The following is a 43265-nucleotide window of genomic DNA, read 5'->3' as shown; positions in this document are numbered from 1 at the left end:
AAAGTTTGATGCTCAATGAATTAAACTTCGTAATGAATTACGTGTTCACTCGTTGAGACTTGGTATTCATTTTTCGTCTTGCGACGTTAAGAATCCGTATCTTCGAGTGCCCACACAGATTGTCTGATAAATTGTTAAAGAGCAGTGCCGCTTCGCTTTTTCTCAGCGGCGCGGGGTGTGCATATTACGCCATCCCGCTACGAAGTCAAGCATTTAATTTCGCTTTCTTCGCCGGAGTTCTCAGTGGAACTCCGCTGACCCGGCGGCTTGTAATCCGTTGTTCCGTGTCAGTGGAGGCGCATTATAGGGAGTTATTTCAGGCTGACAAGGGGAAATTTAAAATAACTTTCCGAGTGCGTGTTTTTTCACCAAAACAACCATTAACATGCCATAAAATAAGCAAATTGCCGTTTTTGCAGCCGCAATCACACTTCCAGGTGGCATACTAATGAATAAGAAAAAGAGTAAGGAAGAACATTCATGCCGTTAAATGCCCAACAGCTAGCCGCACAGAAAAACTTGTCCTACGTTCTGGCCGAAAAGCTGGCTCAGCGAATATTAAAAGGTGAATACGCACCGGGTGCGATATTGCCTGGCGAAATAGAGCTAGGCGATCAGTTTGGCGTGAGTCGCACCGCGGTAAGAGAGGCAGTAAAAACATTAACGGCAAAAGGTATGGTATTACCGCGCCCACGTATTGGTACACGCGTCATGCCGCAAGCAAACTGGAACTTCCTTGACCAGGAGCTGCTCACCTGGTGGATGACAGAAGATAATTTCCCGCAGGTCATTAAACATTTTCTGGTGATGCGTATCAGCCTGGAGCCTCAGGCGTGCTTACTGGCAGCGACTATAGGTACGGCTGAACAGAAAGCGCACCTCAACACGCTGATGGAAGAGATGGTCGAGCTGAAAAGAAACTTCAGACGCGAACGCTGGATTGAGGTTGATATCGCCTGGCATGAGCACATCTATGAAATGAGTGCGAATCCGTTCCTTATTTCCTTTGCATCTCTGTTCCATTCGGTTTACCAGACCTACTTTACCTCTATTACCTATAACGATGTGGTGAAACTGGATTTGCACCAGGCCATTGTCGATGCAATAGATGATAACGATGGCGATCGCGCCTTTGCTGCCTGTCAGGCATTGCTGATAGCACCGAACGTGCTACCGGATAAATAATATGTCAGAAAAGAAATCACGCAGTATGGCCGGGCTACCGTGGATAGCAGCCATGGCCTTTTTTATGCAGGCACTAGACGCCACGATCCTCAATACCGCCCTACCCGCAATAGCACATAGTCTTAACCGCTCTCCACTCGCCATGCAGTCGGCCATTATCAGCTATACCCTGACTGTCGCGATGCTGATCCCGGTAAGTGGTTGGCTGGCAGACCGATTTGGTACCCGACGCGTCTTTATGATTGCCGTTAGCCTGTTTACGTTGGGATCGCTGGCCTGTGCGCTGTCCAGTTCCTTAAGCGAGCTGGTGATTTTCCGTGTCATTCAGGGGATCGGTGGCGCCATGATGATGCCCGTTGCCCGTCTGGCGTTATTGCGTGCTTACCCCCGCAGCGAACTGCTTCCCGTGCTTAACTTCGTCACCATGCCAGGACTTGTGGGGCCGATTTTAGGTCCGGTATTGGGCGGTGTACTGGTTACATGGGCCAGTTGGCACTGGATCTTCCTGATTAATATTCCAATTGGCATTGCCGGTATCTTCTATGCCCGCAAATATATGCCGAACTTCACCACGCCACGCCGCGGTTTTGATATGACCGGTTTCTTTCTGTTTGGTTTGAGCCTGGTGTTGTTTTCCAGCGGCGTTGAATTGTTCGGTGAGAAGCTTGTCGAGACCTGGGTCGCACTCGGTATTATTCTTGCCAGTGTGTTGTTACTACTCGCCTATATTCGCCATGCGCGTCGCCACCCAACGCCGCTGATATCGCTTCCGATATTTAAGACTCGGACCTTTTCTGTTGGGATCGCCGGAAACCTCGCCACTCGCCTGGGCACAGGCTGCGTGCCCTTCTTAATGCCGCTGATGTTGCAGGTAGGATTTGGATATCCGGCTCTGATAGCCGGCTGCATGATGGCGCCAACAGCGTTAGGTTCAATTCTGGCAAAATCCATGGTGACGCAGGTACTGCGCAAACTCGGCTACAGGACCACATTGGTGGGTGTTACGGTATTTATCGGCCTGATGATTGCGCAGTTCGCTTTGCAATCTCCTGCCATGCCGATCTGGATGCTAATCCTGCCGTTGTTCATTTTAGGTATGGCGATGTCCACACAGTTTACTTCAATGAATACCATCACTCTGGCGGATCTGACCGATGAAAACGCCAGCAGCGGCAACAGCGTATTGGCCGTTACTCAGCAGTTATCAATCAGTTTAGGGGTTGCCATCAGCGCCGCCGTTCTGCGTATCTATGAAGGTATGGAAGGAACCAATACGGTCGAGCAGTTCCACTACACCTTTATGACGATGGGCGCTATAACGGTAATATCCGCGCTGATGTTCATGCTGCTAAAAGCCAAAGATGGACGTAACCTGATCAAAGATCGGCACAAACCTAAACCGACCCCCGCTCCATCAGAACAGGAGTAAGCTGCAAACGCTGTTGCTGTAATGCGGGCTGCGCCATCCGGTGAATTAATACATCGATGGCCAGTTCGCCCAATTCATCTTTTGGTTGGTGGATGGTCGTCAGGGGCGGCGTCATATAGCGCGCCAGCTCGATATCATCGTAACCCACCACAGCCATATCCTGCGGAATGCGCAATCCTGACTGGTACAGAGCCTGATACGCGCCAACTGCCATTGCATCATTGCCGGTAAAAACGGCCTGCGGTCGCTGTTTATGCGACAGCAACGTTTGCATAGCTTCAAAGCCGCCGCCGAACTCAAAGTCACCGGTAATCTCGTAGCCTTCCGGGACAGGCAACCCTGCCCGCTTCATTGCTGCCCGATATCCTTCCAGACGCAAACGCGCCGGGGTTTTATCCAGCGGCCCGGTGATGCAGGCAATGCGCGTAAAACCTTTTTCGATAAGATGTTGTGTGGCTAAATCCCCGCCCAGCAAGGAGTTATCCTGAATCAGATCGCTTTCACCATCAAAAGGCGACCAGTCCATCATCACGGTCGGTATAGAAGGATAACGCTGCATTATCTCTCTGGAAGGCTGATGTGTTTCGGTGCAGAGCAGCAACAAGCCGTCCACACGTTTTTGCATCAGGGTTTCCAGGTTACGGTTCATGCGCTGTTCATCGCCTTCGGTATTGCACAGCACCAGGCTGTAGCCGCGCTCAAAACAGCTACGTTCAACGCCGCGCACTAGTTCAGAATAGAAGGGATTGGTACTGGCAGTGATTAACATGCCAATCGTGCGGGTCTGGTTTAGCTTGAGGCTACGCGCCAGCGCGGAGGGCGCGTAGTTAAGCGCTTTAATTGCAGCTTCTACTTTGTCAGTGACGGACTCACTGACAAAGCGATCTTTATTAATGACGTGAGAAACCGTCGACGTGGAAACACCCGCCAGGCGGGCGACGTCCTTCATTGTAGCCAAGCGTTACCTCTGTTGACTTAAAAACGCTTCTATTTCTTCGCGCCACGGAACGGAAGGCTGTGCGCCTTTACGGGTAACCGCAATCGCCGCAGCGGCATGCGCAAAGCGGATCGCTTCAGGCAGCGGAGTCTCTTCCAGCAACGCTGTAATTAACGCGCCATTAAAGGTGTCTCCAGCGGCAATAGTATCAACGGCTTCCACTTTAAAACCGGGCACACGCTGACCTTCACCATTAACGCTGGCCCACACACCGCGACTACCTAAAGTAATCAGTACAGTATGGATACCTTTAGCGTGCAATGCCTGCGCCGCTTTGGCCGCGTCTTCATCATTTTCGACCCGGATCCCCGTCAGCTTTTCAGCCTCGGTTTCATTCGGGGTAATAATATCCACCAGCGCCAGCAGTTCATCAGAAAGTTCACGAGCCGGTGCCGGGTTCAGGGCGACCATGGTCTTATTTTGATGTGCAATCTTTGCTGCAGTCAGTACGCTTTCGATCGGCGATTCTAACTGCATCAGTAAGGCGGAGGCCTGCGCAATGCGATCGCTCTGTGCTTCCACCAGCGCTGGCGAAAGAGCTGCGTTTGCACCGGCGTGAATGCCGATAACGTTCTCACCTTCACCATTCACAAAAATCAGTGCCACACCGGTCGATTCCCCCGAAATTACGCTAATCGGCGCAATATCGATGTTGTCTTTGGCTAACTGTTTACGCACACTTTCGCCAATATCATCATCGCCCGTACAGGCAATGAATGCGATATTCGCGCCACTACGACCCGCAGCAACAGCCTGATTTGCGCCTTTACCGCCAAATGCGACCTGATAATGGCTACCTGTTACGGTTTCACCAGGTGTCGGGAAAGAGTTAAGGTTAAGGATGTGATCGGCATTGATACTGCCAAGAACAACGAGGTTGCCTGCGGTTTTCATATTTGGTGTTCCAAGTCAAAGTGCGCCACCGGGTTAGGGTGGCGCGTGCCCTGCTTTTCTTTTTACGCTTTCATCCCCGAAACCAGATACGGGGATAGCGTATTTATGTCTCCATCAGGCCGCGAGCGACCTGAATCGGTATTACTGCTTGATGACCAGCTTCAGGTCAACCGGATATTTAGCCTGAACCTTCTCGCCTTTCAGAACTTTATCTGCAGTCTCAACGCCTTTCGCGCCGATCTGATCCGGCAACTGAGCAATGGTCGCAGCCAGTTTGCCATCATTTACTGCTTTTTCGCCATCTGGAGTGCCGTCAAATCCAACCACCATCACATCAGATTTACCCGCGGTTTGCAGTGCGCGCAGCGCACCCAGCGCCATTTCATCGTTCTGGGCAAATACGGCCTGCACATCAGGATGCGCGGTCAGCAGGTTCTGCATGACGTTCAGACCTTTGGTGCGGTCGAAGTCTGCCGGCTGGCTGGCCAGTACGTTAAATTTGTGTGCCGCAACGGCCTGCTGGAAACCTTCGCCACGCTCACGCGCCGCTGAAGTTCCGGCAATCCCTTGCAGTTCGATAACTTTCGCGCCTTCACCTGCTTTCTTCGCGATGTAATCACCCGCAATTTTGCCACCCAACACGTTATCAGACGCGATGTGGCTTACCACTTCGCCTTTGGAGGCAACACGGTCAAGGGTAATAACCGGAATTTTTGCCTGGTTAGCCATCTTCACAGCATTACCAACGGCATCAGAGTCAGTCGGGTTGATCAGCAGAATTTTAGTTCCACGAACCGTTAAGTCCTGAACGTTAGCCAGCTCTTTCGCCGGATTGTTCTGCGAGTCCAGAATCACCAGGTTGTAACCCAGCTTATCCGCCTCTTTTTGCGCCCCATCCTTCAGAGAAACAAAGAACGGGTTGTTGAGGGTGGAGACCACCAGCGCAATGGTATCTTTCGCCATCGCATTCGCGCTCACGGTGGCGCTCAGCGCAACAGCAGAAACCAGGGTAGCCAGTTTTTTCATGTTCATATTTAAGATGTCCTGTAATCGTTGTTACTGCTTTTTGTTGTCTACCAGTACCGCCAGCAAAATCACCACCGCTTTGACGATCATCTGGTAATAGGAGGATACACCTAACAAATTCAAACCATTATTGAGGAAACCAAGAATCAATGCGCCGATCAGCGTCCCAACAATACGTCCTTTACCACCCGCCAGGCTGGTACCGCCTAACACCACCGCTGCGATAGCATCCAGCTCATAGCCAGTACCTGCTGTTGGTTGCGCAGAGGAGAGGCGCGCGACTTCAATGATGCCCGCCAGCGATGCCAGCAGACCGCACAGTGAGTAAACGATAATTTTGATTTTACTGACGCTGATACCGGACAAACGCGTTGCCGCTTCGTTACCGCCCAGCGCGTAGATATAACGGCCCAGACGAGTGTGGTGCAGCATGTACCACGCCGCGAGGAAGACAATCCCCATGATCCACACTGGCGTAGGGATGCCTAACGGACGACCAATACCAAACCAGCCAAACAGATCGGCATTGTCAGTAAACCCGGTATTAACCGGACTGCCGTTGGTGTACACCATGGTCACGCCGCGCAGCAGCAGCATCATCACCAGCGTTGCAATAAACGCCTGCACCCGGCCTTTCGCAACAATCACCCCGGTGACTGCGCCAATGGCAGCGCCGAGCGCCAGGGCTGCAGCAACAGCCACCAGCGCATTGACCTCAATCCCTACAATTGAAGCCGCAACCGCGCCGGTAAGCGCCAGCAAGGAACCGACGGACAGATCGATACCCGACGTCAGGATGACCAGCGTCATGCCAACGGCCATGATGGCGTTCACCGACGTTTGCTGGAGAATGTTGAACAGGTTATTAACGGTAAAAAAGTTAGGGCTCATGGTGGAAACAATCGCGATCAGCACTAACAGAGCGATGAGCGACTTTTGCTCCAGAAGCCATGCTTTAGTGAAATAACGGCGACCAGAAACAGCCTGGGTAGTCATCTTTTTTACTCCTGATTCACGCGATTAAGCTTGCCCACAGCGGCAGCCATTAATACTTCCTGAGTGGCCTGCTCGCGAGTGAACTCACCGCCGAGATGCCCTTCATGCATAACGATAATTCGATCGCTCATGCCCAATACTTCTGGCATCTCAGAGGAGACCAGAATGATGCTCAGCCCGTCAGCCTTAAACTGGTTGATAAGCTGATAGATTTCTTTCTTGGCCCCAACGTCAACGCCGCGCGTTGGTTCATCAAGGATCAGCACTTTTGGCCGGGTCATCAGACCGCGCGCAATCGCCACTTTCTGCTGGTTACCACCGGAAAGCAGGCCGATAGCCTGTTCCATTGATGGTGTTTTAACATTGAACAGACGAATAAAATCACCCACCGCCTGCTGCTCATCTTTATGTTTCAGGCTTCCACCGGCGCGGCTGAAATAACGCAGCGCGGTCAGTGACATGTTCTCTTTCACCGACATGCCCAGCACTAAGCCATCGCGTTTACGGTCTTCAGAAATATAGACGATGCCGTTAGCCAACCCATCCTGCGGCGAACGGGTAACCACTTCATGGCCATCAAGCGTGACGTAACCGCTGGTGCGCGGCAATGCGCCGTACAATACTTTCATCAGTTCGGTACGTCCGGCCCCCATCAGCCCGGATACGCCAAGGATCTCGCCTTTACGCAGCGTGAACGAAACATCGTTTACGCCAGGACCGCACAGGTTATCGACCTTCAGGCGAATATCACCCGGCGCTTTTTCCAGGCGCGGGTACTGATCTTCCAGCTTACGTCCCACCATCATTTCAATCAGCGAGTCTTCTGTCAGCGAGGCAACTTCACGTTCGGCAATAAACTGCCCGTCGCGGAAGACGGTTACGTCATCGCAAATCTCGAAGATCTCTTTCATACGGTGAGAAATATAGACAATGCCGCGTCCCTGGGATTTCAGTTCGCCGATGACGCGGAACAGGGATTCGGTTTCGGTATCGGTGAGGGCATCCGTCGGTTCATCCATAATGATGACCTTCGATTCAAAGCTAAGCACTTTGGCAATTTCGACCATCTGCTGATCGCCAATCGACAGCTCACCAACCAGTCTGTCGCTTTTAAAGCGCAGATTCAGTTTGGCGAGCAGCAGATCGGCTTCGGCGTACATCTTCTTCCAGTCAATTTTGCCAAAGCGATTCACAAACTCGCGGCCAAGAAAAATGTTCTCGGCGATAGTGAGTTGCGGGATCAGGTTCAGCTCCTGGTGGATGATACCGATTCCGGCTTCCTGGGAGGATTTCGGGCCGTTAAAGGTGGTCTCTTTCCCCAGCCACAATAAAGAACCGGCATCACGGGTATAGATCCCGGTCAGCACTTTCATCATGGTGGATTTGCCCGCGCCGTTTTCGCCCACCAGCGCCATCACGCGGCCAGGGTAGACATTCAGCGCGGCGCCGGATAGCGCTTTTACGCCCGGGAACGCTTTATCGATCCCTTTGAGTTGCAGTAATGCGTTCATGATGGCCTCAGAACGTGACGCCAGCACAGAGAATGATATTCGCATACGGAGAACATTCTCCGCTGCGAATTACCGCCTGACTGTCTGCGGTTTGTTTTTTGAATTGTTCATGCGTGGTGTAACGAATTTCTATGGTGTTTCCCTGGTGTTGTTGCAGTTGCTCAATGTGGCTGAGCAACGTTTCGTGGAGTTGCGGATTATGTTGTTTAATTTCCGACGCGAGAATGGCCGCCTCGACCTGCATTTCACGTGTGACCACATCCAGTACCTGCATAAAAGAAGGTACGCCCTGGGTTAATGCCATATCAATACGCGTTGTGCTGTTCGGGATGGGTAAACCTGCATCACACACCACCAGCGTATCGGTATGCCCCAGACGGGAGATCACCGTTGAAATTTCAGAGTTGAGTACCGTGCCTTTCTTCATTTTCTTTCCCCACTAGCGAAACGTTTCGCTGGAGATAAGTGTAGTGCGAAGAGTGGACAGAAAACCACCGCGACGTTACGAAAATGTGATCGCCATCGAAACGTTTCGCAAGGATTATCATTTGATGAAATGAAAACTGAGAGGGGCAAAACAAAACGCCCCCTTTCGCGATGAAAGAGGGCGTCGATGAGATTAAATCTCTACCTGAGTACCAAGCTCAATAACCCGGTTCGGTGGGATTTCAAACTGGTCCGGCGCGCGCAGCGCGTTGCGCTGTAGCAGCAGATACAGCTTGCCGCGCAGACGCAGGTACCATGGCCGCTTGCCTACAATCAACGACTCATGCGACATGAAGAAGGACGTTTCCATCATCCGACAGCTTAAGCCTTCCAGGCCGCAGCGATGGAACACTTCCTCCACGTTCGGCGTTTCGCGCCAGCCGTAGCTGGCCACCACGCGCCAGAAGGTGGGCGATAACTGCTCAATCTGCACCCTACGCACGTTGTGCACGTATGGCGCATCTTCCGTACGCAACGTCAGCAGAATAACGCGCTCATGCAGCACCTTGTTATGCTTGAGGTTGTGCAGAAGTGCAAACGGGATGACGTTTAATGCGCGGGACATATACACCGCCGTTCCCGGCACGCGTACCGGTGGCGATTTCTCCAGAGAAGCAATCATCGCCTCCAGAGAGTTACCGTGTTCATGCATGCGACGCAGCAGACGGAAGCGTTCGCTTTTCCAGGTGGTCATGATGGTGAACATCACCAGACCCAGCGTCAGAGGCAGCCAACCACCGGAAATAAGCTTATCGAGGTTCGCGGAGAACAGCGGAACATCGACGCACAAGAACGCCACCAGGATCAGGAAGACGAAGTATTTATTCCAGTGCCAGTTTTTGCGCGCCACGGTGGTCGACAGAATTGAAGTCAGTACCATCGTCCCCGTTACCGCAATCCCATACGCCGCGGCAAGGTTACTGGAGTGTTCAAAGCTCACTATCACGATAACTACCGCAAAATAGAGCATCCAGTTAACGAAAGGAATGTAGATCTGGCCCGATTCCATTTCCGAGGTATGGATGATACGCATCGGCGATAAATACCCCAGACGTACGGCCTGACGCGTCAGCGAGAAGACGCCGGAGATAACCGCCTGAGAGGCGATGACCGTTGCCAGCGCGGCGAGGATCAACAATGGAATTAATGCCCAGTCCGGCGCCAGCAGGAAAAACGGGTTTTTGATCGCTTCAGGATGCTTTAACAGCAACGCGCCCTGCCCAAAATAGTTCAGCACCAGTGAAGGCAATACCACGGAGAACCATGCCAGACGAATCGGCAATTTACCGAAGTGGCCCATATCCGCATACAGCGCTTCAACACCGGTAATCGACAGCACCACCGCACCCAGCGCGATAAAGGACAGCGTTTTGAATTCGAGGAAGAAATGCACCGCCCAATACGGATTGAGCGCCTGCAGCACTTCCGGATTGCCAATAATACTGCGCACACCTAATACCGCGAGCGTCAGGAACCATAGCAGCATAATCGGCGCAAACAGCTTACCGACCATGCCGGTACCGTGTTTTTGAATCAAAAACAGTAGGGTTAGCACAATTATAGAGAGCGGAACAATCCAGGTATCCAGTTGCGGGGCAACTATCTCCAGACCTTCAATTGCAGACATCACCGAAATGGCTGGCGTAATCACCACTTCACCATAGAAGAAGCTGCCGCCTATCAATCCCATAATGACCAGCATGGAGGTTGTTCGCGCCGAGGTATTACGCCCGGCCAATGACATCAGCGTCAGGATCCCGCCTTCTCCGGCGTTATCTGCGCGCATGACAAACGTCAGGTATTTAATGGAGACAACAAAGATCAGCAGCCAGAAAATCAGCGAGAGAAAACCAAATACGGCATCACGTTCAACGCCAAAACCAAACTGGCCGGACAAACATTCACGAAGCGTATAAAGTGGGCTGGTACCAATATCACCGTAGACAACCCCAATGGCCGCAAGGGTAATCGCAGACAATGATTGTTTATTATCAGTGCTCATAGACTCGTCTTTCGTTTATACACATCATCTTTCAAGCCACTCCGTGTGGGCTGCATTCGTTATTCCCCCCATCCCAGAAGAAAACTCCATTGCCGCCTTGGTGCAGCTTGATTGATTTGGTGTATATATAAGAAATGTGTGCGTCGTCCCTTGGCCCACAAAAAGGCGCACAGTATGCACGATTAATCACAAAATCGTACCCCTAAATGAGACCAGATTAATCTGGCTCAAAGAAAAATAAGCGCACCTTCAGTCTATTACTGCAATGGTGTGAAGTATCTATACTCGCAGTTTATGCAGTACATTTGGCGAAAGGACGCCACTTCATTATGGCTCACCCACATTTATTAGCGGAAAGAATTTCCCGTCTGAGCAATGCGCTGGAAAAGGGACTTTATGAACGTAGCCACGCCATTCGTCTGTGTCTGCTGGCAGCACTCAGCGGCGAGAGCGTTTTCTTATTAGGCCCCCCGGGGATCGCAAAAAGCTTAATTGCCCGCCGACTGAAGTTTGCCTTCCAAAACGCACGCGCTTTTGAATACCTGATGACGCGCTTCTCTACGCCCGAAGAGGTGTTTGGTCCGCTGTCCATTCAAGCGTTAAAAGACGAAGGTCGCTATGAACGCTTAACGGCGGGCTATCTTCCTGAAGCTGAAATCGTTTTTCTCGATGAAATCTGGAAAGCAGGCCCGGCAATCCTTAACACCCTGTTGACCGCCATTAACGAACGTCACTTCCGTAACGGCGCGTATGAAGAAAAAATTCCGATGCGTCTGCTGGTGGCGGCTTCCAACGAACTGCCTGAAACAGACAGCAGCCTGGAAGCGCTGTACGACCGTATGCTGATTCGTCTGTGGCTGGATAAAGTTCAGGACAAGGCCAATTTCCGCTCCATGCTGTTAAGTCAGCAGGATGAAAGCGACAATCCGGTCCCGGCATCATTGCAGGTGACGGATGAAGAGTATCACCAGTGGCAAAAAGACATTGGTGCCATCAAGCTTCCCGATCGCGTGTTTGAGCTCATTTTCACGCTGCGCCAACAGTTGGACGTGTTACCGAATGCTCCTTATGTGTCCGATCGTCGCTGGAAAAAAGCGATCCGCTTACTCCAGGCCAGCGCTTTCTTTAGCGGACGCGATGCGGTAGTACCTATCGACCTGATCCTGCTGAAAGATTGCCTGTGGTACGACGCACAAAGCCTGAATCTGATGCAACAACAGCTTGAAATATTGATGACCGGACACGCCTGGCAACAGCAAGCCATGCTGACGCGCCTGGGCAGCATTGTGCAGCGCCGCATTCAGCTCCAGCAGCAGCAAAGCGACAAAACGGCGTTCACGGTGATCCGCCAGGGCGGAATGTTCAGCCGTCGTCCTCATTATGATTTACCGCCAGAAGCCTCGTCTTCTGTCGTGACATTACTGCTGCAAAAGCCTTTAAAACTGCATGATATGGAGGTTATCCATATAGCTTTCGAACGTGGCGCGCTGGAACTGTGGCTAACAAAAGGCGGTGAGATCCGCGGAAAACTAAACGGAATCGGCTTTGCCCAAACGCTGAATATGGAAGTCGATAGCGCACAGCATCTGGTTGTACGCGATGTCAGTTTACAAGGTTCTCGCCTGGCGCTGCCGGGTGCTTCGCAAGAGAGTATGCCCGCAGAGATAAAACAGGAGCTTGAGGCGCTCGATAACGAGTGGCATCAGCAGCACAGCGCATTCAGCGAACAGCAAAAATGTCTGTTTATTCATAGCGACTGGTTAGGCCGCATTGAGGCCAGCCTGCAGGATGTCGGGGCGCAAATCCGCCAGGCGCAACAATGCTGACCCTTGATACGCTCAATATCATGCTGGCAGTCAGCGAAGAGGCGATGATCGAAGAGATGATCGTCGCCCTGCTGGCTTCCCCAAAGATGGTGGTATTTTTTAAAAAATTTCCTCGCCTTAAAAAAGCGATCACTGACGACATTCCCCGCTGGCGTGAATCATTGCGTAGCCGCCTCAAAGATACCCATGTACCGCCGGAGCTGATGGAGGAGGTTATGTGCTATCAACAAAGCCAGCTCCTCTCTCATGCGCAGTTTATCGTTCAGCTACCGCAAATATTATCGCTATTGCACCGCCTCCATTCGCCGTGGGCCGGGCAAGCGCAGCAACTGGTCAATGACAACAGCACCTTTACGCCTGCCCTACATACGCTTTTTCTCCAGCGCTGGCGCCTGAGCCTGGTGGTGCAAACCACAACGCTGAATCAGCAACTACTGGAAGAAGAGCGCGAGCATTTGCTCAGTGAAGTACAGGAACGTATGACCCTTAGCGGACAACTGGAACCTGTACTGGCAGAAAATGACAACGCAGCAGGCCGGTTGTGGGACATGAGCGCGGGCCAAATCAAGCGCGGTGATTATCAGTTGATGGTGAAATACGGCGAATTTCTGACGCAACAACCCGAACTCCAGCGCCTGGCCGAGCAGTTAGGTCGTTCCAGAGAGGCGAAATCCGTGCCGCGTAAAGATGCGCCAATGGAAACCTTCCGTACCCTGGTGCGCGAACCGGCAACTGTCCCGGAGCAGGTGGATGGCATCCAGCAAAGTGACGATATCCTGCGCCTGCTACCGCCAGAGCTGGCCACGCTGGGCATTACCGAACTGGAATACGAGTTCTACCGACGGCTGGTGGAAAAGCAACTGCTCACCTACCGCCTGCACGGCGAAGCATGGCGTGAGAAAGTAACGGAACGTCCGGTGGTGCATCAGGATTTTGACGAGCAGCCGCGCGGGCCTTTTATCGTCTGCGTTGATACCTCGGGATCGATGGGCGGATTTAATGAGCAGTGTGCGAAAGCCTTTTGTCTGGCGCTAATGCGCGTTGCCCTTGCCGATAACCGGCGCTGTTTCATTATGCTGTTTTCAACAGAAGTGGTGCGCTATGAGCTTTCCGGTCCGGAGGGCATCGAACAGGCTATCCGCTTTTTAAGTCAGCGCTTTCGTGGTGGCACTGATATTGCCAGCTGTTTTCGCGCCATAATTGAGCGCATGCAGGGTCGGGAATGGTTTGATGCCGATGCGGTGGTGATCTCAGATTTTATCGCTCAGCGATTGCCCGATGAGGTCGTCAATAAAGTGGGTGAATTACAGCGGGTGCACCAGCACCGTTTTCACGCGGTGGCGATGTCAGCACATGGCAAACCCGGCATCATGCGCATTTTCGATCATATCTGGCGCTTTGATACCGGGATGCGAAGCCGCCTGCTCAGACGCTGGCGGCGTTAATTGTTACAGCAGAGAAGCGACGCTTTCACGTACCTGGGCCGGCCATACGCCACACTGAACCTGACCAATGTGCGGTAATTGCAGCAACAGCATGGTCAGACGCGACTGCCCAATGCCGCCACCAATTGTCTGCGGCATTTCACCGCGCAGCAGCGCCTGGTGCCACTCCAGACTCAGGCGATCTTCATCACCGGTCAGAGACAGCTGGTGTTTCAGGGCGTCAGCATCCACACGGATCCCCATAGAAGACAGCTCAAACGCATCTTCCAGAACCGGGTTCCAGACCAGAATATCACCGTTCAGACCGGCATGACCCAGCTCGGACGCTGAACTCCAGTCATCATAATCCGGCGCACGTACGTCATGACGGTGACCGTCACTGAGCTTACCGCCGATCCCCACCAGGAATACCGCACCCAGCTCTTTAGCGATCGCACGTTCACGACCTTTTGCATCAAGATCCGGATATCGAGATAACAGCTCCTGGCTATGAACAAAGTGGATCTGCTCTGGCAGGAACGGTACCAGACCAAACTCTTTGCTAACCGCAGCTTCGGTGGCCTTAATTCCCGCCCAGATAGCCTCTACCGTGCTTTTCAGAGTGGAGAATTGACGCTCACCGTCGCCCATCACGCGCTCCCAGTCCCACTGGTCAACGTACACTGAGTGCAGCGGGGAGAGGCGATCTTCATCGGGACGCAGGGCTTTCATGTGCGTGTACAGCCCCTCGCCTGCGCTAAAGTCGTGTTGTCCTAACGTTTGACGCTTCCACTTCGCCAGTGAATGAACCACTTCGAATTGAGCGTCTGGCAATGCTTTAACCTTCACCTGCACCGCTTTTTCACAGCCCGACAAGTTATCCTGCGTGCCATCTCCAACGCGGCTGAGGATCGGCGCCTGAACTTCGATCAGGCCTAAGCGCTCTTCCAGCTGGCGAGAAAAATGAGATTTTACGAAGCTAATTTGACGTTGTTTGGCAATGTAAGCGGTTTTCATTATGTGTACTCCTGTGTCCTGTTGCCTATGATTAAGCAACAGAATGGAGGTAATATTCAATAATCAACAAACAAAAAGCCGACTTCGATTTTGATTCGTTAAAAATTACGTCTAAAATAGAGGGAATCATTAATCTACATAAGAAAAACCTATGGAAAATTATCAGATCGACAATCTGGACCGCGGCATTCTTGACGCCTTAATGGAAAATGCTCGTACCGCCTACGCAGAATTAGCCAAACAGTTCGGCGTCAGCCCAGGAACAATTCACGTTCGCGTAGAAAAGATGAAGCAGGCGGGGATCATTACCGGCGCGCGGATTGATGTTAGTCCCAAACAATTGGGTTATGACGTCGGCTGCTTTATCGGCATCATCCTGAAAAGTGCGAAAGACTATCCGTCAGCGCTGGCCAGACTGGAAAGCCTCGATGAAGTGACCGAAGCATATTACACCACCGGGCACTACAGCATCTTTATTAAGGTGATGTGCAAGTCGATCGACGCATTGCAGCAGGTACTTATCAACAAGATCCAAACAATTGACGAAATTCAGTCCACTGAAACGCTGATCGTCCTGCAAAACCCGATCATGCGTACCATCAAGCCGTGATCGCTTTTTTTAATACCCTGGTTTTCCACAGGTAGATCCCAGCTCGCTCACAGCGTACAATACGCCCTCTTTATAAAGGTGGGCGATCATGGCAGACATCACTCTTATCAGCGGTAGTACGCTTGGCAGTGCGGAATATGTAGCAGAGCATCTGGCTGAAAAGCTGGACGACGCCGGTTTTTCCAGCGAAATACTGCATGGGCCAATGCTTGAAGAGGTTCCGACTGACGGGATCTGGCTGATTATCAGCTCCACCCACGGTGCGGGAGACATTCCTGACAACCTGCAGCCTTTATATGATGCGTTACGTGAGCAAAAGCCGGACCTGTCACACGTACGCTTTGGCGCAATCGGGATCGGCAGTCGTGAATATGACACCTTTTGCGGCGCAATCGACAAGCTGGAAGCAGAATTGAAGGCCTGTGGGGCAAAACAGATCGGTGAAACGCTCAGGATCAACGTGCTGGAACATGAGATTCCGGAAGATCCGGCTGAAATTTGGCTGGGATCGTGGCATCCGTTGCTCAGAGATTTGTAAAGATCGTACTTTTTTATGTGGATAACTCTGGTTAAAAGCTTGGATCAACCGGTAGTTATCCCAAGAACAACCGCTGTTCAGTTTTTGAGTTGTGTATAACCCTTCATTCTGATCCCAGCTTATACGGACCAGGATCACCGATCATTCACAGCTAATGATCCTCAGCAACCTGTTGATCTTACTTAAAGGATCGTCCTTATCCACAGAAAGGTGCGATCCTAATAAGAGATCACAATAAAACAGATCTCTAAATAAAAAGATCTTCTTTTTAATACCCAGGATCCCAGGTCTTTCTCGATCGACTAAAGTTGAGTAGAATCCACGGCCCGGGCTTCAATCCATTTTCACACCGCGTTATGCGAGGCAATCACCATGTTTTATCAGGATCCTTTTGACGTCATCATCATTGGCGGGGGTCATGCAGGCACCGAGGCCGCAATGGCCGCGGCGCGAATGGGTCAACAGACTCTGCTTTTGACACACAATATCGACACTCTGGGGCAGATGAGCTGCAACCCGGCGATCGGCGGTATTGGGAAGGGACACCTGGTAAAAGAAGTGGATGCGCTTGGTGGGTTAATGGCAAAAGCGATCGACCATGCGGGTATCCAGTTTAGGATACTAAACGCAAGCAAAGGGCCAGCCGTTCGCGCTACCCGAGCTCAGGCCGATCGTGTGCTCTATCGCCAGGCGGTACGCACTGCGCTGGAGAATCAACCCAACCTGATGATCTTCCAGCAGGCGGTTGAAGATCTGATTGTTGAAAACGATCGTGTCGTGGGCGCAGTAACCCAAATGGGACTGAAGTTCCGTGCCAAAGCGGTCGTATTAACTGTGGGGACTTTCCTCGACGGCAAAATTCATATTGGTCTGGATAACTACAGCGGTGGCCGCGCTGGTGATCCGCCGTCCATCCCGCTGTCACGCCGTCTGCGTGAACTGCCGCTGCGCGTCAGCCGCCTGAAAACCGGTACACCGCCGCGTATCGATGCGCGCACGATTGATTTCAGCGTGCTAGGCCAGCAAAACAGCGATAACCCGATGCCGGTCTTCTCATTCCTGGGCGATGCTTCTCAACATCCGCGCCAGATGCCGTGTTACATCACGCATACCAATGAGAAAACCCATGACGTGATCCGCAATAACCTCGATCGTAGCCCAATGTACGCTGGCGTGATCGAAGGTATTGGCCCACGCTACTGCCCGTCGATCGAAGACAAAGTAATGCGCTTTGCCGATCGTAACCAGCATCAGATCTTCCTCGAACCGGAAGGACTGACCTCTAACGAAATTTACCCGAATGGCATCTCCACCAGCCTGCCGTTCGATGTGCAGATGCAAATTGTCCGCTCCATGCAGGGGATGGAAAATGCCAGAATCGTCCGCCCAGGCTACGCGATTGAGTATGATTTCTTCGATCCGCGTGACCTGAAACCTACTCTGGAAAGCAAATTCATCCAGGGTCTGTTCTTTGCGGGCCAGATTAACGGTACAACCGGTTATGAAGAAGCCGCCGCACAAGGCATGCTGGCTGGTCTGAACGCCGCACGTTTGTCTGCTGAAAAAGAGGGGTGGGCACCGCGTCGCGATCAGGCTTATCTTGGCGTGCTGGTGGACGACCTGTGTACGCTGGGTACCAAAGAACCGTACCGTATGTTCACATCTCGCGCTGAATACCGTTTGATGCTGCGTGAAGATAACGCCGACCTGCGTCTGACCGAAATTGGTCGTGAACTGGGTCTGGTGGACGATGAGCGCTGGGCTCGCTTCAACGAGAAACTGGAGCGTATCGAACAGGAACGCCAACGTCTTAAATCAACCTGGGTGAATCCGTTAGCGGAGTCCGCAGCAGAAGTGAATGCTCACCTGGCTACACCTCTGTCACGTGAAGCGAGCGGTGAAGATCTGCTGCGTCGCCCGGATATGACCTATGCTCAGTTGACCTCTTTATCTGCGTTCGCACCCGCGCTTGATGATGCTCAGGCCGCAGAGCAGGTTGAGATTCAGGTGAAATACGAAGGGTATATTGCCCGTCAGCTGGAAGAAATTGAAAGACAACAGCGCAATGAAAACACCCTGTTGCCTGCAACGCTGGATTATCGTCAGGTCTCTGGCTTGTCGAATGAAGTTATCGCTAAGCTGAACGATCACAAACCCGTTTCGATCGGTCAGGCATCGCGTATTTCCGGAATAACGCCTGCCGCCATCTCCATTCTGCTGGTATGGCTGAAAAAACAAGGTATGCTGCGCCGCAGCGCTTGATAACACTATTTTGGCGGGAGCGCTTCGCTTGCCCGCCGTACAAATTTGTTGGCCCGATAAGCGAAAGCGCATCGGGCATTTGATTATTAACAGGTAACGACCGTGCTCAACAAACTCTCTCGTCTGCTGGCTGATGCCGGTATTTCTCTTACCGATCACCAGAAAAATCAGCTGATTGCGTATGTCGATATGCTGCACAAATGGAACAAAGCCTACAACCTGACGTCGGTGCGGGATCCAAACGAAATGCTGGTACGCCATATTCTGGACAGCATTGTCGTTGCACCGTATCTGAAGGGTGAGCGTTTTATCGATGTAGGTACGGGACCGGGCCTGCCGGGAATTCCGCTTTCTATCGTGCGCCCTGAAGCGCATTTCACACTGCTCGATAGCCTGGGAAAACGCGTTCGTTTCTTGCGTCAGGTGCAGCATGAGCTTGCGCTTACTAACATCACTCCTGTGCAAAGTCGGGTTGAAGAATTTCCTTCAGAACCCCCGTTTGATGGGGTGATTAGCCGTGCTTTCGCTTCACTCAATGATATGGTGAGCTGGTGTCACCATTTGCCGGGCCAGAATGGGCGTTTTTATGCGCTAAAAGGGCAGTTGCCTGCAGATGAAATTGATTCGCTGCCAGCAGAATTCAGCGTTGAGTCCGTCGAAAAATTACGCGTTCCGCAGTTGGATGGTGAACGTCATTTGGTGGTTATTAAGCCAAACAAAATTTAATTTTTATCAAAAAAAATAGAGAAAAAACGGCTTTTCAGGTGTTAAAAGTCATAGGTAATAGTGCGGTTAAATGTCGTTACATTTCACTAGTGCCTTACGGTTTTGCATCATAACTATAACGTACCGTTTTTTGTTAAAAGCGAAACAAGTCAGCTGTGAAAATATCAGTCTGCTAAAAATAGAACGTAAGAATCACTGTTCGTGTTAATTTTTTATTATAAATGTCAATGAGCGGTTTTTTTGTTGTTAGGCGTTGTTTTTGAAATAGTGGCTATTTTTACGCTTAAATATCAAAAAGATGAAAAGGCATCAATTGCCACGTAAATAAATTATGCGAAGGTGAATATGTTCAATATGTGATCTGGTGCACGCTTTGACGCCAGTATTTTCGCGGCATTTGCAGTTTTGCATGATCGTTCACAGTTTGCCTAAAAGTAATAAATGTGGGGCAGCGAAAAATATTTAAACATTTATTCACTTTTTAGCTACTTATTGTTTGAAATCACGAAGGCGCACCGTATAATTTGTCCGCTTTTTGATGCTTGACTCTAAGCCATAAAGAACGTTTTATACGACACGCGGCATACCTCGAAGGGAGCAGGAGTAAAAACGTGATGTCTATGTCGCTCTTGAGTCGAAACGTTGCTCGTAAGCTTTTGCTCACACAGCTTCTGGTTGTAATAGCAAGTGGATTGCTGTTTAGCCTCAAAGACCCTTTCTGGGGCATCTCCGCGTTGTGTGGAGGATTGGCAGTGTTACTGCCTAATGTGTTGTTTATGATATTTGCCTGGCGTCACCAGGTACATACACCAGCGAAGGGCCGAGTAGCCTGGTCGTTCGCTTTCGGCGAAGCCTTCAAGGTATTAGCTATGCTGGTGTTGTTGGTGGTGGCGTTGGCTGTTTTGAAAGCGGTATTCATGCCGCTGATCGTTACGTGGGTTTTGGTGCTGGTGGTTCAGATACTGGCGCCGGCTGTAATTAACAACAAAGGGTAAAGGCATCATGGCTTCAGAAAATATGACGCCGCAGGATTACATAGGACACCATCTGAATAACCTTCAGTTGGACCTACGTACATTCTCGCTGGTGGATCCGCACAACCCCCCAGCCACCTTCTGGACGCTCAATATTGACTCCATTTTCTTCTCGGTGGTTCTGGGTCTGTTGTTCCTGCTTATGTTCCGTAGCGTAGCCAAAAAGGCGACCAGCGGCGTACCAGGTAAATTTCAGACCGCGATTGAGCTGGTAATCGGCTTTGTGCATGGTAGCGTGAAAGACATGTACCATGGCAAAAGCAAGCTGATTGCTCCGCTGGCCCTGACGATTTTCGTCTGGGTATTCCTGATGAACTTGATGGATTTGCTGCCTATCGACCTGCTGCCGTACATCGGTGAGCATATCTTTGGCCTACCGGCTCTGCGTGTGGTTCCGTCTGCTGACGTGAACATCACCCTGTCGATGGCGCTGGGCGTATTTATCCTCATTCTGTTCTACAGCATCAAAATGAAAGGCATCGGTGGCTTCGCGAAAGAGTTGACGCTGCAGCCGTTCAATCACTGGGCGTTCATCCCTGTCAACTTAATCCTTGAAGGGGTAAGCCTGCTGTCCAAACCAATCTCTCTTGGTCTGCGACTGTTCGGCAACATGTATGCCGGTGAGCTGATTTTCATTCTGATTGCTGGTCTGTTGCCGTGGTGGTCACAGTGGATCCTGAATGTGCCTTGGGCCATTTTCCACATACTGATTATCACGCTGCAAGCCTTCATATTTATGGTTCTGACGATTGTCTATCTGTCGATGGCATCTGAAGAGCATTAATTTACCAACACTACTACGTTTTAACTGAAACAAACTGGAGACTGTCATGGAAAACCTGAATATGGATCTGCTGTACATTGCTGCCGCTGTGATGATGGGTCTGGCGGCAATCGGTGCTGCGATCGGTATCGGCATCCTCGGGGGTAAATTCCTGGAAGGCGCAGCGCGTCAACCGGATCTGATTCCTCTGCTGCGTACTCAGTTCTTTATCGTTATGGGTCTGGTGGATGCAATCCCAATGATCGCTGTAGGTCTGGGTCTGTACGTGATGTTTGCTGTCGCGTAGTAAGCGTTGCTTGAATTAAGAGCAATATCAGAACGTTAACTAGATAGAGGCATTGTGCTGTGAATCTTAACGCAACAATCCTCGGCCAGGCCATCGCGTTTGTCCTGTTCGTTCTGTTCTGCATGAAGTACGTATGGCCGCCATTAATGGCTGCCATCGAAAAACGTCAAAAAGAAATTGCTGACGGCCTTGCTTCTGCAGAACGAGCACATAAGGATCTTGACCTTGCAAAGGCCAGCGCGACCGACCAGCTGAAAAAAGCGAAGGCGGAAGCTCAGGTAATCATCGAGCAGGCGAACAAACGCCGTGCTCAGATCCTGGACGAAGCTAAAACTGAAGCAGAGCAGGAACGTACTAAAATCGTGGCACAGGCGCAGGCGGAAATTGACGCCGAGCGTAAACGTGCTCGCGAAGAGCTGCGTAAGCAAGTTGCTATCCTGGCTGTTGCTGGCGCCGAGAAGATCATCGAACGTTCCGTGGATGAAGCTGCTAATAGCGACATCGTGGACAAACTTGTCGCTGAACTGTAAGGAGGGAGGGGCTGATGTCTGAATTTATTACGGTAGCTCGCCCCTACGCCAAAGCAGCTTTTGACTTTGCCGTTGAGCACCAAAGCATTGACCGTTGGCAGGATATGTTGACGTTCGCCGCTGAGGTGACAAAAAACGAACAAATGGCAGAGCTTCTCTCTGGCGCGCTGGCGCCGGAAACGCTCGCTGAGTCGTTTATCGCCGTGTGCGGTGAGCAGCTGGACGAAAGCGGCCAAAACCTGATTAGGGTTATGGCTGAAAATAACCGTCTGAATGCGCTCCCGGATGTTCTTGAGCAGTTTATTCACCTGCGTGCAGCCAGTGAGGCTATCTCTGAGGTAGAAGTCACTTCTGCCAATGCACTGAGTGATGAACAGCTTACGAAGATTAGTGCTGCGATGGAAAAACGTCTGTCACGCAAAGTTAAGCTGAATTGCAAAATCGATAAGTCTGTAATGGCAGGCGTAATCATCCGAGCGGGTGATATGGTCATTGATGGCAGCGTACGCGGCCGTCTTGAGCGCCTTGCAGACGTCTTGCAGTCTTAAGGGGACTGGAGCATGCAACTGAATTCCACCGAAATCAGCGAACTGATCAAGCAGCGCATTGCTCAGTTCAGTGTTGTGAGCGAAGCTCATAACGAAGGTACTATTGTTTCTGTAAGTGACGGTGTTATCCGCATTCACGGCCTGGCCGATTGTATGCAGGGTGAGATGATTTCCCTGCCGGGTAACCGTTACGCTATCGCACTGAACCTGGAGCGCGACTCCGTAGGTGCAGTTGTGATGGGTCCATACGCTGACCTCGCCGAAGGCATGAAGGTTAAGTGTACGGGTCGTATTCTGGAAGTTCCGGTTGGCCGTGGCCTGCTGGGTCGTGTGGTGAACACTCTGGGTTCCCCGATTGACGGTAAAGGTCCGGTTGATAACGATGGCTTCTCGCCAATCGAAGTTATCGCACCAGGCGTAATCGAACGTCAGTCCGTCGACCAACCAGTACAGACCGGTTATAAATCTGTTGATGCCATGATCCCAATCGGTCGTGGCCAGCGTGAGCTGATCATCGGTGACCGTCAGACAGGTAAAACTGCGATGGCAATCGATGCCATCATCAACCAGCGTGATTCCGGCATCAAATGTGTGTACGTGGCTATCGGCCAGAAAGCGTCCACCATTTCCAACGTGGTTCGTAAACTGGAAGAACACGGCGCACTGTCCAACACCATCGTTGTTGTGGCGACCGCGTCTGAATCTGCTGCACTGCAATACCTGGCACCATATGCCGGTTGCGCAATGGGCGAATACTTCCGTGACCGCGGTGAAGATGCACTGATCGTTTACGATGACCTGTCTAAACAGGCCGTTGCTTACCGTCAGGTTTCCCTGCTGCTGCGTCGTCCGCCAGGACGTGAAGCATTCCCGGGCGACGTATTTTACCTCCACTCCCGTCTGCTGGAACGCGCATCCCGCGTAAACGCGGAATACGTTGAGAAGTTCACCAATGGTGAAGTTAAAGGTAAAACCGGCTCCCTGACCGCTCTGCCGATTATCGAAACCCAGGCGGGTGACGTTTCTGCGTTCGTTCCGACCAACGTAATTTCCATTACCGATGGTCAGATCTTCCTGGAAACCAACCTGTTTAACTCCGGTATTCGTCCGGCAGTTAACCCGGGTATCTCCGTATCTCGTGTTGGTGGTGCAGCGCAGACCAAGATCATCAAGAAACTGTCCGGTGGTATTCGTACCGCTCTGGCACAGTATCGTGAACTGGCAGCGTTTTCTCAGTTCGCTTCCGACCTGGATGAAGCTACTCGTAAGCAGCTGAGCCACGGTCAGAAAGTAACTGAACTGCTGAAGCAGAAACAGTATGCGCCAATGTCTGTTGCACAGCAGGGTGTGGTGCTGTTTGCGGCTGAACGCGGTTACCTCGAAGATGTGGAACTGGCGAAAATCGGTAGCTTCGAAGCCGCTCTGCTGGCTTACGTTGACCGTGACCACGCTCCGCTGATGCAAGAGATCAACCAGTCCGGTGGCTATAACGATGAAATCGAAGGCAAGCTGAAAGCTATCCTCGATTCCTTCAAGGCAACCCAGTCCTGGTAACGTCTGGCGGTCTGCTTTAGGGCGGACCGCAAGGCATTGAGGAGAAGCTCATGGCCGGCGCAAAAGAGATACGTAGTAAGATCGCAAGCGTCCAGAACACGCAGAAGATCACTAAAGCGATGGAGATGGTCGCCGCTTCCAAAATGCGTAAATCGCAGGATCGCATGGCGGCCAGCCGTCCTTATGCAGAGACCATGCGCAAAGTGATTGGTCACCTTGCGAATGGTAATCTGGAATATAAGCACCCTTACCTGGAAGAACGCGACGTTAAACGCGTGGGCTACCTGGTGGTGTCGACCGACCGTGGTCTGTGCGGTGGCTTGAACATTAACCTGTTCAAAAAGCTGCTGGCGGATATGAAAACATGGTCCGATAAAGGCGTTCAGTGCGATATCGCAATGATCGGCTCTAAGGGCGTGTCTTTCTTTAACTCCGTTGGCGGAAACGTGATCGCTCAGGTAACTGGCATGGGGGATAACCCTTCCCTGTCCGAACTGATCGGTCCGGTTAAAGTGATGCTGCAGGCCTACGATGAAGGTCGTCTGGACAAACTGTACGTTGTCAGCAACAAATTTATTAACACCATGTCTCAGACGCCAACCATCACTCAACTGCTGCCTCTGCCGGCATCAGATGATGATGAATTGAAGCGTAAATCTTGGGATTACCTGTATGAGCCAGACCCGAAAGCGCTGCTGGATACCTTGCTGCGTCGTTATGTCGAGTCTCAGGTTTATCAGGGCGTGGTAGAAAACCTGGCCAGCGAGCAGGCCGCACGTATGGTGGCGATGAAAGCCGCGACCGACAATGGCGGCAGCCTGATTAAAGAGCTGCAGTTGGTATACAACAAAGCTCGTCAGGCCAGCATTACTCAGGAACTCACCGAAATCGTCGGTGGTGCATCCGCGGTATAACCAGGTTAATTCGTAGAGGATTCAAGATGGCTACTGGAAAAATTGTCCAGGTAATCGGCGCCGTGGTTGACGTCGAATTCCCTCAGGATGCCGTACCGCGCGTGTACGATGCTCTTGAGGTTATGAATGGTAAAGAGAGCCTGGTGCTGGAAGTTCAGCAGCAGCTCGGCGGCGGTATCGTACGTACCATCGCCATGGGTTCTTCCGACGGTCTGCGTCGTGGTCTGGAAGTTAAAGACCTCGAACACCCGATCGAAGTCCCGGTAGGTAAAGCAACCCTGGGTCGTATCATGAACGTCCTGGGTCACCCGATCGACATGAAAGGCGATATCGGTGAAGAAGAGCGTTGGGCTATCCACCGCGCAGCACCTTCCTACGAAGAGCTGTCCAGCTCTCAGGAACTGCTGGAAACCGGCATCAAAGTTATCGACCTGATGTGTCCGTTCGCTAAGGGCGGTAAAGTCGGTCTGTTCGGTGGTGCGGGTGTAGGTAAAACCGTAAACATGATGGAGCTGATCCGTAACATCGCGATCGAACACTCCGGTTACTCCGTGTTTGCGGGCGTAGGTGAACGTACTCGTGAGGGTAACGACTTCTACCACGAAATGACCGACTCCAACGTACTGGACAAAGTGTCCCTGGTATATGGCCAGATGAACGAGCCGCCGGGAAACCGTCTGCGCGTTGCACTGACCGGTCTGACCATGGCTGAGAAGTTCCGTGACGAAGGTCGTGACGTTCTGCTGTTCGTTGATAACATCTACCGTTACACCCTGGCCGGTACAGAAGTATCTGCACTGCTGGGTCGTATGCCATCAGCGGTAGGCTACCAGCCGACCCTGGCGGAAGAGATGGGTGTTCTTCAGGAACGTATCACCTCTACCAAAACCGGTTCTATCACCTCCGTTCAGGCGGTATACGTACCTGCGGATGACTTGACTGACCCATCCCCAGCAACCACCTTTGCTCACCTGGATGCAACCGTGGTACTGAGCCGTCAGATCGCTTCTCTGGGTATCTACCCGGCAGTTGACCCGCTGGACTCCACCAGCCGTCAGTTGGATCCGCTGGTTGTTGGTCAGGAACACTACGACACCGCGCGTGGCGTACAGTCCCTGCTGCAGCGTTATCAGGAACTGAAAGACATCATCGCCATCCTGGGTATGGATGAACTGTCTGAAGAAGATAAACTGGTGGTAGCACGTGCGCGTAAGATCCAGCGCTTCCTGTCCCAGCCGTTCTTCGTTGCGGAAGTATTCACCGGTTCTCCGGGTAAATACGTTTCCCTGAAAGACACCATCCGTGGCTTTAAAGGCATCATGGAAGGCGAATACGACCACCTGCCAGAGCAGGCGTTCTACATGGTTGGTTCTATCGACGAAGCCGTGGAAAAAGCCAAAAAACTTTAACGCCTTAATCGGAGGGTGATATGGCAATGACTTACCACCTGGACGTCGTCAGCGCAGAGCAACAAATGTTCTCTGGTCTGGTCGAGAAAATCCAGGTAACGGGTAGTGAAGGTGAACTGGGTATTTTCCCGGGTCACGCCCCGCTGCTCACCGCCATTAAGCCTGGTATGATCCGCATCGTTAAACAGTTCGGTCATGAAGAGTTTATCTATCTGTCCGGCGGCATTCTTGAAGTGCAGCCTGGCAGCGTGACCGTACTGGCTGATACCGCGATTCGCGGACAGGATCTCGATGAAGCGAGAGCCCTGGAAGCGAAGCGTAAGGCTGAAGAGCATATCAAGAGCTCTCATGGTGACGTGGATTACGCTCAGGCATCTGCGGAACTGGCCAAAGCGATCGCGAAACTGCGCGTTATCGAGTTGACCAAAAAAGCGATGTAACACCGGCTTGAAAAGCACAAAGGCCAGTCTGGTTTCCAGGCTGGCTTTTTTTATGGATTTGTTTCAGTAAAAGTGGAACTAAAAAGCTGTTTTATTATTTTGTGATTTACATCACAAAAATGTTGATCGGTTAAAAAATGAGGCGTAAACTCTTTTTTGTGTGATGTGTGTCACAAAATTAATTCAGATAAAAACAGGATACCAACATGAAATTGTTTAACAAAATCATCGCCCTTTTCAGCAGCATGGACGTTTAGTCGTTCCCTACCTGCTCTGTGGCGCGATGCTTAATACGGTTTATCAGCTAGCGCCATCGTTATTAAATCCCCCTCCTTCGCTGTATCATTTGTTCTCTGTCTTTCCCCCTCAATTTTCCCTACCCGTTTTTCTGCTTCTCACTGAATCACATAAATAAAATCGTATTATGCTGATGTAATGCTTTATTCATGCGGTAAAAAAATAGCAAAAACATTAACCTAAGGCTTTAATAAGAGCAGACTCCTGGTTTTTGGGAGACAAAAGACGCAGATATAGACGAAAATAGTGAGTTATCAGATGGGGAATCCCCCCTGTTGAACGTTTTATCTTCGGTCCATTTCACGCTGAAAAAAATGTAGTATTTTCAATGTGAAACGGTATAAATTCGTTCTCAAATTACAGTCAGGACGTGTATGTTGAATAATGCTATGAGCGTTGTGATCCTTGCCGCAGGCAAAGGCACGCGTATGTATTCCGATCTTCCTAAAGTGCTGCACACCCTCGCAGGAAAGCCGATGGTTCAGCATGTCATTGATGCAGCTAATGAATTAGGTGCGACTCATGTGCACCTTGTCTACGGACACGGTGGCGATCTGCTTAAGCAAACGCTGAAAGATGGCAATCTGAATTGGGTTCTGCAGGCTGAGCAGTTGGGTACCGGCCATGCAATGCAGCAGGCGGCGCCATTCTTTAGTGATGACGAAGACATTTTAATGCTCTATGGAGATGTGCCGCTGATCTCTACCGATACCTTACGTCGCCTGCGTGAAGCCAAACCGCAGGGCGGTATCGGTTTGTTAACGGTAAAACTGGACGACCCATCCGGCTATGGGCGTATTACCCGTGATAACGGCAAAGTTACTGGCATTGTTGAGCATAAAGATGCAACCGACGAGCAGCGTCAAATCCAGGAAATCAATACTGGCATTCTGATTGCCAACGGCGCTGACATGAAGCGTTGGCTGTCTAAACTGACCAACAACAACGTGCAGGGTGAATACTACATCACCGATATCATCGCGATGGCGTATCAGGAAGGACGTGAAATTGCTGCGGTACATCCGGCACGAATCAGTGAAACGGAAGGGGTAAATAACCGCCTTCAGTTATCCCGTCTGGAACGTGTGTATCAGTCCGAGCAGGCAGAAAAACTGCTGCTGGCGGGCGTGATGCTGCGCGATCCTGCACGTTTTGATCTTCGCGGTACGCTGATTCACGGGCGCGATGTTGAAATTGATACTAACGTTATCATTGAAGGTAACGTAACCGTTGGAGATCGCGTCAAGATTGGCGCTGGCTGCATCATCAAAAACAGCGTGATTGGTGAGGGTTGTGAGCTTAGCCCGTACAGTGTGGTGGAAGATGCCCATCTGGAAGCCGCTTGCACCATCGGTCCATTCGCGCGTCTGCGCCCGGGTGCTGAGCTGCAGGAAGGCGCACACGTGGGTAACTTCGTCGAAATGAAAAAAGCGCGTCTGGGTAAAGGCTCTAAAGCTGGTCATTTGACCTATCTGGGCGATGCGGAAATTGGCGATAATGTGAATATCGGCGCGGGTACGATCACCTGCAACTACGATGGTGCCAATAAGTTTAAAACCATTATTGGTGATGATGTGTTTGTGGGTTCTGATACTCAGCTGGTGGCACCTGTCACCGTGGGTAAAGGTGCGACGATTGCCGCAGGAACCACCGTAACGCGTAATGTCGCCGATAACGAATTGGTATTAAGCCGTGTACCTCAGGTCCATAAACAGGGCTGGCAGCGTCCGGTGAAGAAGAAGTAATTTATTTTTGCCAGATGGCGGCTTTGCCTTATCCGGCCTACGTGCGGTGACGTTCTGTAGGCCTGATAAGCGTGAGCGCCATCAGGCAGACAAGAGATGAGGGGATAATATAATCCTCCGCTCAACAAGCAGTACCTATAAAAATAACCCCACTCTCTACAAGGCTCGGGGCGCCCGGAATACGGGTATCAGGTTGACCGACAACGACAGGCACAATGCCTAAATTCGGAATCAAAAAATATGTGTGGAATTGTTGGCGCTATCGCGCAGCGTGATGTAGCTGAAATCCTTCTCGAAGGTTTACGCCGTCTGGAATATCGTGGTTATGACTCTGCTGGTCTGGCCGTTGTAGATGCTGAAGGCAACATGACCCGTCTGCGTCGTCTGGGTAAAGTGCAGATGCTGACTGCTGCTGCGGAAGAACATCCGCTGCATGGTGGTACTGGTATTGCTCACACCCGCTGGGCGACACACGGTGAACCTTCAGAAGCGAACGCGCATCCCCATGTTTCTGAACACATTGTTGTGGTGCATAACGGCATCATTGAAAACCATGAACCACTGCGTGAGCTGTTGAAAACGCGTGGCTACACCTTTGTTTCTGAAACCGACACCGAAGTGATTGCTCACCTGGTGCACTGGGAGCTGGAACAGGGTGGTACGTTACGTGAAGCCGTGCTGCGTACTATTCCGCAGCTGCGCGGTGCCTACGGCACGGTGATCATGGATACCCGTAACCCGGAAACCCTGCTGGCGGCCCGTTCTGGCAGCCCGCTGGTGATTGGTCTGGGTATGGGTGAGAACTTTATCGCTTCCGATCAGCTGGCACTGCTGCCGGTAACCCGTCGCTTCATCTTCCTGGAAGAGGGCGACATCGCGGAAGTAACCCGTCGTTCGGTCTCTATTTTCGACAAGTCTGGCGCGGAAGTGAAACGTCAGGATATCGAATCTAATCTGCAATACGATGCGGGCGAAAAAGGTATTTATCGCCACTACATGCAGAAAGAGATCTACGAACAGCCGAACGCAATTAAAAACACGCTGACCGGCCGTATCAGCCACAGTGAAGTGGATTTAAGCGAGCTGGGTTCGCATGCCAACGAGCTGCTGTCTCAGGTTGAGCATATCCAGATTATCGCCTGCGGTACGTCGTACAACTCCGGTATGGTGTCCCGCTACTGGTTTGAATCGCTGGCTGGCATTCCTTGTGATGTCGAAATTGCTTCCGAATTCCGCTATCGCAAATCCGCCGTGCGTCGTAACAGCCTGATGATCACCCTTTCCCAGTCTGGTGAAACGGCAGATACCCTGGCGGGTCTGCGCTTATCCAAAGAGTTGGGCTATCTGGGTTCGCTGGCTATTTGTAACGTACCGGGCTCTTCTCTGGTGCGCGAATCCGACCTGGCGATGATGACCAATGCCGGTACCGAAATCGGCGTGGCCTCCACGAAAGCATTTACCACTCAGCTGACCGTTCTGCTGATGCTGGTGGCGAAACTGTCTCGTCTGAAAGGCCTGGATGTGGCTATTGAGCAGGAAATCGTTCACGGTCTGCAGGCGCTGCCGAGCCGTATTGAGCAGATGCTGTCTCAGGACAAACGCATTGCCGCTCTGGCTGAAGGATTCTCTGATAAACACCATGCGCTGTTCCTGGGCCGTGGCGATCAGTACCCGATTGCGCTGGAAGGCGCGCTGAAGCTGAAAGAGATCTCTTATATTCACGCTGAAGCTTATGCCGCAGGCGAACTGAAACACGGTCCGCTGGCGCTGATTGATGCCGATATGCCGGTTATCGTAGTCGCGCCGAACAACGAACTGCTGGAAAAACTGAAATCCAACATTGAGGAAGTTCGCGCCCGTGGTGGTCAGCTGTACGTCTTTGCTGACCAGGATGCTGGCTTTACCAGCAGCGAAAACATGCACATCATTGAGATGCCGCATGTGGAAGAGGTGATTGCACCGATCTTCTATACCGTTCCGCTGCAGCTGCTGGCGTATCATGTGGCGCTGATTAAAGGCACCGACGTGGATCAGCCGCGTAACCTGGCGAAGTCGGTTACCGTAGAGTAATCCGTACCTAACTGAACTGAAAATGCCCTGCTATGAGCGGGGCATTTTTTTAAACTTGTTCTGTTTTTAATCAATTATCCCGCCTGTTTTATGTGACAAACCGTCATCTTCAGCGACTGTTTGCAGTGTCATAAAATGAAAATTTTAGCGAAATGTTATTGTCATGGTAATGGTTAACGTTTTGTTTTAAATGTATTTTTAGATAAATAACTTCCCGTATTTTTCATTGTCATAAAACTGTCATATTTCGTACATTTAACTGTCACCTGTTTGTCCTATTTTGCTCACAGTAGCAACTCAAACAACGATTTACGAAAACCGTGCAGGAGACATTATGAAAGTTATGCGTACCACTGTCGCAACTGTTGTCGCCGCGACCTTATCCATGAGCGCGTTCTCTGCGTTTGCAGCAGCGAGCCTGACAGGTGCAGGTGCAACCTTCCCTGCGCCAGTGTATGCCAAATGGGCAGATACCTATCAGAAAGAGACCGGTAGCAAAGTAAACTACCAGGGTATCGGCTCCTCCGGTGGCGTAAAACAAATTACGGCCAATACCGTTGATTTCGGCGCTTCTGATGCCCCGCTGTCTGACGAGAAACTGGCACAAGAAGGCCTGTTCCAGTTCCCGACCGTTATCGGCGGTGTGGTGCTGGCGGTGAATATCCCTGGACTGAAATCCGGCGAGCTGGTGCTTGACGGTAAAACGCTGGGCGACATCTACCTCGGTAAAATTAAGAAGTGGGATGACGAAGCCATCACCAAACTGAACCCAGGTCTGAAGCTGCCTTCGCAAAATATCGCCGTTGTGCGTCGCGCTGATGGTTCTGGTACTTCCTTCGTCTTCACTAGCTACCTGGCGAAAGTGAACGAAGAGTGGAAATCTAAAATTGGTTCCGGCTCTACCGTTAACTGGCCGACCGGTCTGGGCGGTAAAGGTAACGACGGTATCGCCGCGTTCGTACAGCGTCTGCCGGGTTCTATCGGTTACGTTGAGTACGCTTACGCTAAGCAGAACAACCTGGCGTACACCAAGCTGGTCTCTGCTGATGGTAAACCGGTAAGTCCGACCGAAGAAAACTTTGCCAACGCCGCTAAAGGCGCTGACTGGAGCAAAACTTTCGCTCAGGATCTGACTAACCAGAAAGGTGACGATGCGTGGCCAATCACTTCCACCACCTTCATCCTGGTCCATAAAGAGCAGAAGAAGCCTGAGCAGGGCGTTGAAGTGCTGAAATTCTTCGATTGGGCATATAAAAATGGTGGCAAACAGGCTAATGACCTGGATTACGCCAGCCTGCCGGACAGCGTGGTTGAGCAGATTCGTGCTGCATGGAAGACCAACGTGAAAGACAGCAGCGGTAAAGCGCTGTACTAATAGAATATCTTTAACGAGTTGGCGGATGGCGCTACGCTTATCCGCCCTACAGTTCCGACTGTAGGCCCAATTTGTAGGCCGGATAAGCGTAGCGCCATCCGGCAGGGCAATTTCGTAAACGCGTTTAACTTAAAGAGTGATTTATGGCTGCAACCAAGCCTGCTTTTAACCCACCGGGTAAAAAGGGTGACATGATATTCAGCGCGCTGGTAAAACTGGCTGCGCTGATTGTGCTATTGATGTTGGGTGGCATTATTGTCTCTCTGGTTATCTCCTCCTGGCCAAGCATACAGAAATTTGGTTTCTCCTTTTTGTGGACCAAAGACTGGGATGCGCCGAACGATATCTACGGCGCGCTGGTACCGATTTACGGTACGCTGGTCACCTCGTTTATTGCATTGCTGATTGCCGTTCCGGTGAGTTTCGGCATTGCGCTGTTCCTGACTGAACTTGCACCCGGTTGGCTGCGTCGTCCGCTGGGTATCGCTATTGAACTGCTGGCAGCAATTCCGAGTATCGTATACGGCATGTGGGGCCTGTTTATCTTTGCCCCGCTGTTTGCGACGTACTTCCAGGAGCCAGTCGGAAACATCCTTTCCAACATTCCGTTTGTTGGTGCACTGTTCGCTGGCCCGGCGTTTGGTATCGGTATTCTGGCGGCTGGTGTGATCCTCGCTATCATGATCATTCCGTACATTGCTGCGGTTATGCGTGATGTGTTCGAACAAACGCCGGTGCTTATGAAAGAGTCAGCCTACGGCATCGGCTGTACCACCTGGGAAGTTATCTGGCGTATCGTCCTGCCGTTCACCAAAAATGGTGTGATCGGCGGTGTGATGCTGGGTCTGGGCCGCGCGCTGGGTGAAACCATGGCGGTCACCTTTATCATTGGTAACACCTACCAGCTCGATAGTGCCTCGCTGTACATGCCGGGCAACAGTATTACCTCTGCGCTGGCGAATGAATTTGCCGAAGCGGAATCTGGCCTGCACGTTGCTGCGTTGATGGAACTGGGTCTGATTCTGTTTGTGATCACCTTCATCGTACTGGCGGCGTCTAAGTTCATGATCATGCGCCTTGCGAAGAACGAGGGGGCACGCTAATGGCTACGCTTGAAATGCAAAACACCACTGCGCTGGCGGAGTCCCGCCGTAAAATGCAGGCACGTCGCCGTCTGAAGAACCGCATCGCGCTGACGCTCTCTATGGCGACCATGGCGTTCGGTCTGTTCTGGCTCATTTGGATCCTGATGTCCACGATCACCCGTGGTATTGACGGTATGTCGCTGGCGCTGTTCACCGAAATGACGCCTCCGCCGAATACAGCGGGTGGTGGTCTGGCGAACGCCCTGGCCGGTAGCGGACTGTTAATTCTGTGGGCGACCGTGTTTGGTACTCCGCTTGGCATTATGGCGGGTATCTACCTGGCAGAGTACGGACGTAAGTCCTGGCTGGCTGAGGTTATCCGCTTTATCAATGACATTCTGCTGTCTGCGCCATCAATCGTGGTCGGTCTGTTCGTTTACACCATTGTGGTAGCAAAAATGGAACACTTCTCTGGCTGGGCGGGCGTTATCGCGCTGGCGCTGCTGCAGGTGCCCATTGTTATTCGTACCACGGAGAACATGCTCAAGCTGGTGCCGGATAGCCTGCGTGAAGCCGCCTATGCACTGGGTACGCCGAAATGGAAGATGATTTCTGCGATCACCCTGAAGGCGTCTGTCTCGGGGATCATTACAGGCGTTCTGTTAGCGATTGCTCGTATCGCAGGTGAAACGGCTCCGCTGCTGTTTACGTCGCTCTCCAATCAGTTCTGGAGCACCGACATGATGCAGCCTATCGCCAACCTGCCGGTCACTATCTTTAAGTTTGCGATGAGCCCGTTTGCTGAGTGGCAGCAACTGGCCTGGGCCGGGGTACTGATTATTACCTTGTGCGTACTGCTGCTGAACATTCTGGCGCGCGTCATTTTCGCGAAGAAGAAACACGGTTAATTTTTACGGCGTGGCTGATGCGGCGCCGGATGAGGAAGAGATTGAAATGAGTATGGTTGATACTGCCCCGGGTAAGATTCAGGTTCGTGATTTGAACTTCTACTATGGCAAATTCCATGCCCTGAAGAACATCAACCTGGATATTGCTAAAAACCAGGTAACGGCGTTTATCGGGCCGTCAGGCTGTGGTAAATCGACGCTGCTGCGTACGTTCAACAAAATGTTTGAACTGTACCCGGAGCAGCGTGCGGAAGGTGAAATCCTGCTGGATGGCGACAATATTCTCACCAATACCCAGGATATCGCTCTGCTGCGTGCCAAAGTGGGCATGGTATTTCAGAAGCCGACGCCGTTCCCGATGTCCATCTACGACAACATTGCTTTTGGCGTACGTCTGTTTGAGAAACTCTCGCGTGCAGATATGGACGAGCGTGTGCAGTGGGCATTGACCAAGGCCGCATTGTGGAACGAAACCAAAGATAAATTACACCAGAGCGGGTACTCTCTCTCGGGTGGTCAGCAGCAGCGCCTGTGTATTGCGCGTGGTATCGCCATTCGCCCGGAAGTGCTTCTGCTTGATGAGCCATGTTCAGCGCTCGACCCTATTTCTACCGGGCGTATCGAAGAGCTGATCACTGAGCTAAAAGAGGATTACACCGTCGTTATCGTTACCCACAACATGCAGCAGGCTGCGCGTTGTTCCGATCACACGGCATTTATGTACCTGGGCGAGTTGATTGAGTTCAGCAACACGGACGATCTGTTCACCAAGCCCGCGAAGAAACAAACTGAAGATTACATCACCGGTCGTTACGGCTGATTCAGGAGCTTGTTGTGGATAACCTTAACCTTAATAAACATATTTCCGGCCAGTTCAATGCAGAGCTGGAAAGCATCCGTACCCAGGTGATGACCATGGGCGGCATGGTCGAGCAGCAGCTTTCTGATGCAATCACGGCGATGCACAACCAGGACAGCGAGCTGGCGAAGCGCGTCATTGAAGGCGATAAGAACGTTAACATGATGGAAGTGGCGATCGACGAAGCCTGCGTGCGTATCATCGCCAAGCGTCAACCGACAGCGAGCGACCTGCGTCTGGTGATGGCGATTATCAAAACCATCGCTGAGCTGGAACGTATTGGCGACGTGGCGGACAAAATTTGCCGTACCGCGCTGGAGAAGTTCTCGCAACAGCACCAGCCGCTGCTGGTAAGCCTGGAATCACTGGGCCGCCACACCGTACAAATGCTGCATGACGTGCTGGATGCGTTTGCGCGTATGGATCTGGACGAAGCAGTGCGTATTTATCGCGAAGATAAGAAAGTTGACCAGGAATATGAAGGCATCGTACGTCAGCTGATGACTTATATGATGGAAGACCCTCGTACCATTCCAAGCGTGCTGACCGCGCTGTTCTGCGCACGTTCCATCGAACGTATCGGTGACCGCTGCCAGAATATCTGCGAATACATCTTCTACTTCGTGAAGGGACAAGACTTCCGTCACGTGGGCGGGGATGAGCTGGATAAGCTGCTGGCGGGCAAAGATCCGAAGGAATAAGCGGCTTGTTGCGTGCGCCGGGATCCCCCGGCGTCGCTATTGTAGGCCGGATAAGGTGTTACGCCGCATCCGGCATTCTGCGCCATTCGCCTGATGGCGCTTTGCTTATCGGGCCTACTGTTTATTCGACGATATTCCAACCCCGCGCTTTCCACAATTCCGGCAACTGTGCCAGATCGGTAAACGTCGTGACTTTTGGATGATCGATCGGTTTGTTATGCGGATCGGCGCAGAAGTAGAACACTTCCATCCCGGCGGCAATCCCCGCCTGCGCACCTGCGCTGGAATCATCAACCAGAATGCAGTTCTCAAGGTTAACGTCCATCGCTTTCGCCGCATGGAACATCAGGGCCGGATCGGGCTTCCAACGCTGAATATCGTAGCCGCTGAACAGTAAATCAGGGAAATGGTGTAACATGCCCAGCTTACCCAGCGAATGCTGCATTTTACTGACCGGACCGTTAGAGACCACACACATTGGTACGGCCATGCTGTCCAGTAGCGCATTGGCACCGGCAATCACCTCCAGTTCCGTATCGAACAGACGTGCGACCTCAGCGCGATAAACCGGTTCTAAATCGGCTTTTGCCAGTTCGACACCGTGCTCCTCGTTGATAATGTCGATGATCTCGTACAGCTTTACCCCCTTGAAGCGTTTGAAAATTTCTTCAAGATCGAGCGTAATGCCAAACGCCTGGAACATGCTGACATACGCGCGAGAACAAATCACTTCACTGTCGACAAGGGTACCGTCACAGTCAAAAAATACGGCTTCTATCTGGGACATGTCATTTCCGTTTTAACAAGTTTAACGTTTTCGTAATGCATTATTGGGCGACGCAATCGTTGCCGTATAAGCAAAATCAATGAAAAAAGTTGCTCATAACCCAACCCTATTGTCGCATTTTGGTATAGGATAGCGACGAATTTTCCCTCCTTGTTCGGAAATTGATAATGAGTCAACAACACACAACCCAGGCTTCTGGCCAGGGGATGCTGGAACGCGTGTTCAAACTGCGCGAACATGGCACGACGGCACGGACCGAAGTGATCGCCGGTTTAACGACCTTCCTGACGATGGTGTATATCGTTTTTGTTAACCCGCAAATTCTTGGCGTGGCTGGCATGGATACCAGCGCTGTCTTTGTTACCACCTGCCTTATTGCTGCATTTGGTAGCATCATGATGGGCCTGTTTGCCAACCTGCCGGTCGCACTTGCGCCTGCTATGGGCCTGAACGCATTCTTCGCTTTCGTGGTCGTTGGCGCGATGGGGCTGTCATGGCAGATTGGTATGGGCGCTATCTTCTGGGGCGCTGTTGGTCTGCTGCTGCTGACGATTTTCCGCGTTCGTTACTGGATGATTGCCAATATCCCGGTTAGCCTGCGTGTGGGGATCACCAGCGGTATTGGTCTGTTCATCGGCATGATGGGGCTGAAAAACGCCGGTGTTATCGTCGCCAACAAAGACACGCTGGTGTCTATCGGTAACCTGACGTCCCACAGCGTACTGCTCGGTATCCTGGGCTTCTTTATCATCGCGATTCTGGCGTCCCGTAACATTCACGCGGCGGTGCTGATTTCTATCATCGTAACCACGCTGCTGGGCTGGATGCTTGGCGATGTTCATTACAACGGTATCGTTTCTGCGCCACCGAGCGTGATGTCCGTTATCGGACATGTCGACCTGGCCGGTTCGTTTAACATTGGCCTGGCGGGTGTGATTTTCTCGTTCATGCTGGTTAACCTGTTCGACTCCTCCGGTACGCTGATTGGCGTTACGGATAAAGCCGGTCTGGCGGATGCGAAGGGCAAGTTCCCGCGCATGAAGCAAGCGCTGTATGTGGATAGCGTGTCGTCGGTTACCGGGGCGTTTATCGGGACTTCTTCCGTTACTGCGTATATCGAATCTTCTTCCGGGGTTTCGGTCGGTGGACGTACCGGTCTGACCGCCGTGGTCGTTGGTCTGCTGTTCCTGTTGGTTATCTTCCTGTCGCCGCTGGCGGGGATGGTACCGGGCTATGCAGCCGCTGGTGCGCTGATTTACGTTGGCGTCCTGATGACATCAAGCCTGTCGCGCGTGAAGTGGGATGACCTGACAGAAGCGGTTCCGGCGTTTATTACCGCCGTGATGATGCCCTTTAGCTTCTCAATTACCGAAGGTATTGCGCTGGGCTTTATTTCTTACTGCGTGATGAAGATTGGTACCGGACGTTTCCGCGATCTCAGCCCGTGCGTCATCATTGTCGCGCTGCTGTTTGTGCTGAAGATTGTGTTTATCGACGCGCACTAATCGCTGTTTATTTGCCCATATATCAACAAGCCCGGCATATCGCCGGGCTTTTTCTTTTACGCTTTCACGCGCTGAATGTAGTCGCCAAATGCGGTCAATTGACCTGTCAGATGGTCCAGCGTGCTTTGGTCGATCACTTCACCTGTCTGCGGGTCTACTTTATTCTGAATGACGCCGCCCATAAATTCCGGCTTGTTCATTACCATGGCGTCGAGGAATACCAGGATCTGACGCAGATGATACTGGCAGCGCGCGCCGCCAATAGCACCCATAGAACTGGTCTGGATCAGCACCGGCTTACCCGATAATGGCTGATCGGGCAGGCGGGACAGCCAGTCGATGGCGTTCTTCAGTCCGCCCGGAACAGAATAGTTATATTCAGGTGTTACGATGACGACACCGTCAGCCTTTCTGATTTGCTCAGCCAGCGCTTCTACGCTGGCCGGAAAACCTTCTTCCTGTTGGAGGTCGGCATCGTACAGAGGGATATCACCAATCGACGGCAGCGCGTTCACTTCCATTCCCGCTGGAGCAATCTTGGGCAGCGTACGGGCAACCATTCCATTAAACGAACCTTTGCGCAGACTTCCCAGTAACGTAACAACATTCAATGTTTCAGACATGGTGACTCCTGTTTCATCATGAAGGTTAAATCAAAGCGTATGGCTCTTCGCTGCACATAATTGAGAGAACCGGATCAGACGACCCGTTGGCTCATTGGCGCGAGTCTGGATATCAGGCAAAATTTTCCAGTCCTGTTTACCATCAAACTCCCAAACTTTGAGTTTTTCAATGGTTGGCGTAACCGCAACTGACCACACCAGTACATCTTCCGCATCGCAAATGGCTTCAACCTGCGCCACATGGGCACATTTCAGGCGCCCTGCGCCGGGTAAAAGCTGGAGCTCGCGCGGATCGTCATTGCACACATCGCCAGTGAGTTTGAGTACGCTCTGGCGCAATGTAATGAGCTGCGCGCGTGCTTCGTTGGGGTCGTTTTGGTTATTGATCCACAGGTTTTCGTTACTGGAGAAGCGCCACGTTTCCACTGAATTTGGATTGTGAAACCCGCGGGTGGCCCGCTGAAGTTCCATATCCAGGCCGCACGTTCCTTCAGTTGTCAGCACAACGCCGACGATATTCCCGGCATAGGAAATCGAAAAACCCGGCAGGTTCTTATCGCGAAAAACGGGCTTACCTTTGGCCTGAGTAACAATTTCGGGCAGCGTGCTGGTGCCGTAAAGCATAAACATCAGTTCAGCGAGAAGACTTCGGGAAGCCAGGAAACGTGTCCGGCGATGAGCGGGTAGATCTCTTGCTTCGATATGACATGGAGAAGGGAGGCGAGCTGAAACCAGGTGTCCCTCCGTAAGAATCCCTCTGGCAAAATGTGTCGCCATTTGTCGCTCCGTGATTAATGGTCCGTGATTATTACCAGAGTAACATTTACACGGCTTCCGGGCAGGCTTTGCTGCCCAAAAACTAAGCGAAAATGGGAGACATTACGCGATATTTACATTTCTGTTGCCAGAATGGTCGATTTAGCAACACTAAAATGAAGGATCGTCAGGAGATATCGCGATAAAGCGCCTTGATCGTGTCTTTTAGCCAGACGATCTTAGGATTGTGGCTGTTGCGTTTATGCCAAAGAAGAGTGAACGGTACGCGCATTTTTTCCAGTTGCGCCGTATCAAATGGCATAGGTCGCGCCACGAGTGGAAGCTGGTGGAGTTGGTTATAACGCTGGCAATAGACCGGTGCGGTGGCTATCAGCGCGTGATCCGGCTGCGCGGCCATAAACAGCGATTGCTCAAAACCGGGCAGACATAATGCGATATTGCGTGCGCGTCCCATTTCTTGCAGGACTTCATCCAGCGCCCATGTATCGCTTTGCTCCCAGCTAATGCTGATGTGCGGATAGCGCAGAAAGGTGTCCAGATTCCACTCTTCCTGCAGTGCGGGATGATCTTCACGTAGCCAGACGCAGGGCAGATCGGAAAACAGCACTTCATGGTCGATCGACAATGGCAACAAACTCAGCAGTTCGCGCGAACGCGGATGACTTTCGCGCCCGGTAAAGCCAATATCCACTTCACCGCGAATAATGGCATCCAGCGAATCATAGTCCCAGTTGCGTATTTTGATTGTCGCCTGGGGATAGCGCTGATAAATCTGCTGGGAGAGCGCATTGAACATGATCATCACTAACGGCGTTTCGGCCGCCAGATCAAACTTCAGCCCGCGTGGAGACTCATGGTGCGGCTTATCGAGCAACTGATTGCCCATCTGCATCCATTCAGCAAGGCTCTGCTCCATGCTGACCATCAGCGGCGTCGGCGATAATCCCAGCGGGGTGTTCACAAACAAGGGATCATCAAACCAGGTCCGCAGCTTCGACAGCGACTTACTGACCGCCGACGGTGTGACGTTCATCCGTTTGGCGGTTTTAGTGACGCTGCGTTCCTGCATCAACAGCTGCAGACAGAGCAATAAATTAAGATCAAGACTGCTGAGGGATTTCTTCATGAGTTGGCGCGGACCGGTTAGGTGCAACAGTGATAATCAGCATGATACTCACTATGCTACAGCCAATCAGAATCCCGATCAGCATATTCAGCGCATCAAGGCCAAGAACCGCCGCCAGCCAAATCCACAGCGAGGAACCGCAAACCTGGGCAATACCTAATGCCGAGCTGGCGACGCCCGCACGCAGCGAGAACGGCCCAAGCGCCTGGCTCATCGCAACACCGAAGCCGACCGAGAATCCGGCGCAGATTAACGTCAGCCCGAAAAGCGTTACTGCGTGTGAAGTGGCAAGGGTTAACACCACGCCGGCACACAGAAACAGCACCTGTGAGGTCAGCATCAGAACGCGAGGCTTAAATACGCTCAGAGCAAATGGCGTAGAGAAAGAGACCGCCATACTGATGCCTGCGGTCATGGCCATCGTGGTGGCGTACTCACCACGGTCGAAGCCCATCACTTCCATCAGCAGCACCGGAGACGTGTTCACGAAGGTCAGGATCACCGATACGCTGAGGGTGGTAATGGCCAGACGGCTTAAGAAAAAGCGGTTTACCAGTGATTCGGTTGTGTGGTTCTTTTCCGTCGTCGCCATAAGCGTTGCTGGGCGCGATTCTCGCAGGACAAACACCGACAGCAGGCAAACAGCCACACCCATTCCCATCATCGTGTAGAACAGGCTCTGCCACGGGTATTTGAGCATGATCAGATGCCCCATCACTGGAGCCAACACCGGCACAATACAGGTAATTCCGTTCAACAGCGACAGTACCTTCGCCCGGCGGCGATCGTCGAGCGTATCGCGCAGGATAGCGAAAGCCACCACGTAGCAACAGCCCGCACCTACGCCCTGAATAAAACGACCTATGAGGAATGGCGTACCGCTTTCGGCGAAAGAACATAGCGCAGAGGCGAAAATAAAGATGAGTGCGCCGACTATGGCGACCGGTTTGCGACCTGACTGGTCGGCAATTTTACCGGCGAACAGCATCGCCGTCGCCATTCCTGCCAGATAAACCGAAAACGCGATATGCAGTTGCGCCTCGCTGGCCTGTAAATCGGCAGCAATACGGGGCAGCCCCACCAGATACATATCAATACCGGCAGGATAAAGAAGAACCAGGGCGAAACTGCAGATTAGAAAGCGTGTCATAGCGACCTCATAAGAAATGTGGCGCTAAGCATACGGTCAGAGAGTCAACTGCACGAGTTGCCATTTGGACAACAGTGATTTCCACATGGGAAATAGTTGTTGCCGGATGGCGGCGTAAATGCCTTATCCGGCCTACGGGGCCTGTAGGCCCGGTTAGAATCTAGCTACCGGGCAACACAACGCTACTTACCAATACAGAAGCTGGAGAAAATCCGTCCCAGCAGATCGTCGGAAGTAAATTCTCCGGTGATCTCACTGAGGTTCTGCTGCGCCAGGCGTAGCTCCTCAGCCAGCAATTCTCCGGCCCATGCTCCGAGCAGTTGGGCTTTACCCTGCTCGAGATGCTCTGCAGCTTCTGCCAGCGCCTGCAGGTGACGACGACGCGCCAGGAAGCCGCCTTCCATATTGGTTTCAAAGCCCATGCTCTGTTTGAGATGATTACGCAGTACGTCAACGCCTTCACCGGTACGCGCGGAGAGGCGAACCAGTGAGTGGCTATTTACTTCGCTAAGGCCCAGCGTCTCACCGGTAATATCCGCTTTGTTACGCACCACGGTGATCGGCAGTTTGGCTGGCAGACGGGCAATAAAGTCTGGCCAGATATCTGCCGGGTCCACGGCGTCGGTGGTGGTGCCATCAACCATAAACAGTACACGGTCGGCCTGTTCAATTTCCTGCCAGGCACGTTCGATACCGATGCGTTCAACTTCGTCGCTGGCATCGCGCAAACCGGCGGTGTCGATGATGTGTAGCGGCATGCCGTCGATGTGAATATGCTCACGCAGCACGTCGCGAGTAGTCCCGGCGATATCGGTGACAATGGCCGCCTCACGGCCAGCCAGCGCGTTCAGCAGGCTTGATTTCCCGGCGTTTGGCCGACCGGCAATCACCACCTTCATCCCTTCGCGCAGCAGGCTGCCCTGACGCGCTTCCGCACGCACGGCATCAAGATCGCTGATAACGCTGTTGAGTTGCGCTTCAATCTTGCCGTCAGACAGGAAGTCGATTTCTTCATCCGGGAAGTCGATCGCTGCTTCAACATAGATGCGCAGGTGAGTGAGCGCTTCCACAAGATGATTTACCCGTGCGGAAAATGCGCCCTGCAACGAGTTCAGCGCCGAGCGAGCGGCTTGCTCTGAGCTGGCATCGATCAGGTCGGCAATCGCCTCGGCCTGGGCTAAATCGAGCTTATCATTGAGAAACGCTCGCTCGGAGAATTCACCCGGTCTGGCAATGCGCAGCCCGGGAATGGTCAGAATACGTTTGAGCAGCAGGTCAAGAATCACTGGACCGCCGTGGCCCTGAAGCTCTAAAACGTCTTCGCCGGTAAAGGAGTTTGGGCCGGGGAACCACAAGGCAATCCCCTGATCCAGCGCGCTGCCATCCGCGTCTTTAAACGGCAGATAATCGGCATAACGCGGTTTGGGCAGTTTCCCCAGTACGGTTTCTGCGACCTCACGCGCCTTCAGGCCGGAGATACGCAGGATACCCACGCCACCACGTCCCGGTGGGGTGGCCTGAGCGACGATGGTGTCGTTATGGCTCATGGTTTGTCTCTTCTTAATGCAATAAAAAAGGCGGTCTAATGACCGCCCTTTACTTTATGTTCCGTTTGCCGGATGGCGGCTTCGCCTAATCCGGCCTACACCGAATCAGGAGTTTTTCTTCTCGCGGCTATGCAGGCCACGTTTCTCCAGACCACGGTAAATCAGCTGCTGCTGAATAATGGTTACCAGGTTGCTGACGATATAGTACAGCACCAGACCTGACGGGAACCACAGGAAGAACACGGTGAAGATGACCGGCATGAAGGTCATGATCTTCTGCTG

Annotated in this window: 40 protein-coding genes (1 of these 40 cut by a window edge); 25 read left to right on the top strand and 15 right to left on the bottom strand. The window is 52.0% G+C overall.

Features of this window, described 5'->3' with window-relative positions; all coding sequences use genetic code 11:
- Positions 1-480 precede the first annotated feature (480 nt).
- Both OGX97_RS14715 and mdtD read left to right on the top strand, forming a co-directional pair.
- On the top strand, positions 481-1185 hold the full coding sequence (locus OGX97_RS14715) for a FadR/GntR family transcriptional regulator (protein WP_003023753.1): 705 nt from the start codon (positions 481-483) through the stop codon (positions 1183-1185).
- A 1-nt stretch (position 1186) separates the two neighbouring features.
- Positions 1187-2614, top strand: coding sequence for a multidrug transporter subunit MdtD (mdtD, locus tag OGX97_RS14710; RefSeq protein WP_008786557.1), 1428 nt, complete (start codon positions 1187-1189; stop codon positions 2612-2614).
- Here the strand turns inward: mdtD and rbsR are convergent.
- The 7 genes from rbsR to kup form a co-directional block, all read right to left on the bottom strand.
- Positions 2580-3572, bottom strand: a complete 993-nt coding sequence (gene rbsR / locus OGX97_RS14705) for a ribose operon transcriptional repressor RbsR (protein WP_003023757.1) — start codon at positions 3570-3572, stop codon at positions 2580-2582. The two genes, mdtD and rbsR, sit on opposite strands and share 35 nt — an antisense overlap.
- Before the next feature lie 3 nt (positions 3573-3575).
- A complete protein-coding gene (gene rbsK, locus OGX97_RS14700; RefSeq protein WP_191215296.1) occupies positions 3576-4505 on the bottom strand; it encodes a ribokinase in 930 nt (309 codons plus the stop codon).
- A 141-nt stretch (positions 4506-4646) separates the two neighbouring features.
- Positions 4647-5537, bottom strand: a complete 891-nt coding sequence (gene rbsB / locus OGX97_RS14695; protein ID WP_003023760.1) for a ribose ABC transporter substrate-binding protein RbsB — start codon at positions 5535-5537, stop codon at positions 4647-4649.
- Positions 5538-5561: 24 nt separating this feature from the next.
- Positions 5562-6527 (bottom strand): ribose ABC transporter permease, encoded by a 966-nt coding sequence (rbsC, locus tag OGX97_RS14690; protein WP_003826999.1) that lies wholly within the window; start codon positions 6525-6527, stop codon positions 5562-5564.
- A gap of 5 nt (positions 6528-6532) precedes the next feature.
- The gene (rbsA, locus tag OGX97_RS14685) at positions 6533-8038 is read right to left on the bottom strand and encodes a ribose ABC transporter ATP-binding protein RbsA (protein WP_279850847.1); all 1506 of its coding nucleotides are present in this window, start codon (positions 8036-8038) and stop codon (positions 6533-6535) included.
- Positions 8039-8045: 7 nt separating this feature from the next.
- Positions 8046-8465 carry a D-ribose pyranase gene (gene rbsD / locus OGX97_RS14680; RefSeq protein WP_003827001.1) on the bottom strand — a complete coding sequence of 140 codons (420 nt, stop codon included), beginning with the start codon at positions 8463-8465 and terminating at the stop codon, positions 8046-8048.
- A gap of 192 nt (positions 8466-8657) precedes the next feature.
- Entirely contained in the window at positions 8658-10526 is a 1869-nt protein-coding gene (gene kup / locus OGX97_RS14675; protein ID WP_003827003.1) for a low affinity potassium transporter Kup, read from the bottom strand.
- Positions 10527-10855: 329 nt separating this feature from the next.
- Between kup and ravA the strand changes: the two genes are divergently transcribed.
- A complete protein-coding gene (ravA, locus tag OGX97_RS14670; protein ID WP_191215299.1) occupies positions 10856-12352 on the top strand; it encodes an ATPase RavA in 1497 nt (498 codons plus the stop codon).
- Complete coding sequence (gene viaA, locus OGX97_RS14665; RefSeq protein WP_008786554.1) at positions 12346-13797, top strand: ATPase RavA stimulator ViaA; 1452 nt, start codon at positions 12346-12348, stop codon at positions 13795-13797. The genes ravA and viaA overlap by 7 nt, the downstream gene beginning before the upstream one ends.
- A gap of 3 nt (positions 13798-13800) precedes the next feature.
- Here viaA and asnA read toward each other — a convergent pair whose 3' ends face one another.
- Complete coding sequence (gene asnA / locus OGX97_RS14660) at positions 13801-14793, bottom strand: aspartate--ammonia ligase (RefSeq protein ID WP_204558705.1); 993 nt, start codon at positions 14791-14793, stop codon at positions 13801-13803.
- Positions 14794-14944: 151 nt separating this feature from the next.
- Between asnA and asnC the strand changes: the two genes are divergently transcribed.
- The 20 genes from asnC (at position 14945) to phoU (ending at position 35468) form a co-directional block, all read left to right on the top strand.
- On the top strand, positions 14945-15403 hold the full coding sequence (gene asnC, locus OGX97_RS14655) for a transcriptional regulator AsnC (protein WP_003023780.1): 459 nt from the start codon (positions 14945-14947) through the stop codon (positions 15401-15403).
- A gap of 88 nt (positions 15404-15491) precedes the next feature.
- A complete protein-coding gene (gene mioC / locus OGX97_RS14650; protein WP_111466311.1) occupies positions 15492-15941 on the top strand; it encodes an FMN-binding protein MioC in 450 nt (149 codons plus the stop codon).
- A 372-nt stretch (positions 15942-16313) separates the two neighbouring features.
- The gene (mnmG, locus tag OGX97_RS14645) at positions 16314-18203 is read left to right on the top strand and encodes a tRNA uridine-5-carboxymethylaminomethyl(34) synthesis enzyme MnmG (RefSeq protein ID WP_003827014.1); all 1890 of its coding nucleotides are present in this window, start codon (positions 16314-16316) and stop codon (positions 18201-18203) included.
- A gap of 102 nt (positions 18204-18305) precedes the next feature.
- On the top strand, positions 18306-18929 hold the full coding sequence (gene rsmG, locus OGX97_RS14640; protein ID WP_003827017.1) for a 16S rRNA (guanine(527)-N(7))-methyltransferase RsmG: 624 nt from the start codon (positions 18306-18308) through the stop codon (positions 18927-18929).
- A gap of 614 nt (positions 18930-19543) precedes the next feature.
- Complete coding sequence (gene atpI / locus OGX97_RS14635) at positions 19544-19924, top strand: F0F1 ATP synthase subunit I (protein WP_003827019.1); 381 nt, start codon at positions 19544-19546, stop codon at positions 19922-19924.
- Positions 19925-19931: 7 nt separating this feature from the next.
- The gene (atpB, locus tag OGX97_RS14630; RefSeq protein WP_003023792.1) at positions 19932-20747 is read left to right on the top strand and encodes a F0F1 ATP synthase subunit A; all 816 of its coding nucleotides are present in this window, start codon (positions 19932-19934) and stop codon (positions 20745-20747) included.
- 46 nt (positions 20748-20793) lie between these two features.
- Positions 20794-21033, top strand: a complete 240-nt coding sequence (atpE, locus tag OGX97_RS14625; RefSeq protein WP_003023794.1) for a F0F1 ATP synthase subunit C — start codon at positions 20794-20796, stop codon at positions 21031-21033.
- 59 nt (positions 21034-21092) lie between these two features.
- Positions 21093-21563: a F0F1 ATP synthase subunit B gene (atpF, locus tag OGX97_RS14620; protein ID WP_003827022.1), complete on the top strand. Its 471-nt coding sequence runs from the start codon at positions 21093-21095 to the stop codon at positions 21561-21563.
- Positions 21564-21577: 14 nt separating this feature from the next.
- Positions 21578-22111 carry a F0F1 ATP synthase subunit delta gene (gene atpH / locus OGX97_RS14615; protein WP_003827024.1) on the top strand — a complete coding sequence of 178 codons (534 nt, stop codon included), beginning with the start codon at positions 21578-21580 and terminating at the stop codon, positions 22109-22111.
- 12 nt (positions 22112-22123) lie between these two features.
- The gene (atpA, locus tag OGX97_RS14610) at positions 22124-23665 is read left to right on the top strand and encodes a F0F1 ATP synthase subunit alpha (RefSeq protein WP_003827026.1); all 1542 of its coding nucleotides are present in this window, start codon (positions 22124-22126) and stop codon (positions 23663-23665) included.
- Between the two features lie 50 nt (positions 23666-23715).
- Positions 23716-24579 (top strand): F0F1 ATP synthase subunit gamma, encoded by an 864-nt coding sequence (gene atpG, locus OGX97_RS14605; RefSeq protein WP_006687765.1) that lies wholly within the window; start codon positions 23716-23718, stop codon positions 24577-24579.
- A 26-nt stretch (positions 24580-24605) separates the two neighbouring features.
- Entirely contained in the window at positions 24606-25988 is a 1383-nt protein-coding gene (gene atpD, locus OGX97_RS14600) for a F0F1 ATP synthase subunit beta (RefSeq protein WP_003023806.1), read from the top strand.
- Between the two features lie 20 nt (positions 25989-26008).
- Positions 26009-26428: a F0F1 ATP synthase subunit epsilon gene (locus OGX97_RS14595; RefSeq protein ID WP_003023809.1), complete on the top strand. Its 420-nt coding sequence runs from the start codon at positions 26009-26011 to the stop codon at positions 26426-26428.
- 671 nt (positions 26429-27099) lie between these two features.
- On the top strand, positions 27100-28470 hold the full coding sequence (gene glmU / locus OGX97_RS14590) for a bifunctional UDP-N-acetylglucosamine diphosphorylase/glucosamine-1-phosphate N-acetyltransferase GlmU (protein WP_008786550.1): 1371 nt from the start codon (positions 27100-27102) through the stop codon (positions 28468-28470).
- Between the two features lie 240 nt (positions 28471-28710).
- Positions 28711-30540 carry a glutamine--fructose-6-phosphate transaminase (isomerizing) gene (glmS, locus tag OGX97_RS14585; RefSeq protein ID WP_279850848.1) on the top strand — a complete coding sequence of 610 codons (1830 nt, stop codon included), beginning with the start codon at positions 28711-28713 and terminating at the stop codon, positions 30538-30540.
- A gap of 334 nt (positions 30541-30874) precedes the next feature.
- Positions 30875-31915 carry a phosphate ABC transporter substrate-binding protein PstS gene (pstS, locus tag OGX97_RS14580; RefSeq protein ID WP_003827033.1) on the top strand — a complete coding sequence of 347 codons (1041 nt, stop codon included), beginning with the start codon at positions 30875-30877 and terminating at the stop codon, positions 31913-31915.
- Between the two features lie 143 nt (positions 31916-32058).
- Complete coding sequence (pstC, locus tag OGX97_RS14575) at positions 32059-33018, top strand: phosphate ABC transporter permease PstC (RefSeq protein ID WP_008786549.1); 960 nt, start codon at positions 32059-32061, stop codon at positions 33016-33018.
- A complete protein-coding gene (gene pstA / locus OGX97_RS14570; protein WP_003827037.1) occupies positions 33018-33908 on the top strand; it encodes a phosphate ABC transporter permease PstA in 891 nt (296 codons plus the stop codon). The genes pstC and pstA overlap by 1 nt, the downstream gene beginning before the upstream one ends.
- Positions 33909-33954: 46 nt before the next feature.
- Positions 33955-34728 (top strand): phosphate ABC transporter ATP-binding protein PstB, encoded by a 774-nt coding sequence (gene pstB, locus OGX97_RS14565; protein WP_003023821.1) that lies wholly within the window; start codon positions 33955-33957, stop codon positions 34726-34728.
- 14 nt (positions 34729-34742) lie between these two features.
- On the top strand, positions 34743-35468 hold the full coding sequence (gene phoU / locus OGX97_RS14560; protein ID WP_003023824.1) for a phosphate signaling complex protein PhoU: 726 nt from the start codon (positions 34743-34745) through the stop codon (positions 35466-35468).
- 121 nt (positions 35469-35589) lie between these two features.
- Here phoU and yieH read toward each other — a convergent pair whose 3' ends face one another.
- Positions 35590-36255 carry a 6-phosphogluconate phosphatase gene (gene yieH, locus OGX97_RS14555; RefSeq protein WP_057067109.1) on the bottom strand — a complete coding sequence of 222 codons (666 nt, stop codon included), beginning with the start codon at positions 36253-36255 and terminating at the stop codon, positions 35590-35592.
- Between the two features lie 167 nt (positions 36256-36422).
- Here yieH and adeP point away from each other — a divergent pair, with 167 nt between their 5' ends.
- Positions 36423-37760: an adenine permease AdeP gene (gene adeP / locus OGX97_RS14550; protein ID WP_279850849.1), complete on the top strand. Its 1338-nt coding sequence runs from the start codon at positions 36423-36425 to the stop codon at positions 37758-37760.
- A gap of 56 nt (positions 37761-37816) precedes the next feature.
- Here the strand turns inward: adeP and OGX97_RS14545 are convergent, their stop codons facing one another.
- The 6 genes from OGX97_RS14545 to yidC form a co-directional block, all read right to left on the bottom strand.
- Entirely contained in the window at positions 37817-38383 is a 567-nt protein-coding gene (locus OGX97_RS14545) for an NADPH-dependent FMN reductase (protein ID WP_003827046.1), read from the bottom strand.
- A gap of 30 nt (positions 38384-38413) precedes the next feature.
- Complete coding sequence (locus OGX97_RS14540; RefSeq protein ID WP_032945467.1) at positions 38414-39160, bottom strand: 4'-phosphopantetheinyl transferase family protein; 747 nt, start codon at positions 39158-39160, stop codon at positions 38414-38416.
- Between the two features lie 166 nt (positions 39161-39326).
- Complete coding sequence (gene yidZ, locus OGX97_RS14535) at positions 39327-40286, bottom strand: HTH-type transcriptional regulator YidZ (protein WP_003827051.1); 960 nt, start codon at positions 40284-40286, stop codon at positions 39327-39329.
- Positions 40261-41436, bottom strand: coding sequence for an MFS transporter (locus tag OGX97_RS14530; RefSeq protein ID WP_008786546.1), 1176 nt, complete (start codon positions 41434-41436; stop codon positions 40261-40263). Before OGX97_RS14530 ends, yidZ begins: the two co-directional genes overlap by 26 nt.
- 182 nt (positions 41437-41618) lie before the next feature.
- A complete protein-coding gene (gene mnmE / locus OGX97_RS14525) occupies positions 41619-42983 on the bottom strand; it encodes a tRNA uridine-5-carboxymethylaminomethyl(34) synthesis GTPase MnmE (protein WP_008786545.1) in 1365 nt (454 codons plus the stop codon).
- Positions 42984-43088: 105 nt separating this feature from the next.
- On the bottom strand, positions 43089-43265 hold the 3' portion of the coding sequence (gene yidC, locus OGX97_RS14520) for a membrane protein insertase YidC (RefSeq protein ID WP_003827058.1). 1470 nt of this gene lie beyond the right edge of the window; only the last 177 of its 1647 coding nucleotides appear in the window; its start codon lies beyond the right edge, outside the window — the gene reads right to left on this strand; it ends in the stop codon at positions 43089-43091.

Source organism: Citrobacter sp. Cpo061 (genome assembly GCF_030332845.1).
Lineage (GTDB): Bacteria > Pseudomonadota > Gammaproteobacteria > Enterobacterales > Enterobacteriaceae > Citrobacter > Citrobacter portucalensis.
Note: the sequence above shows the minus strand (reverse complement) of the source record. Positions and strands in the feature narration are given on the sequence as shown.

What these genes read in the sequence shown, in the direction of transcription:
- OGX97_RS14715 (WP_003023753.1), top strand. Translation starts at nt 481, where the DNA reads ATGCCGTTAAATGCCCAACAGCTAGCCGCACAGAAAAACTTGTCCTAC.
- mdtD (WP_008786557.1), top strand. Translation starts at nt 1,187, where the DNA reads ATGTCAGAAAAGAAATCACGCAGTATGGCCGGGCTACCGTGGATAGCA.
- rbsK (WP_191215296.1), bottom strand. Translation starts at nt 4,505, where the DNA reads ATGAAAACCGCAGGCAACCTCGTTGTTCTTGGCAGTATCAATGCCGAT.
- rbsB (WP_003023760.1), bottom strand. Translation starts at nt 5,537, where the DNA reads ATGAACATGAAAAAACTGGCTACCCTGGTTTCTGCTGTTGCGCTGAGC.
- rbsC (WP_003826999.1), bottom strand. Translation starts at nt 6,527, where the DNA reads ATGACTACCCAGGCTGTTTCTGGTCGCCGTTATTTCACTAAAGCATGG.
- rbsA (WP_279850847.1), bottom strand. Translation starts at nt 8,038, where the DNA reads ATGAACGCATTACTGCAACTCAAAGGGATCGATAAAGCGTTCCCGGGC.
- rbsD (WP_003827001.1), bottom strand. Translation starts at nt 8,465, where the DNA reads ATGAAGAAAGGCACGGTACTCAACTCTGAAATTTCAACGGTGATCTCC.
- kup (WP_003827003.1), bottom strand. Translation starts at nt 10,526, where the DNA reads ATGAGCACTGATAATAAACAATCATTGTCTGCGATTACCCTTGCGGCC.
- ravA (WP_191215299.1), top strand. Translation starts at nt 10,856, where the DNA reads ATGGCTCACCCACATTTATTAGCGGAAAGAATTTCCCGTCTGAGCAAT.
- viaA (WP_008786554.1), top strand. Translation starts at nt 12,346, where the DNA reads ATGCTGACCCTTGATACGCTCAATATCATGCTGGCAGTCAGCGAAGAG.
- asnA (WP_204558705.1), bottom strand. Translation starts at nt 14,793, where the DNA reads ATGAAAACCGCTTACATTGCCAAACAACGTCAAATTAGCTTCGTAAAA.
- asnC (WP_003023780.1), top strand. Translation starts at nt 14,945, where the DNA reads ATGGAAAATTATCAGATCGACAATCTGGACCGCGGCATTCTTGACGCC.
- mioC (WP_111466311.1), top strand. Translation starts at nt 15,492, where the DNA reads ATGGCAGACATCACTCTTATCAGCGGTAGTACGCTTGGCAGTGCGGAA.
- mnmG (WP_003827014.1), top strand. Translation starts at nt 16,314, where the DNA reads ATGTTTTATCAGGATCCTTTTGACGTCATCATCATTGGCGGGGGTCAT.
- atpI (WP_003827019.1), top strand. Translation starts at nt 19,544, where the DNA reads ATGTCTATGTCGCTCTTGAGTCGAAACGTTGCTCGTAAGCTTTTGCTC.
- atpB (WP_003023792.1), top strand. Translation starts at nt 19,932, where the DNA reads ATGGCTTCAGAAAATATGACGCCGCAGGATTACATAGGACACCATCTG.
- atpE (WP_003023794.1), top strand. Translation starts at nt 20,794, where the DNA reads ATGGAAAACCTGAATATGGATCTGCTGTACATTGCTGCCGCTGTGATG.
- atpH (WP_003827024.1), top strand. Translation starts at nt 21,578, where the DNA reads ATGTCTGAATTTATTACGGTAGCTCGCCCCTACGCCAAAGCAGCTTTT.
- atpA (WP_003827026.1), top strand. Translation starts at nt 22,124, where the DNA reads ATGCAACTGAATTCCACCGAAATCAGCGAACTGATCAAGCAGCGCATT.
- atpG (WP_006687765.1), top strand. Translation starts at nt 23,716, where the DNA reads ATGGCCGGCGCAAAAGAGATACGTAGTAAGATCGCAAGCGTCCAGAAC.
- atpD (WP_003023806.1), top strand. Translation starts at nt 24,606, where the DNA reads ATGGCTACTGGAAAAATTGTCCAGGTAATCGGCGCCGTGGTTGACGTC.
- OGX97_RS14595 (WP_003023809.1), top strand. Translation starts at nt 26,009, where the DNA reads ATGGCAATGACTTACCACCTGGACGTCGTCAGCGCAGAGCAACAAATG.
- glmU (WP_008786550.1), top strand. Translation starts at nt 27,100, where the DNA reads ATGTTGAATAATGCTATGAGCGTTGTGATCCTTGCCGCAGGCAAAGGC.
- glmS (WP_279850848.1), top strand. Translation starts at nt 28,711, where the DNA reads ATGTGTGGAATTGTTGGCGCTATCGCGCAGCGTGATGTAGCTGAAATC.
- pstS (WP_003827033.1), top strand. Translation starts at nt 30,875, where the DNA reads ATGAAAGTTATGCGTACCACTGTCGCAACTGTTGTCGCCGCGACCTTA.
- pstC (WP_008786549.1), top strand. Translation starts at nt 32,059, where the DNA reads ATGGCTGCAACCAAGCCTGCTTTTAACCCACCGGGTAAAAAGGGTGAC.
- pstA (WP_003827037.1), top strand. Translation starts at nt 33,018, where the DNA reads ATGGCTACGCTTGAAATGCAAAACACCACTGCGCTGGCGGAGTCCCGC.
- pstB (WP_003023821.1), top strand. Translation starts at nt 33,955, where the DNA reads ATGAGTATGGTTGATACTGCCCCGGGTAAGATTCAGGTTCGTGATTTG.
- yieH (WP_057067109.1), bottom strand. Translation starts at nt 36,255, where the DNA reads ATGTCCCAGATAGAAGCCGTATTTTTTGACTGTGACGGTACCCTTGTC.
- adeP (WP_279850849.1), top strand. Translation starts at nt 36,423, where the DNA reads ATGAGTCAACAACACACAACCCAGGCTTCTGGCCAGGGGATGCTGGAA.
- OGX97_RS14545 (WP_003827046.1), bottom strand. Translation starts at nt 38,383, where the DNA reads ATGTCTGAAACATTGAATGTTGTTACGTTACTGGGAAGTCTGCGCAAA.
- OGX97_RS14540 (WP_032945467.1), bottom strand. Translation starts at nt 39,160, where the DNA reads ATGGCGACACATTTTGCCAGAGGGATTCTTACGGAGGGACACCTGGTT.
- yidZ (WP_003827051.1), bottom strand. Translation starts at nt 40,286, where the DNA reads ATGAAGAAATCCCTCAGCAGTCTTGATCTTAATTTATTGCTCTGTCTG.
- OGX97_RS14530 (WP_008786546.1), bottom strand. Translation starts at nt 41,436, where the DNA reads ATGACACGCTTTCTAATCTGCAGTTTCGCCCTGGTTCTTCTTTATCCT.
- mnmE (WP_008786545.1), bottom strand. Translation starts at nt 42,983, where the DNA reads ATGAGCCATAACGACACCATCGTCGCTCAGGCCACCCCACCGGGACGT.